This window comes from Vibrio sp. 661, from assembly GCF_033339315.1.
In the GTDB taxonomy this organism is placed as follows: domain Bacteria; phylum Pseudomonadota; class Gammaproteobacteria; order Enterobacterales; family Vibrionaceae; genus Vibrio; species Vibrio alginolyticus.
Window position 1 is genome coordinate 1 of sequence record NZ_JAWOUJ010000023.1, and the last position, 51,643, is coordinate 51,643.

A 51,643-nucleotide genomic window follows, 5' to 3' on the forward strand; every position below is an offset into this window, starting at 1 on the left:
TTTGAATTGACTGTGCTGAATCCGAAGATTCAATGGTCACTTCGTTTCATTGAAACCTAATTTGATACCGAAGTATCGAATTGGATTATCATCAACGAGTGCCCACACAGATTGATAGGTCTATATTGTTAAAGAGCAACTCTTCTTTGTGATTGACATCACTTCGGAAGAGGCGGCCATTCTAGCGAGATAATTTATCGTGTCAAACACTTTCTTCAAATTATTTCGTTTTTCTTTTCAGCCTTATCAACTTCGCTTAAACCCTTCTGAGCCCTTGCCCTGTCGACGAGGAGGCATTATAGAGATCGCGCTCACATTGGCAAGTGTTATTTTTCAAAAATTGCAAAAACAATGGTTAAACGATGAGTTTTCGATCAAACCTTTATTTATTCAACTTTACCCCAAACTCTCACACAACTTATCCACAGAGTTGTGCTTTGAGACGTATTTTTCAAGTACCATAAATAAAGAAAGCTGCTTTATTGCAGCTATCTTTATTAAACTTAACCTAAACTCTATTTAAAGAGTATTATGGCTATATGCCAGACCCATCTTGTTCAGAGCCATCATCTTCGTGTAGGCCACATTCTCGCTTTAAGCCAAAGAATCGAGTTTCTTCCTCTGACATTCCCGGCTCCCATTTACGAGTGGTATGTGTATCACCAACTGAAAGGTAACCTTCATCCCACAATGGGTGGTATTTAAGGCCGTGTTGTTCTAAGTAGTAATGAACGTCTTTATTAGTCCAATCAATTACTGGTAGAAATTTAAACACACCGTTCTGAATTGATAGAATCGGTAAACCTGCACGAGATTTACTTTGCTCTCGACGCAGTCCAGAGAACCACGTTCCAACATTAAGCTCTTTTAACGCTCGACGCATCGGCTCAACTTTATTGAGCTTGTTGTATTTTTCAATTCCCTCTACGCCTTGCTCCCATAATTTTCCATATCGAGCTTCTTGCCAATTCGCACTTTCCTTGGCTCGATAAACTTTTAAATTTAGGTTGAGAGCATCTGTCAGCTCATCGATAAATCGGTACGTCTCAGCAAACAGGTAACCAGTATCGGTTAGAATGACGGGGATGTCCGCTTTGGCGCGAGTAACTAAATGAAGCATAACCGCGGCTTGAATACCAAAACTAGAAGAAACCGCGAACTCGCCTTCTAGATTATCTAAAGCCCACGCTACTCTCTCTTGTGCTGAAAGCTTTTCGAGCTCGACATTAATTTGAGCAAGACGGAGGATTTGCTCCGTCTTTGTTAATGTCAGTAACTCTGTGAGCTCCAGCTTGGATGCTACAGAATCAAGCATGAAAGTCCCTCTTTGATACGAGCACTTCTTGGATAATGCCAGCACGAATAGTGAAATCGCCAAAGGCTTCGCCTTCTTCACGCTCTTTCGACCATCGAGCCACCAGCAGATCAATCTCTTCTAAGATTTGCTTATCCGTGATGTTCTCTTTATACATTTTTGGTACTCGAGTACCAGCACGGTTACCACCTAGGTGCAAGTTGTAACGACCCGGCGCTTTGCCAACTAGACCAATTTCAGCCAACATTGCGCGACCACAACCATTTGGACACCCAGTTACACGCAAAATGATGTTGTCATTTTCTGGTAGGTTGTGCTTCTCCAGAATCCCCTCAACATCAGTAACAAACTGAGGAAGGAAACGTTCAGCTTCTGCCATCGCTAGCGGACAAGTTGGAAAAGCAACACAAGCCATTGAGTTCTTACGCTGTTCACTTACGCCGTCGTCCATTAAGCCATGTTCACGAGCGATCTTTTCAATCTTCGCTTTTTCGTTTTTAGGTACACCCGCAACAATTAGGTTTTGGTTTGCTGTCATGCGGAAATCGCCTTTGTGGATTTTGGCAATTTCAGCAACACCCGTCTTAAGTGGTTTACCTGGAAAGTCTAATAAGCGACCATTTTCGATGAAAAGCGCTAAATGATATTTACCATCAATTCCTTCTACCCAGCCAATACGGTCACCACGTTCTGTGAATTCATATGGACGGCTTTGCTCAAACTTAACACCAGCACGTTTCTCGACTTCCGCTTTAAAGACATCGCTACCTACACGATCCAATGTGTATTTGGTTTTTGCGTTCTTACGGTTTGAACGGTTACCCCAGTCGCGCTGAGTTGTTACTACAGCTGCGGCAACATCAAGTGTCTTGTCCAGCGGAATAAAGCCAAAGTCGTCAGCGCGGCGCGGATAAGTTGATGTATCGCCATGCGTCATCGCTAAGCCGCCGCCGACCAGGACGTTAAAACCAACCAGCTTGCCGTTATCTGCAATCGCTACGAAGTTGAGATCGTTAGCGTGTACATCTACGTCATTTTGCGGTGGGATAACCACTGTGGTTTTAAACTTACGTGGTAAGTAGTTCTTGCCTAGAATCGGTTCGTCTTCTTCTGTGCTTTCTACTTTTTCACCGTCTAGCCAAATCTCTGCATAAGCGCGCGTCTTTGGTAATAGATGCTCACTGATCTTCTTCGCCCATTCGTAAGCTTCTTGGTGTAACTCTGACTCCACAGGGTTAGTGGTACACAACACGTTACGGTTTACATCACCCGCGGTTGCAATCGAATCAATGCCAATACTGTTGAGCGTTTGATGCATCAACTTAATATTCGGTTTTAATACCCCATGAAACTGGAACGTTTGGCGAGTCGTCAGACGAATACTTCCATATAAAGAGTGCTCCGTTGCGAACTTGTCGATCGCTAACCATTGCGTTGGCGTGATGATGCCTCCAGGCATACGAGCACGAAGCATCACATTATGTAATGGTTCCAGTTTTTGCTTTGTGCGTTCATTACGGATATCACGATCGTCTTGTTGATACATACCGTGGAAACGAATTAACTGGAAGTTGTCGGCAGTAAAGCCACCTGTAATAGGGTCCTGTAAATCTTGCTCAATAGTGCCACGTAATAAGTTGCTTTCTCGCTTCAGGCGCTCGTTATCAGATAGCGGCCCTAACTCTTCACCTAATACAACCTGCTTATTATTGTCCGTAGAAAAAGTCATTAGTAAACATCCCTCTGATAACGTTTCGCTTTACGTAGGTCATTAATAAATTGTTCTGCATCGTCACGCGGCATCTTGCCTTCTTGTTCAGCAACGATAACCAATGCGTCGTGCACATCTTTTGCCATACGCGTTGCATCACCGCAGACATAGATATAAGCGCCTTCTTGGATCCACTGCCACACTTGAGCTGCGTTTTCTAAGATGCGATGTTGTACGTAAACCTTTTCTACTTGGTCACGACTAAAGGCAACATCCAATCGGCTTAGTACTCCTGACTTGAGATACTTTTGCCATTCCACTTGGTACAAGAAGTCTTGAGTGAACGTGCGATCACCAAAGAACAACCAGTTTTTGCCTTCAGCATCGCGGTTTTCACGTTCCTGAATAAAGCTACGGAATGGTGCGATCCCTGTGCCAGGACCAACCATGATAATTGGAGTACTATCATCTTCCGGCAGTTTAAAGTTGTTGTTATGCTCAACAAATACTTTAACTTCATCTCCCTCTTCGAGACGCTGAGCTAAGAAACTAGACGCACCACCATATCGTTTTTCGTCGTTTTGTTCGTACTCAACCAAAGCAACCGTTAGGTGTACTTCTTCATCGACCTCTTCTTGGCTTGATGCAATAGAGTAAAGGCGTGGAGTAAGACGACGAAGCAAACCAATCAATTCATCTGCGGTTAACTTGGTTTTCTTTTCTGCCAGTACATCAACGATTTGAGTATTTGCAGAGTACTCGCGAAGCTTATCTTTATCTTCAACTAACTTTTGTAGCTTCTTGCTACCGGATAACTCGGCAAACTTTGTGATGAGCTGTGGGTTAGATGTTGTGATTTCATATTTACTCACAAGAGCACTGTGGATTGACAAGCTTTCACCATCAACGTCAACAGTCTCAACCCCAGACAAACCGACCTTACCAAGAATGGCGTTTGCAAGTTCCGAGCTATTTTCAAACCACACACCTAGTGCATCACCTGGCTGATACGTTAAACCCGAGCCTTCTAAGTCGATTTCTATATGACGGACGTCTTTTCCAGAGTCACGGCCCGTGATTTTTTGACTGGTCAGTAACGTCGCAGTGTACGGATTCTGTTTATTGTAAGGAGAGTGCGCAGTCGCAGCTTGACCCACAGGAAGTTGAACCACATCCGCTTCAGAGCCAGAAGACAGTGTATCTTTTACCTTGTCTAACGCATTCTTACGCCATTCAGTTGCAGGAGCCTCATAATCCACATCGCAATCAAGACGCTCGATAAATGGAGTCGCGCCTAGCTTTGATAGGTAAGTGTCGAAGTCTTTACCGGTCTGACAGAAGAATTCGTAGCTAGAATCTCCCAATGCAATAACACCATATTGCAGGTTTGGCAGCTTAGGGGCCTTCTTCGATTGCAAAAACTCATGTAGCTCAATGGCATTGTCTGGCGCTTCGCCTTCGCCGTTAGTCGATGCCACAATAATGACATGCGTTTCTTTGGCTAAGTTTTTACCTTTGTAATCGCTTGCATCAAAAAGTTCGACTGCAATTCCTTCTGCTTTTGCTTCCTGCTCCAGAGCTTCAGCAACACCTTTAGCATTGCCCGTTTGGGAAGCAAAAATAATACTCAACTTACCTGCTGGCTTCGCTGATACGGCTGCCGTTGCTTGTGCAATTGGCGTTACCGCTGTGTTTGGTTGATTTTGAGCTAATCCCCAAAAATACCCACTGACCCAAGCAAGTTGCTGTGAAGACAACTCAGAGACAGTTTGTTGGAGTGAGCTAATTTGTTGGTCATTCAGAGGGCTTGCGATTGGAGGATTTCCTCCTTGCCCATTATTATCTTCAGACACATTCTTGTGAGAATACTCATTCTTTTGAAAAGACATTATCACGACATCCCTATTCATTGCGTGACGATAGAGTACCCACTCTCCTTAATAACAAGAAAGAATAGAAGTGAATGTTTTATAACTTTTTGGAAGTAAGAACGGCTTACTTTTTGCTCATCGATCTTCAATGCGGACTTGTTGAAAGCCTACTGCCATTGCCGATTTTGACGCAGTATCCAAATCTTCATAAAGACATTCTTCGCCGTGACTGTCCGTTAGAAAAACAAAACCACCGCGCGCATGTCTGAACTCTACAACCCAACCCCCCTCTTGGATTGCAGGCTCAATAATCGCTTCGATAAGCTGATTTTCACGGAATAGATGTCTTAGTTCATTTATTGTCATCGCTATCCCTGCTTTAACTTTCACATTGCTCCTAGGTAAGCATGGCCTAAGTCAGCCAAATAGGGAGAAATTTCGATTAGATATAATGAAGTGATATAAAAAAACGCCGCTTATAAAGCGACGTTTTAAGTAAATCGAATATCTAACATGGCTGAATTTAGAACGCGTATTCCGCACTCACAAAGAAGCCGTTAGCAAAAATAAACTCTTTCCCTAGATCCGACATGAATTTATCGGACTCTAAATCAATCACACGGTAACCTCCACGAAAAGCCAGTCGAGCTTTTTCGAGCGGTACATTGTATTGAACACCTGCCATGAAATCGGTGCTTTTGATACCTTTGTTGTCACCAAAGTTTATCTCACCAATCACATCAAAGTTTGTATCCGGAACTTGAATTTCTGCGTAACCATACCAAGCCCAAATCAGCTCATCAAATTCTTCTACACGCCTGCTTGAGCCAGCATCAATGTATTTAGTGTCACTTAAATTACTGAACGTGAGACCCGCATCAAAGTGCAATAAATCATGCTCTAGAACGTGGTAATACAAGGTTAAATCGAGCTTATCGAACCCCATGTAATCCGCATCAACACTTGAGTAACGAAGGCGCGCATTAGGGACATATTTAACATCATGTTCAATCGCCGCGTAAAAAGTGCCTGCGGTACTGCTATCTCGTCTCACTTCATTAACTTTAGTGTCGGCAGCCCATACCTCTGCGCCGACTTTTGTCGATACAGAGTACTCTGCAAAAACAGGAAAAGATACTGCCAACGATAATGCCGTTAAAGCGATGTTCGCTTTATTTGTCATGTAGTATTTACTCCGAGATAGCTGATATTCACGTAGAGGACGTGAGAGGAAATATACCATATTCTCACGCCTCTCCATCAACTAAATGATGTTACTCATTATTTATAGCGGGGCTGAGCGACGTAATTCTTGAAGAACCAAATACCCAATGCAATCACGATTAACCATGGTAATAGTTTAAGTACCGCTCCAACCATTCCCAGTAAAAACATCACAACTAACGCAATACCAGTTGCTGCGAATACGGTCATCATTGTGATACCCGTAACCAACAAGGTCGCCGCAAAGACTAAAATAAAGATTAGCTCCAACATAATCACTTCTCCATTTGTTTTCAATAAACAGAGCAGTTTCCATACCAACTTACAGAAACGAAGTTAAGATTATGATTTTTAATAAAAAACAAAGCCAGAGGCATTTCTGCACTCTGGCTTTATCATTCTTTAGTTGGTAATTTTAGCCATTCACTGGCGAATTTTACACATTCAATTCTTTTGGAATCTTAGCTAGCGCGTCTTGCAATACTTCTAGACCAGAACCTGGTTTGTGCGCATTTTCACTGATATGACGACGCCATTGACGAGCACCGGGCATGCTTTGGAACAAACCTAACATGTGGCGGGTAATATGACCAAGGTACGCACCTTTCGCTAATTGCGCTTCAATGTATGGATACATCTCTTCAACAATTTCGCTGCGTTTCTTCACTGGAGCATTAGAGCCAAACAACTCTTGATCTACCGATGCCAGTAAATATGGGCTTTGGTATGCTTCACGACCAATCATCACACCGTCAAGATGCTGAAGATGTGCTTTTGCTTCTTCTAATGATTTCACGCCACCGTTAATCGCAATCGTTAGGTGTGAGAAGTCTTGCTTCAATTGGTAAGCGCGTGGGTAATCCAATGGTGGGATCTCACGGTTTTCTTTTGGGCTTAGACCACTTAACCATGCTTTACGTGCGTGGATAGTGAACTGCTCACAGCCACCCTTTTCTGAAACAATAGAAACGAAATCCGTTAGGAATTCGTAAGAGTCTTGATCATCAATACCAATGCGAGTCTTGACTGTTACAGGGATATCGACCACGTCTTTCATTGCTGCGACACAATCCGCAACTAACTGCGGTTCAGCCATTAGGCAAGCACCAAATCGACCGTTTTGTACGCGGTCAGATGGACACCCCACATTTAGGTTAATCTCATCGTAGCCACGCTCTTGCGCTAGCTTGGCACACGTAGCCAAATCTGCTGGGTTTGAACCACCAAGTTGAAGGGCTAACGGATGCTCTTCTTCGTTATAAGCCAGGAAATCTCCTTTTCCATGAATGATCGCACCTGTCGTCACCATTTCAGTGTACAACAGGGTTTCTTTGGTCATTAAGCGATGGAAGTAGCGACAATGACGATCAGTCCAATCTAACATTGGTGCTACGGAGAGCCTGCAAGAATGAGTCATGATATAAACACCCGTTTTTATGTTGCCAAGGTCGAGCGCAGCAGTACGCTCAAAAAATAAGTCGGGTATTGTATACCCAAGCACCTCTGGGTGCTAGTTTCAGCGAGAATGATTTGGTTGGCTGACTAGCCAAGTGCTTAGGAATACGCAGAAGTAATACGAATCTGTCATTCGTTGATTCATTCTGTGATGATTATTCCGCCTTCACACCACCACCGACTTGCTTTAATTCATGATTTTCGTTCTGATAGTGGGTAAAATGAAGCATTTCTAAACGAACTTCGTATAGAAATGATTTATCATAGAGCACGTCCGATAGTTATGGTGAAAGGTTTGAACCCAACAATCATTGAACAAATTGAAAGTATCTGCGCAGAGCGTGGAGTACGACTGACTCCGCAACGCCGACGCGTATTTGAACTCATTTGTTCTAATCGCCGCGCCTCAAGTGCGTATGAGCTATTGGAGCAACTAAAAGAGAGTGAGCCTCAGGCTAAGCCGCCCACTGTTTATCGAGCATTAGATTTTCTCCTAGAACAAGGCTTCATCCACCGAGTGGAATCGACAAATAGCTTTATTACTTGTTGTTCTTTCAATACTCAGCAGCACTTTTTCCAATTACTAATTTGCGATAAATGTGGTGATGTCGTTGAACTCGAAGATGAGACGCTGATATCCTTGTTAGCCGAAAACGCCGAGAAGCATGGATTCAAACTGACCAACCAAGTTATTGAAACTCATGGTGAATGCCAGGCCTGTTCCTCCGAGACGAAAGAAAAAGTATAGAAGAACGTTATGCGCGCTGAATTTGTAAACCCGTTTTTAGCTTCTTTAATGAACGTGCTAAAAACTATGGCTTCTCTTGAGCTGAAGCCACAAAAACCGCGAATCAAAAAAGATGAGATCGCACGAGGTGACGTTTCTGGTCTGATTGGTATGGTAGGCCCACAAACTCGTGGTTCAATGTCGATCACCTTTGATGAAGCACTCGCCCTAGAAATCATGCAGAACATGCTTGGTGAACGTCCAAATGGGCTCAATGAAGAAGTGACCGATATGGTGGGTGAGATCACCAACATGGTTACTGGTGGTGCGAAACGCATTCTGGCGGAAAGTGGTTTTGACTTTGATATGGCAACACCGGTTGTGGTTTCGGGCCGAGGTCATACGATTCGCCACAAGTGTGAAGGCTCAATTATTATCATGCCTTTCTCTTCCCAATGGGGAAATGCCTTTATCGAAATTTGCTTCGAATAAAAGAGAAAAAATAGGTTGGCACTGGCCAACCTATTTTGTTTTTGCCTCAGGCAATAAAAAGGTCAGCATTTGCTGACCTTTTCTTTATCTATTCAAACATTAAGCTTTGAACGCTTTAAATGCGTTGATTAGACCGTTTGTTGAGCTGTCATGCGAGCTGATTTGAGACTCGTCTGCAAGCTCAGGTAGGATTTGGTTAGCCAGTTGTTTACCTAGCTCCACGCCCCACTGGTCAAAGCTGAAGATATTCCAGATAACACCTTGTACGAAAATTTTGTGTTCGTACATTGCGATCAAGTTACCTAGCGTACGAGGCGTGATTTGCTTCACTAGAATAGAGTTTGTTGGACGGTTACCTTCAAACACTTTGAATGGCGCAATCGCTGCCACTTCTTCAGCATTCTTACCTACTTTCACCAACTCTTCTTTCACGGTTTCTTCATTTTTACCAAACGCTAGAGCTTCAGTTTGCGCGAAGAAGTTAGACATCAGTTTTTGGTGATGATCGCTAGCTGGGTTGTGGCTAATTGCAGGTGCAATGAAGTCACATGGGATTAGCTTAGTACCTTGGTGAATTAGCTGGTAGAACGCGTGCTGACCGTTGGTACCTGGTTCACCCCAAATGATTGGGCCAGTTTGGTAAGTTACAGCATTGCCGTCACGGTCAACGTATTTACCGTTTGATTCCATGTTGCCTTGCTGGAAATATGCTGCAAAACGGTGCATGTATTGATCGTAAGGTAGGATAGCTTCTGACTCCGCACCGTGGAAGTTGTTGTACCAAATACCAATCAAAGCAAGAATCACTGGAATATTGCTTTCTAGATCTGTTGATACGAAATGCTTGTCCATCTCGTGAGCACCATCAAGCAACTCAACAAAGTTGTCGAAACCTACTGCTAGTGCAATTGATAGACCGATCGCAGACCATAGTGAGTAACGGCCACCAACCCAGTCCCAGAATTCAAACATGTTCGCTGTATCGATACCAAATTCAGACACGGCTGTCGCGTTTGTTGAAAGCGCAGCAAAGTGTTTAGCCACATGAGCCTGATCACCCGCAGATTCTAGGAACCAATCACGAGCAGTGTGCGCGTTAGTCATGGTTTCTTGCGTTGTAAACGTCTTAGACGCGATCAAGAATAACGTCGTTTCTGGGTTAACTTTCTTCAACGTTTCAACGATGTGTGTACCATCAACGTTAGATACGAAGTGAAGGTTTAGATGATTTTTGTATGGCGCTAGAGCTTCCGTCACCATGTAAGGGCCAAGGTCAGAACCGCCGATACCGATGTTCACAATATCGGTAATTGCTTTGCCTGTGTAACCTTTCCATTCACCGCCGATAACGCGCTCAGTGAATGATTTCATTTTTTCTAGAACCGCGTTCACTGCTGGCATTACGTCTTCGCCATCTACCATAACTGGAGTATTAGCACGGTTACGTAGTGCAGTGTGAAGAACAGCGCGACCTTCTGTTTGGTTGATCGCTTCACCACTGAACATCGCTTCAATTGCAGATTTCAGCTCGGTCTCTTTCGCAAGAGCAAACAGGTGCTTCAGAGTTTCCTCATTGATGAGGTTCTTTGAGTAATCGACTAGGATGTCTGAGCCGAAACGTGCAGAGTATTTGTCGAAACGCGCTGCGTCTTGAGCAAACAGCTCTTTAAGATCCATATCTTGTGCAGATTCGAAATGCGCCGTTAGCGCTTTCCAAGCTTGTGTTTGCGTTGGATTGATATTTTTCAACATGGTCTTTATCCCGATGTTACAGTAGGTTCCATTCCTTACAGTCTAGCGAAAACTGTGGAATCCCCGATTTAGCAAATAGAATATAAATTAGATGTTTGGGCAAATTGCCACAAAACAAGTCTTTGTAATTTTTTTTCAGGCGCCAATTATGACCGAGAGCTTTTACACTCACATTGAGTTAGGTCACGTTCCCTGCCCTGAAATTGAACAATTCATTTACGATGACAAGAATCATATCATTTACCAATGACAGGCTCTAATTGGAATAGGATAGACGCCAATTTATAAATTTCCAAAGGAACACGTATGTGGGCACAAAAAACACTGCAATTAAAAGCGAGATGCCGCGGTTTTCACCTGATAACTGATGAAATTGAACAACAATTACCACAAATAAACGAACTTTCAGTAGGTTTATTACACTTATTTATTCAGCACACCTCCGCCAGTTTGACCTTAAATGAGAATGCTGATCCAACCGTGCGTATGGACATGGAAGCGCACTTCAATAAGTTTGTGCCAGAGCGTGCTCCTTATTATCAGCACACCTATGAAGGTGACGACGACATGCCGGCACATATTAAAGCATCACTGCTTGGCAGTAGTGTGACGGTACCAATCCAAAATGGTCGATTAGCTTTAGGAACATGGCAAGGTATTTACTTGGGTGAGCATCGAGACTTTGGTGGCGGCCGCCGCGTTATTGCTACGATTAACGGTGAGTAGATAAAACAAAGGCTAACCTTGGGTTAGCCTTTCATTGTTTATTTTGAGTATTCCATCTCGACGCGAGGCGTTAGCTTAGTCACGAGTTCATACGCAATCGTACCAATGTGACCCGCCACTTCTTCTACTGGGAGCTCTTTCCCCCAAAGAATCGCTTCGTCGCTGACTTTATCCGTTGCGTCTGGTCCCAAATCGACCGTCAGCATATCCATGGAAACTCGACCTGCAATAGGTACTTTACGGCCATTAACCCACACCGGCGTACCGTTTGGAGCACTTCTTGGGTAACCGTCGCCATACCCTACAGCGATGACACCCACTTTTGTATCTCGCTCACTGGTCCAAATACCACCGTAGCCAACACTTTCGCCCTTCTTCACTTCACGTACCGCAATAAGGTGGGATTTAAGTGTCATAACAGGTTGATACCCAAGATCTTGCGCCGTTTTGTCATCGAATGGCGACACACCATACATGATAATACCCGGACGAACCCAATCTAAATGGCTTTGAGGCCATGCCAATAACCCCGCAGATGCCGCCAGTGAACGTTCCCCTTGGCAACCAGAAGTCAACGATTTAAACAGCTCAATCTGTTGTGGGGTAATATCGCTATCCAGCTCATCTGCACAGCCAAAGTGGCTCATGTAACGCAACGGTTTCGCTACATTTGGACACTCCTTTAGCCGCGTTACAAACTCGTCATATTGTTCAGGACGAACCCCAAGGCGGTGCATGCCACTGTCAATCTTCAGCCACACGACAACCGGAGTTTCAAGGTCTGCTTGCTCCAAGGCGATAAGCTGCTCTTCACAGTGCACCACGGTTTGGATGTTGTTCGTCACAAGAACAGGTAAGTCACCAGGAGAGTAAAAACCTTCTAGCAATAGAATCGGCTTTACTACTCCACAAGCGCGCAGTTGCAATGCTTCTTCAATACGAGCCACACCAAACGCATCCGCATGGTTAGCATGTTTTGCAACATGACGTAATCCGTGACCATAACCATTGGCCTTGACGACAGCCATCACTTTACTTTGTGGCGCTTGAGCTTTTACGCGCTGTAAGTTGTGCTGCAACGCAGACAAATCAATGCACGCCTTGGCCGCTTTCATATAGCTCATGGGATTACTCATCATCAATATCGAATGCAGGACCCGCGTAGTTGTCGAAACGCGAATGTTGACCTTGGAAAGTGAGGCGAACAGAGCCGATAGGACCATTACGCTGTTTACCAATAATGATTTCGGCCGTACCTTTGTACGGACTATCTGGGTGATAAACCTCATCACGGTAGATGAACATGATCAAGTCGGCATCCTGCTCGATGGAACCGGATTCACGCAAGTCCGAGTTTACTGGTCGTTTATCCGCACGTTGCTCTAGGGAACGGTTTAGCTGCGACAGTGCCACAACAGGCACATTTAGCTCTTTTGCCAGCGCCTTAAGAGAGCGAGAGATCTCAGCAATCTCAAGAGTACGGTTATCGGTTAACGAAGGCACGCGCATCAACTGAAGGTAGTCGACCATGATCATCGATAGACCGCCATGTTCACGAGCGATACGGCGAGCGCGCGAACGCACTTCGGTCGGAGTTAGACCAGAGCTATCATCAATGTACATATTCTTCTTCTGCATCAGGATACCCATAGTAGAAGAAATACGCGCCCAATCTTCGTCATCTAGCTGACCCGTACGGATCTTGGTTTGGTCAACACGAGACAAAGAGGCCAACATACGCATCATCAACTGTTCAGCTGGCATCTCTAACGAGAAAATAAGTACGGGCTTTTCTTGTTGCATGGCCGCATTTTCACACAAGTTCATCGCAAAGGTCGTTTTACCCATCGATGGACGCGCTGCGACAATCACCAAATCAGAGCCTTGCAAACCTGCGGTTTTCTTATTGAGATCGGTGAAACCGGTATCGACCCCCGTAACACCATCTTGTGGCGTTTTATACAACAACTCGATACGTTCTAACGTCTTTTCGAGGATGTTGTCGACGTTTTGTGGTCCTTCGTTTTCACTAGTTCGAGACTCGGCGATAGCAAAAACTTTACTCTCCGCCATGTCTATTAAATCTTCAGAACTGCGACCTTGAGGGTCATAGCCCGCGTCCGCAATTTCATTCGCGACACCAATAAGGCCACGAACAATCGCACGCTCAGCGACAATATCAGCATACGCATTGATGTTAGCTGCACTTGGCGTATTCTTCGCCAAGTCAGCGAGGTAAGCAAAACCGCCTACATCTTCTAACAACTCGTGACGCTCTAGATATTCCGATAAAGTAATAAGATCGAGAGGTTTACCCGCTTCAAGAATGGTTTTTACACCTTCAAAAATCAGGCGGTGTGGACGACTATAGAAATCACTGCTCACAACACGTTCGGCAACGGTGTCCCAACGTTCATTATCCAGTAAAAGACCACCAATTACTGATTGCTCGGCTTCTAGTGAGTGAGGTGGCACTTTGATTGCGTCGACCTGACTGTCTGAAGGTTTGCGATTTCTGTTTTCCGCCATGACTTTGCTCGATAACTACTATTGACCCACGATTATAACCTTAACCTAACTGAGATGCTTCCCCGAAGCGACAATTACTTGTTAAGAAATCATCATGTGAACCACCCAGGTAATAGCCTGGTTCTTCCGCCTAGCTCTAATAAAAATTAACCTACCATTGACCCAACCAAATATCTGTATCAGTATCATGCCCCTCCTTTTTGATTACGTTCGAGGTTGATGTGTCCCGATACTGGTTACTTAGCTTTAGCCTACTGTGCGCTAGTGCATCGTATGCTGACGAATCAGTACAGCCAGAGCAAAATATTGATGTACCCGACCCACTAAAAACCGAGGTGGAGTTCGGCTATCAAGCTCACACAGGTAACACGGACTCTCGTTCCCTGAATGCTCGTTTGAGTGCTGAATATACGTCAGGTCGACACCGTTCTAATGGTGAATGGAAGTACTACAACTTGTACAAAGACGGTGAAGAGGACAAACGCTCATCCACCTACTCCCTACAGAGTGACTACAAGTTAGGCCCTAAGACATATTTGTATGGCAGCTTTAAAGGGGTGGATTCTCGCTACAGTGCTTATTTTAAAGACTATACGTTGTCAGGTGGTTTGGGTTACCAGTTCTCCTACACTGAGAACTTCATTTTAGAGGTAGAGGTAGGCCCTGGTTTTCGCTATCAAGAGCCAAACTTAGACGAAATAGATGATGACGATATTGTCTTTCCCGATATCGTTAGAGAAGGCATTTTTCGAGGAAATATCAACACAACTTGGCATGCGTTGGATAATTTAAGTTTCGCAGCTGATATTACGTTGGTAACAGGTAGAAGTAACACACGTACTGATAGTGAACTCAGTGTAACCAATGATATTACTGAAGATATCGCACTGAAACTGGCGCACTCTCGTCAGTATCACGATAAAGTGCCTGAAGGCTTAAGCAAAGCGGACAGCGTATTTTCCGTTAATTTACTTTTCGCTTTTTAACCCTTTTTCTCTCAGTTTTAGAAATAAAAAAAGCACCTCCGAGGAGGTGCTTTTTAGTATTTCGTCTTGATACTGAATTACTCAGCAGCAACAACTTGTAGGTTAACTGTCGCGAAAACTTCAGAGTGAAGTTGAACGCTGATCTCGAACTCACCAGTGTTACGTAGAGCACCTTCAGGAAGGCGAACTTCGCTCTTAGCAACTTCAACGCCTGCAGCTGTGATAGCGTCAGCGATGTCACGAGTACCGATAGAACCGAATAGTTTGCCTTCGTCACCAGCTTTAGAAGCGATAACTACCGCTTCTAGAGCGTTAACTTTCTCTGCGCGAGCTTCTGCAGCAGCTAGTTGCTCAGCAACTTTAGCTTCTAGTTCAGCACGACGAGCTTCAAACATTTCAACGTTAGCTTTAGTTGCCATAACTGCTTTACCTTGTGGGATAAGGAAGTTACGAGCGTAGCCAGATTTAACGTTTGCAGTATCGCCAAGACCACCTAGGTTACCAATTTTATCAAGTAGAATAACTTGCATTGCTTAATCCTCTTTCTTAATAAAATGAACCGATTACTGATGCTTGTCAGTGTACGGTAGTAGAGCTAGGTAGCGTGAACGCTTGATAGCACGTGCTAGTTGACGCTGGTACTTAGCGCTTGTACCAGTGATACGGCTAGGTACGATTTTACCAGCTTCAGTGATGTAGTTTTTAAGAGTTGCTACGTCTTTGTAATCAATCTCTTGTACGCCTTCTGCAGTGAAACGGCAGAATTTACGACGACGGAAGAAACGAGCCATGGGCTATCTCCTGATCTTAAATTTGAGTAATGTTGTCGGCGTGTAACACTAATTTTCCCACGCCATTTCGGCCGGTTTGATAAGTGACAAAACCACTTACCTTAATGTTACTGCCTTGAACTAAATTCTGAGTTAGTGCTTGTGACCCAAGCCCGCTGACGACTACCGGCATACGACAATAAACTTGTCGAGGTAAGTCAGCTTCGATAATAGTAGAGCGATGCTCCAGCCAAAACCGACAGTGTTCAATGCCACCAGGGCTTTTACTACGAATGGGCGGTTTGGCAATGGTGCCGCTCAGCTCCATTCGATTGGCCATAAGAAAACTTACTCAGCAGCTTCTGACTTAGCTTCAGGCTTAGCTTCAGAACGCTCTTCACGACGTGGAGCACGCTCTTCTTTTTGCTTAAGCATGATAGATTGCTCAGTGATCGCTGCTTTAGTACGCATGATCATGTTACGTAGAACTGCATCGTTGAAACGGAAAGCAGTTTCTAGCTCATCAATTACAGCTTGGTCAGCTTCAACGTTCATAAGAACGTAGTGAGCTTTGTGAAGCTTGTTGATTGGGTAAGCCAGTTGACGACGGCCCCAGTCTTCTAGACGGTGGATTTTACCGCCAGCTTCAGTGATTGAACCAGTGTAACGCTCGATCATGCCAGCAACTTGCTCGCTTTGATCTGGGTGCACCATGAATACGATTTCGTAATGACGCATTGGTTGCTCCTTACGGATTATTCAGCTTCCACAAATGGCTCAGTCGTCCAGAGGAAGCAAGGAACTAAAGATAATTGACTGAGTTTAAGGAGCACGAATAGTACAGAAAGGGCGTAAAATAGGCAAGTGATTATTTGCTCAGCGCAGCGGATATTTAATTTCTTCTAATACTAGAAAACACAAAGGCTGCCAACAAGCTAGCAGCCTTTAAAATCAGCGTGTTATTGCGTTGGCTTATCGTTGCTTATTTAACTTCAACCAGTTCAGCGCGCATTTGATCGATCACTTGTTTGTAATCTGGCTCACCGAAAATCGCCGAGCCTGCGACAAACATGTCTGCGCCCGCTTCTGCAATTTCACGAATGTTGTCAACCTTCACACCGCCATCGATTTCTAAGCGGATATCACGGCCAGACTCGTCAATCATCTTACGAACGGCACGCAGTTTATCTAGTGTATGAGGAATGAATGATTGACCACCAAAACCAGGGTTTACCGACATCAGTAGAATCATGTCGACTTTATCCATAATAAACTCAAGACTTGCAAGTGGCGTTGCTGGGTTTAGTACCACACCAGCCTGACAGCCGTGCTCTTTAATTAACTGCAGTGTACGGTCTACATGATCAGAAGCTTCTACATGGAACGTAATCATCGACGCACCCGCTTTTGCGAAATCAGGAATAATACGGTCAACGGGTTTCACCATTAGGTGAACATCGATTGGCGCTGTGATGCCATAATCGCGTAGTGCTTTACACACAGGCGCACCAAAAGTCAGGTTTGGTACATAGTGGTTATCCATAACGTCGAAATGCACCACATCCGCACCCGCTGCGAGTACTTTTTCTACATCTTCACCGAGACGAGCAAAATCTGCCGATAAAATGGATGGAGCAATAAGAAAATCTTTCATACCTGACCTCAGTAGTAATGAGCAAACAATCTGCGCGCAATTCTACCGAAGCCAGTGGGGAGATCCACTATTTAGATATAATAGTGTGAGAATTAAGAGCTTGATTTATCCATGTCTGGGGCATGAAAAAGCGCAAGTAGCTCATCAACTTTATTACGACCGTTACCATTACGGCTAATGGTACGCTTTACTTTTACCACATTAAGATCCGCACCGTGATACAACCGACGTGTCAAGGTAGTGTCGTGGTTAGAAATCAACACAGGAATGCCACGTTCAGTCGCTGTTCTTTCAGCAATGTCGGCTAATGCAGCTTGGTCGTCCAACGTGAAACCATTACCTGCGTATGAGGTGAAATTTGCCGTATTTGAAAGCGGCGCATAAGGTGGATCGCAATACACGACGCTCCCTTTGCGCGCACGACGAAATGTTTCAGGATAACCTTCACAAACGAACGTAGCTTTTTTGGCTTTTTCTGCAAAAAACTCCAATTCCGCCTCAGGGAAATACGGCTTTTTGTAAGAGCCAAACGGTACATTGAAGCCACCTTTTTTGTTGTAACGGCATAGGCCATTAAAACCAAAGCGGTTCATGTACAAAAACGCTAAAGAGCGGTACATCACGTCATCGGTTTTATTAAATTCAGCGCGAATGTGTAGGTAGGCTTCTTTGCGGTTGTTCTCAGCGACAAACCAACGCTTCGCTTCAGAGATATACTCTTCAGGGCGTTCTTTCAGCAGGTTGTACAGATTGATCAAATCTGGATTGATATCTGCAAGTAGATAATGGTCATAATCGGTATTCAGAAACACTGAGCCCGCACCAACAAAAGGTTCAACTAGCTTTCGAGCCGGCGGCAAATGACGTTGGATGTCTTCAACCAGTCCGTATTTTCCTCCTGCCCATTTAAGAAAGGCTCGTTGCTTTTTCATCTACTGCTCTATCTATCGACCAAAAATTAAGGCTGCGGAATGTAACATATTTTTCAGGGAAGCTCAGGTTTATTTCACTCGTTCAATTTCACGGTGAACCTGACGGAGTGATTTTGCCCAAGGACTCACCGACTTAACCGAATCTGGCAAGCTTGCGACGGCATCACGAGCCATTTGAATTGTCGGATAATCTTGATATGTGATGATATACCACTCGGTGTCATTACGAACGGTAGGATAAATTCGCACTTGATTATTCAGTTGATGCTCATTGAGAAAGGATTGTACATCTTCCATTGAGGTCATAGCTGCGAGTTGTAAAGTATAAGCTCTTGGCGATAGCGCTTTTAGTTCTTCACGAGCAAATGAAAACTTCACAACAGGTTGGTTTGCCTCACCCTCTTCTGACTGAGCAGGTGCTTGCGCCATATCTTGATTCGGTTTTACGACTTTAATCAAAGGAGAGCTAGTTTCATCGGCGGTTTCTGTTTTCTCAGTACCTACGACGTCATCAATCGCTTTTGTGTCTGCTGAATCAGTTTTACCTTCGAGCAATGCATCGACCACATTCGACTCAATCACCACTCTTTGTTGATTGTCATCACTGCCTACGCTCGCTACTTCTTCTGTCACTGCTGGCGGTAATGAATCAGAATCATCAACCGCACCAGAGTTATCAAGACTGCTAGAGCCATCGGTTACAGGTTGCAGTGAAGATTGCGCTGCACTGATTACTGACTCTTCAAAAGTTGGAATAGCCGTTTGCTCTAAACTGCCAGCAATTTGCTGCGCCTTATCATCAGGACTTGGTTGACTAAGCATCCACCAATAGCCACCAGCAGCAAGCAACAGTAATACTAATACCACCAACGCAATATTCAGGGGTGAACCGACAATCGAGCGGATAATGATCCTTTTTTCCACTTTCATCTCTCCTAACGCCATGATGTCCCCCGGTACTGGGTCGACTTTTTTAAATGCATCTCGAACCCGTTTCTCAGACTCATCATCGACGTAGCGCGCTACAAGTGACTCAAAGAAACGACGAGCTTCCACTTCGGACAACATATCAATATCAAGCTCAACAGGCTTTATCTCTTGTCCATAACTGAGACGTGCTAGCAAACCTTCTAAACGTCCAGACTGTGTAAACAGTAAGACATTGATGGTCCAATTTGGCTTATGGTGCGCCTCTAAGACCAGCATCCAAAGCTCAGAGATAAGTGTCTCACTCAATAAATGCGCATCATCTACAACAATTGCAATGTCACACGGCTCATCACCTAAAAGCCTTTCAAGGCTATCAAGTAAAGGCTCTTGCTGATTAAACAATGCGTCCGAAACTAGTTGACTCAAAATAAGGACGCGATGCTGCATATCGTCTTGATTAGAATGACAAAGTAACAAACATTGATTCTTGTTACTGGCACCCACTTCAAGGTATCGCTGCGCTAACCAAGATTTCCCGTACCCATCATGACCATTAATCGCAATGAGATTGGAACCAAAGTTAGTCAGTAGACCTAATCTATCAAGCAACTCGATTTGAGAATCTAATTCCAGTACGTGAGCAACACTCATCTAATAACCTTAATACACTACAAGAATGACGCCCAAAGGCGCCATTACAAGGTTAAATATCGCGACCGAAGTCTATTGCCTGCTTGAGTACGTCTTGCGTCGTATCAGCAATTACCTCGGCAGTGCCAATGCCTGTAGGCAAAACCAATCGTAATTGACCAGAGAGGACTTTCTTATCTCGCATCATGTGCTTGATGAAGTCATCGAAATTCATACTGTCTGGAGTATGCACAGGCAGTTTTGCACGACGCAAAATCGCAACAATACGCTCAAATTGCTCTTCCGAGATCAGACCGCGTAGATGCGACGTTTTGGCCGCCATAACAGTGCCGGAAGATACCGCTTCACCATGCAGCCAATTGCCATAGCCAAGTTCCGCTTCAATCGCATGACCAAAGGTGTGACCTAAGTTAAGCAAAGCACGGATGCCCGATTCTTTCTCATCCTGAGCCACCACTTCCGCTTTTATTTCACAGCAACGTGCGATTGCATAAGTTAGTGCTTCTTCATCCAACGCATACAAGCGCTCAAGATTGTCTTCTAACCATACAAAAAAATCTGCATCGTAAATAATGCCGTACTTAATGACTTCGGCGATACCCGCAGCGAACTCACGTTCAGGCAACGTCGACAGGCAGTTGGTATCAATGATCACGGCTTTAGGTTGGTAAAACGCACCTATCATGTTCTTACCCAACGGATGGTTAACCGCGGTTTTTCCACCAACCGAAGAGTCCACTTGGGATAGTAATGTGGTCGGTATTTGAATAAAGTCGACCCCACGCTGGTAACAGGCAGACGCAAAACCCACAAGGTCGCCAATAACACCACCACCTAACGCGATGATCACAACATCACGAGCATAACTCCCTTCCAGTAAGAAGTTCATTACTTGATTAAATACATCCAAGTTTTTGTACTGTTCACCGTCAGGCAATTCTAACAAGGATGCACTACAGCCGAGCTGCTCGAGTTGCTTTAAAATTTTGTCTGCATACAAAGGCGCCACTGTGACATTACTGATCACAACAACTTTTTGTTTTGCATTTTTGTTTGAGAGAACTTGAGAGAGGTACGCCGGGTCCTCAAATAACCCGGCGCCAATAGAGATTGGGTAGCTACGCTCAGCTAGGTTGACCGTAATCCGTTCCATCGGTTTGCTCCAATTAAAAAAAAGATAAAGACTTATCTCTCTTCTAGCATTTTTACGATCTGGTTGGCTACCACTTTTGCACTTTGATCGTCAGTGCGAACAGTGTAATCCGCTACTTCTTCATATAAAGGATTACGTTCTTCAGCTAATTGCTCCAATACTTCGCGAGGGTTATCCGTTTGAAGTAAAGGACGCTTCTTGTCGCGGTTTGTACGCGCAAGTTGCTTTTCAATCGTCGTTTCTAAGTAAACAACAACACCACGTGCCGAAAGACGATTGCGGTTTTCTTTGCTCTTAACAGAGCCACCGCCAGTCGCAAGCACGATGCCTTGCTCTTGTGTTAGGTCTTCAAGTACCGCTTCTTCACGCTTGCGGAAGCCTTCTTCACCTTCTACATCAAAAACCCAAGAGATGTCTGCACCAGTGCGTTCTTCGATCACTGTATCGGAGTCAACAAACTCCATATGCAGTTGCTGTGCTAGATGTCTACCAATTGTACTTTTGCCGGCGCCCATTGGGCCAACAAGGAAAATATTACGTTTCTCAGCCATGTTTAGCAGTAATTTACAACATTGATTCAATAAGATCGCCACAAGAAAACACAGCTAAACTGCTGTTCTACAAGGCTTGTGGCACCAGTTCCTCACAGATAATTCGTGATAAGACCCGAAATTATCCAAGCATGGTGCCACTATTGCAACTTTATTTTTGATTTAATCAGTTTTTCCCGAGACAGAACTACTGAATCACCACCTTAGGCGTGACGAAAATTAACAGCTCACTTTTACCAACATTTTCATAACTTCGACGAAAAAGCGCACCTAATAGCGGCAGATCGCCCAACAAAGGCACTTTGTCCACCGAGTTAGTAATGCTGTGCTGAAAAATACCACCAAGAACGACCGTTTCACCGTTATTCACTAACACTTGCGTCCCGATACGTTGAGTATCAATCGCAACAGCTTCACCAGTGCCTGTCTTCACGACTTGTCCAGGTCTATCTTGCGTGACACTTAAATCCAACACTAAGCGGTTATCCGGTGTGATTTGCGGGGTCACCTTCAAACTTAATACCGCCTTTTTGAACGTCACCGTCGTTGCACCACTTGATGATGACTCTAGGTAAGGAATCTCTGTACCTTGTTCGATATAGGCTGGTTTCTTATTGGTAGTGATCAAACGTGGGCTCGAGATAATCTCAGCTTTAGACTCTTGTTGCAGAGCAGAAAGCTCAAGATCCAACAAGGTGTCTGAACCTAACTTTGCGACCTGAAAAGCAATGCTGGTCGCATTCGGACTGGTTGCAGCTAAGTTTACATTTAGGAAGTCATCGATCCCCACTCCATCACCGTCACCACCGTCGTCGCCCCCTTCTCCATTATAGAGACCGATCGTGGCAAGGTTGTTCTCAATAGAACCGCCCACTGTATTACTGCCATTAATAGACGTAAAACCCCAACGAATCCCTAACTCATCCATGTTACCTTCATTGATGGTCACAATACGCGCCTCAATTTGAACCTGTTTAACTGGAATATCCAAAGACTCAATAATTTCTCGAATCACCTCGATGTTTTCAGGTAACTCTCTAATCAATAACGAGTTAGTTCGCTCATCAATGGTCATACTGCCGCGCTCTGACAGCATGCTGATATTTCCTTCACCATTGATCATCTCCGCAATGTCTGATGCTTTAGCAAAATTAACTTTGATGATTTCAGATGAAAGCTCTCCCATTTCTTCCGTCAGTTTTTGTTTTTCTAACTGCTGCTTCTCACGCAAGTCCAGCTCATCAGTCGGAGCAACTAAAATCACGTTGCCATCAACACGCTTATCTAACCCCTTAACTTGCAAAATAATATCCAGCACTTGCTGCCAAGGGACACCATCAAGACGAAGCGTGAGGTTGCCTTCTACAGAGTCGGAGACAACCAAATTGAATTGGTTGTAATCAGCAATAAGCTGCAAGACGTTTCGCACAGGAATATCTTGGAAGTTAATCGAAATAAGCTTACCTTCTCTTTCTAAAATGCTTTTATCTGGGGCTTTCTCATTAGGTTTGATCTTCGCTACTTTGATTTCCAAAAAACGCCCCGTTAAACGGTAATCATGCTTGTATTCTTCATTGATGTGCGCAACCAAGCGCGTCGTCGAGGTGTCGCGAAACACTTCTACGCTCTCAACCACAGTCGAAAAGTCTTTCACGTCTAGGAGATACAATTGCTCGTCTTTTACTGAAGTGTTAAGCAAATCGATACTTAACCCTTCCTGTACACGCTTGATATCTACAATCGCGGCCGGTGACGCCAATTCGACGACAATCACGGCGTCTTTATCTTTATTAGTTCGAAAGTCGATACTTTTTAGGGCATTGGACGAAACTTCTTCAGCTGCCGCTAAAGGGGCTAAAAATACAAACAACCATAAGGAGAAGAGCCCAGTAAGTATCCTTGGTGTACGTGTTAATCCTTGTCTCATTTTCATTACTCAATATCAAAAATAAATGGGGCTATCTCAAAGCCAACTTAACTTTACGTTTTTGCCAACATCCTAAGCCGTCGGGCAACGTTTCATTAATCAACAAGTAGGAGTGGCTGACATGGGTCACTTTGCCATTATTGCGTCCGAGGTATTGACCCGGCTTAACTTTATAGACGGTGCCATTGGGAGCCTGAACGAGGCCAGAAACCGTGTTATCCATGCCCATGACACCTTTCAAACGTAATTGGCTTAATGGGAATTTTTCTAATTTGCCAGTTCGCCTTCTTGAGGGCGGTTGCCAACAATCTTTTCTTGCAACTGGCTGAGTCGCGATAGTGGCTTCTTTGGGTAATTCAAAGGGTGCACGCTGTACTTCCGGTGCGTACGTGACTGCAACATACTTGTCTGCGGGCTTAAGCTTCTCGACCTCTCGACGCGCCTGTGTTTCCACTCCTCGAATAAAATCCGTCAATGATTCATCATTCGCCTGGCAGCCCATCAATAGAGAACCCATCAGTACCAGCAACAAAGACTTACTTGTCATTTTTCGTCTCCTCCGGCTTAAACTGATAGGTATTAGCACGCACCCGAAAGTGCAGGGTTTCGCTCTCTTGGCTGACACGTTGCCAAGTCACATCTTTAAACGTGATGATTCGAGGTAGCGTCGCTATCGCCTGAGAAAAATGGCCGATGTCATGAAAGTCGCCCGTTAACTCAATGTTTAAAGGGAGACGATAAAGGAAGTGCTCTGATTGTTTTTCGCCCCAGTCGATTCGGGTGAAAGTCAGCTTATTGTCGATGCCAAGCTCATTCACTGAAGCGAGCATTGTAGCCAGCTCTTTTTGCGCAGGCAGTTGCTGTAGTAATAACTCGTAACGAGTGGTAAGTTCATCCAATTGAGATTGAAGCTGAGGCAACGCTGCCACTTTGTTCGCTTTGATCTTCAATGCCACCTTGAGTGTCTGCTCCTGCTGAATCAAGTGATTCAACTGTTCGTCTTTCGGTTTAAGGTAAAACCAATAACCTAAGCCTTGAATCACCATGATCAGAAGCGCGATTACTACAATCTGGGGCCACAATGGCCACTCGGCCATTTCATCTATTTCGAGATCCTGCCAATCAACCACGTTGAGCCTCCAATTTCTTCTCCGTTACTTTGAACATGAAAGACACTTTGAATGTTTGAAACTCTTTCCCAAAACGGGCTTTGCCGTGAACGATGGAATGCATTTCTACGTCGTTCAACTTGGCCGAGCGCTCCATGTTGTCTAGCATCGTGGCAAGTTTTGGAGTGCTATCTGAGATCCCAGAGATCTCAATTTCCAGATCATTCATTTTGATCTTGTCGACATATACACCTTCAGGGATAACGGCAGGCATTAAGTTCATGAACTCGGTCGTTTTGTTTCGTCCGTTTTGTAAACCTTCAACGACCTTTAGACGTTCGAGGATTTTACTGTGCTCTTGCTCTGCAATTTTCATTGCTTCAATACGCTGGTCGAGTTCGGCAATGTAGTGAGTGAGGTAATCGAGCCGCTCCTGTTGTTGATCTTGTTGGTACTCAAAAAACTTTCCAATACCCCACTGGATGCCAACAGCGACCAACATGCCTAATGCGACCAAACTGATGAAACGACGTCGGTGCTCTTCTCTTTGATTCTCTCGCCAAGGAAGTAAATTAATGCGATAAAGCACGGGCGCCTCCTAGCCAATGAATGCCACGAACGGCCAGTCCGGCTGCTGTTGAGAAATGCTGCCAATCCACAGCGCGACGCTTACGCTTAGACACCTTCATCTCAAATAGCCCTAGCGGATTTAGCAATTCACACTCTAACGACAATTGTTGAGACAACTCCTCTGCGAGCATGGGAGTGGAGGCCCCTTCCCCTGATAACCAGATACCCTTGATATTTTGTGAGCCATTGATTGAGGTATAGAGCTGCATCTGGCGCTTTACTCGCTCTACGATTTGACGGTTAAACAGCTCTGTTTTCTCCTGAGCATCATCGGACAGAAAATCGACTGGAGAAGCGCTGTTTGCTCCGCGTGTGCCGTAAGCAAACTCTTTGTGAAACAGTTCACCTTGTTCGGTAAACATGGTGAAGGAGCTCGATAAGGTGCCAATATCGAGTAAGCAGTATTTGTTTTTGTCAGGAAAGCGATCGGCGGTGAGCTTCCAGATATGACCAAGGCTTTGCGAATGCACGTCCACTAAAACAGGTTTTAGTCCGGACTTTTGTAATGCATCGACTCGGCCTTCTACCACATCTTTTCTTGTCGCAAACACTTGATAGCTATCACTGCCACTCTGCCCGCCCTCCGCGAGAAGACGAACGAAGTCTAAACTCAGCTCTTCGACAGGGAATGGCGATTGATGAGAAAAGGCTTGTATCACTGCAAACTCAACTTCACTCTCTTCAAGATTTTGTTCTATTTGCAGTTTCTTGCTAATTACCGAGTTATCAGGAACTGAAATCGCAACTTTTTTAGCGCCAAAAGGCAGTTCTTTTTTTATCTGCTTGAGGGTCTTTACAATTTCTTGATGATTTATGGTGTTATTTTCAGCGACAATACCTTCCTTTAGTAATATTTCTTTGTAACCCAACAGAGCGTAATTGTTGCCTGTGGGTTTAAGTACTACGGCTTTGAGGCTGTTATGGCCTATATCGATGCCGGTAACGATTAGCTTATCCATCTCTTACTCTCGCTCCGAAATTTCTTCGTGCAAAGGTTGTTATTAGCATCCAAATAAGAGTTAATATCTCTTATGTGCTAAATTTTTGACCTAAGAGTACAAGGGTTTGCCGTTACACAGCCTCAACCAATCAGGGATTCTCCGGTGAAGTTCATAAAGCGTTTATTATTTTTAACATTGATTTGCATAATTCTTGGAGTCACCACAATATTTGGCTTCTATCAGTATGTGAAGCCTGAATTGCCAGATGTTGCAACTCTAAAAGACGTTGAATTACAAACACCTATGAAGGTGTTTAGTCAAGACGGGAAGCTGATCGCACAGTTCGGTGAAAAGCGTCGTATTCCTGTTACTTATGACGAAATTCCTCAAGACTTAATTCACGCGCTCATCGCAACCGAAGATAGCCGTTTCTACGAGCATCCTGGTATCGACCCTATCGGCATCACTCGTGCAGCTGTTGTTGTTGCGGTTTCAGGCTCGGCTAAACAGGGTGCAAGTACGATTACGCAACAGCTAGCTCGTAACTTCTTCTTATCTAATGAGAAGAAGATCATGCGTAAGATTAAAGAGATTTTTATTGCTATCCATATTGAGCAGCTTTTAAGTAAGCAAGAAATCATGGAGCTTTATGTCAATAAAATCTTCCTTGGTTACCGCTCATATGGCTTTGGTGCTGCCGCTCAAGTGTATTTTGGTAAGAGCCTTGATGAATTGACGTTAAGTGAGATTGCAACACTCGCTGGTATGCCAAAAGCGCCATCAACCATGAACCCAATTTACTCTCTTGAGCGCGCAACAAAACGCCGTAACGTTGTATTAATGCGAATGCTTGATGAGAAATACATTACACAAGAGCAGTATGACGAAGCACGCAATGAACCTATCGTGGCGCGTTATCATAGCGCTGAGATTGAGCTTTCCGCACCTTACGTAGCAGAGTTGGCTCGTGCATGGGCAGTAAAAGAGTACGGTGAAGAAGAAGCTTACACCTCTGGCTTGAATATCTACATGACTGTGGATTCTAAACTGCAAGATGCTGCGAATACGTCTGCGGTAAATAACCTCTTGTCATACGATGAACGTCACGGCTACCGTGGTGCAGAAAGTGTGCTTTGGAAAGAAGGAGAAGCGGCCTGGGGCAATGAGCAAATAGAAAAGCACCTGAAGAAACAGCCAACTTATGGTGACCTTTACCCTGCGGTTGTGACGAAAGTCGATGATAAGACGGCGCAAGTATGGGTTAAGAACCATGAAGAGCAAACCATCCCTTGGACTGGAATGCACTGGGCGCGTAAGTACATTACTGATAACCGCCAAGGCTCAACACCAAAGTCAGCGCATGATGTGCTAGCGACAGGTCAACAAGTTTGGGTTCGCGAAGTAAGTGAAACCGATGAAGATGACAACACAACACTGAGCTGGAAACTGAGCCAAGTGCCGACAGCAAACACCGCGTTTGTTGCGATGAACCCAGAAAATGGCGCGATATTGTCGCTGGTTGGTGGTTTCAACTTTGTTCACAGCAAGTTTAACCGTGCAACCATGTCAGTGCGTCAGGTTGGTTCAAGTATCAAGCCTTTCATCTACTCGGCAGCAATTGACAAAGGGCTGACTCTAGCGACTTTGATTAACGATGCGCCAATTAACAAGTGGGATGCAGGTTCTGGTTCAGCTTGGCGACCAAAAAACTCACCACCAACTTATGGTGGCCCAACGCGTCTTCGCCTCGGCTTAGCTCAATCAAAAAACGTCATGGCAGTGCGTACACTCCGTGAAGTTGGCCTCGAGGAGACACGTCAGTACCTTACTCGTTTCGGTTTTGATATTAACCAAGTACCACGCTCTGAGACCATCGCACTCGGAGCTGGCAGCTTAACACCAATGAAAGTGGCACAAGGTTACTCTGTGTTTGCAAACGGTGGTTATTACGTTGAACCATTCTATGTAGAACGCGTGGAAGATGCATTCGGTGAAGTACTGTTTAAAGCCAATCCAAAGAGTGTTTGTCATAAGGATTGTCCGCAAATGAGCGAGCAGCCAGAAAATCGCTACGCTGATGAATTTGGCGAACAAGACGTCGCGATTGATGGCCTAGCGACAGACAATGCCCTTGAAAATGATGAACCTCAATATGCACCGCAAGTTATCTCCGAACAGAATGCATTCTTAATGCGTGAGATGATGTACAGCAACATTTGGGGTGGCGGTAACTGGCGTGAAGGCACAGGTTGGAATGGTACAGGCTGGCGCGCGCAAAAACTTGGTCGTCGTGATATCGGGGGTAAAACGGGTACAACGAATGATTCCAAGGATGCTTGGTACAATGGCTATGGACCTGGTGTCGTTGCGATAGCTTGGGTTGGCTTTGATGATCATTCACGTGCACTTGGCCGCACCACTGTTAACAGCAACCTAGGGCAAGGCCAAATTTCTGGTGCCGAGTCGGGTGCGAAAACCGCAGAGCCTGCTTGGATCGACTTCATGCGTGTTGCGCTAGAAGGGACGCCGGAGCAAGGTAAAAATATTCCAGAGGATATTATTCGAGTTCGTATTGATCGCAACAGCGGTATGCTAACGCACAAAGTAGATAGCACATCAATGTTCGAATACTTTGAAAAAGGCACGGAGCCTACCGAATACGCTGGCGACCGTTTAGAAGATAGTATTTATTCTTCAGGTTCTGGCGCAGAAGAACTGTTCTAAATCACAAAAGCACAAGGGAGAGCATCAAGCTCTCCCTTTTTATTTCTGCTTTTTATGCTGCAGCATTCAATGATGGATAAGAAGCCAACACCTCTTTAATCTTCGCTGCTAAAGCTTCAAACCTAGCTCGTAATGGTGAGCCCGGACGGTATACGAGCACGATATTACGCGAGGGGGTTGGGTTAACAGCTGGTACGTAGCATACGCCATCTTTTTGCTTCTCATTAGGGATAGAAAGCTGAGGCAATAACGTAATCCCCGCACCGGCAGCAACCATGTTGCGTAACGTCTCCAAGCTGGTGGCTTTAAAACGCTCATCGTCTTTTGCACCAGCGGCAAAACAAAAACCTAACGCTTGATCTCGCAGACAGTGGCCGTCTCCCAACGCTAAAACGGTTTTACCATTCAGCTCCAACATATCAACATGGTCGAGAGAGGCCCACTCGTGGTCACATGGCACTGCGACACTTAATGGCTCTTGATACACTTCGATCTCTTTAAATGGCGCAGTTTCATCAACCGAAGCTAAAACTAAGCAATCTAGTTTGCCTTCTTCCAATTGACGCACTAATTGATGTGTTTGAGCTTCGTGCAGAAATAGTTCCAACTCAGGAAATGCTTCTTTTATCTGCGGCAGAATTTTGGGTAGTAGATAAGGCCCAACCGTCGGGATGAAACCAATATGCATCGGTCCAGTCATAGCTCCGCTTTGACCGCTTGCCATATCTCTGAAGGTTTTCACTTCACTTAAGATGCGTTTAGCCTGCTCCACCAGCTGTAACCCTGAATCGGTAAACAAAACACGTCGGCTGCTTCGCTCTAAAAGCGTGGTCCCGAGTTCGTCCTCTAGTTTACGAATTTGCCCACTCAATGTTGGCTGGCTAACAAAACATGCCTCTGCCGCTTTGCGAAAGTGCTTATGTTCCGCAAGTGCAACTAAGTACTCAAAATCTCGAATATTCATACTTCACGCTTCGCTTCTTTAACAATAGCTAATACCTATCAAAACCATAACACCAAACGATTAGAGCTATCAAAGGATTTTTACAATAATGGGCTCAACAAAACGAAACAGAGCGACGAAAAACGCTAAGCTCTATACGCATAATTTAAAATAGTTAAAGGAAATCATTATGTTTGTATCTAAAGAAGGTCAACAAGTCCCTCAAGTTACTTTTCCAGTTCGTCAAGGTGACTCTTGGGTGAATGTAACGACCGATGAGCTATTTAAAGGTAAGACCGTTATCGTATTTAGCTTACCGGGTGCATTTACTCCAACCTGTTCATCAAGCCATCTACCTCGTTACAACGAATTGTTCCCTGTATTTAAAGAGCACGGAGTGGATGAGATTATTTGTGTCTCGGTCAATGATACGTTCGTGATGAATGCATGGAAACAAGACCAAGAAGCAGAAAACATTACCTTCATCCCGGATGGTAATGGTGAATTCACCGATGGCATGGGTATGTTAGTGGATAAAAACGACATCGGCTTTGGCAAACGTTCATGGCGTTACAGCATGCTAGTAAAAGATGGCGTAGTGGAAAAAATGTTCATTGAGCCAAACGAACCAGGCGACCCATTCAAGGTGTCAGACGCAGATACGATGCTGAACTACATAGCGCCTGACTACAAAACGCAAGAATCCATCACTGTGTTCACTAAACCAGGCTGCCCTTTCTGTATGAAAGCGAAACAAAATCTGATTGACCACGGTCTTCAATATGAAGAAGTGATTCTGGGTAAAGACGCAACAACAGTTAGTCTACGAGCTATATCTGGTCGCACGACTGTTCCACAAGTTTTTATCGGTGGCAAGCACATCGGCGGTAGCGAAGAGCTAGAAGCGTATCTAGGCTAAGCTGTCCATAGCCTACACCCTCGGTCTCCGGTGCCTTTTGGCTCGGAGGCCAACCCTAAACCACTTCTTCTACTAGTCTAGATAAGTAGTCATCTGCCAATAAGGTGACTACTTATCCAGATTCAACTATCCAATTCACTCTCCAAGCTCAATGTAGCTAGCTTGGCTTAAAACAAAAGCGAGAGTTCACGATGAAACAAGTTAATGTCGACGTAGCGATTATTGGTGGCGGGACGGCTGGTCTTGGTGCTTATCGAGCAGCAAAAGCTCATACCAACAGCGTGGTAATGATTGAGGGCGGTCCCTACGGAACAACCTGTGCTCGTGTCGGATGCATGCCGTCTAAGCTGTTAATTGCGGCAGCAGAAAGTGTTCATCAAATCGAAAAAGCACCTGGATTTGGGATACACCCGCAAGGTGAAGTACGAATTAACGGACGAGAAGTTATGGATCGTGTAAAGCGCGAACGCGATCGTTTTGTTGGCTTTGTGCTTGAAAGTGTCGATGATATTCCCGCTGAAGACAAACTATCGGGCTACGCGAAGTTTGCCGGTGACCACACTCTCATCATAGATGATCATACTCAGGTCACCGCACAGCGCATTGTTATTGCGACAGGATCTCGTCCAGCATATCCGGCAGCTTGGAATGAACTGGGTGATCGCCTAGTGATTAACGATGATGTATTTGACTGGGATGACTTACCAGAGTCAGTGGCAGTATTTGGCCCAGGAGTCATCGGCCTTGAATTGGGTCAGGCTTTACACCGCCTAGGAGTAAACGTGAAGCTCTTTGGCATTGGAGGACAAGTGGGCCCACTGACAGACCCAGAGGTGATGGCGTATGCAGATAAAGCCTTTAAGGAAGAGTTCTACCTTGATGCAGATGTAAAAGTCGAAAGCATGAAACGCATTGCTTCGTCAGACAATGACGGCGAAGACAAGGTCGAAATCCAATTCATCAACCATGATGGCGAATTAGAAACTTTCGTTGTCGATTACGTATTGGCTGCAACGGGTCGTCGTCCAAACGTAGATAAGCTGGCGATCGAGAACACCAATGTGGCGCTCGATGAACGTGGCGTACCAACGGCGGATCACTATACATTGCAAACTTCGGTAGAGAGCATCTTCATCGCAGGTGATGCAAGTAACCAAATTCCACTGCTGCACGAAGCCGCTGACCAAGGCCGTATTGCTGGAGACAACGCAGGCCGTTTCCCAGATATTCGTGCGGGTCTGCGTCGCTCACCAATTTCAGCCGTGTTCTCCGACCCTCAAATTGCTATGGTTGGCGAAACATATAAACAACTAGAAACACGTCTAGGCACATGTGGATGTTTCGCAACCGGTGAAGTCTCGTTTGAAAATCAAGGACGTTCGCGCGTCATGCTTCGTAATAAAGGCATTCTGCATGTCTACGGAGAGCAAGGCACTGGACGTTTTTTAGGTGCAGAAATGATGGGCCCGAATGCAGAGCATCTTGCTCACCTTTTAGCATGGGCGCACCAAAATAGGATGACGATTTCTGAGATGTTAGATATGCCCTTCTATCACCCAGTGATTGAAGAAGGCGTCCGCACCGCTCTACGTGATTTGAATGCAAAACTACACTTAGGGCCAGAAATGGTGAAACATTGTCTTGACTGCGGCCCTGGCTGCTAACGCTTTCAGGCTTCTATCTAAATATAAAGCAAAGCCTCGTCATCAACGAGGCTTTGCTTTACTACTTCGGTGCAATGAAATCTCTCTTACGCTGCCATCATTGCATAGCGGCTGACCATACAAATCGCGACAACACCGATCATAAAGAACCCACCAGCGATACTCAGCGCAAGTTTCAACTCTGTCGACATCATTATATTTCCTGTTAAAGACTGACAGCGCACCATACATCAATTACGTGCCACAAAGCTTTTACAAAGCTAACTTTCCATTTTTGGTTGTGTCATGGCGATCTAAGCCCGTGTAAGAAACGCTTTCCACCATTTAGTTAGATATATAATCTGAAGCAACACTAATGGTTTGGAAAACACTATGACTTGTCGCCGCTGCGAAGAACATTGGTTTTGGAAAAAACTTGGACGTTGCCAACGATGCTTGGATCAATTGACGGTACTTTCTGTACTGTGTTGGATTGTATGGTGGTTTACGCTCAAAGATGATCCACAAAGCATCGAGTCGATCGCTTTGATCTTTGCCGGCTTCGCTTTCAACGTTTTGTTGTTTTTACACTTATGGATGCGTTTTGTCATCTTGCCTTGGCAGCGTCGACGGGGACAAAAAAAGGCGAATAAAAAAGAGAAAAGTGACAGATAGAAAAAAGCCCCAAAACCAATGTCAGTTCTGGGGCTCTCTTAGATTCTTCTAAGAAAAAGCAGTGGTACTTTAATAGACCGGGCTTCCTCTCAAAGGTTCCAAATTTTTTCGATTTTTTTAGCGAATACTGATGTAAGTAAACAGGAAAATGACTATGTCATTGAATGCTAATAAAATCACTCCACAACTTCAGTTCATGCCACATGCGTTTTTTGGATCACTTGCTCCATTAAATTGATCTCAAGCGCTACCTCATCACATGCATGTTGACGTGGGCACTGATCGCAATCTTTCAGAACTTTCTCCGGCAGTAATGACTTCGATGTCGGTAAAAAGCTTTGCTTCATAAAGAACTCAGGCGTTCGCGTTAGAACAAAGACTTTCTTGATCGCCATCTGGCGCGCTTTCTCAACCAAATAGTTCACAATCGCACTGCCCTGCCCTTGGCCTTGCCAGCCCGCTTCGATACCAAGAGAGCGTATTTCAGCCAACCCTGAGTCATACACATATAGAGAAGCGCAACCCGTCACTTCACCATGATGCTCAGCCACCGCGAAAGAGCCAATATCTCTCACGAGCTCATTACGAGAGCGCGGAAGATTCTCACCAAGGTTCGCCCAGTAAGCAACCATACCTTCCAACGTTTCAATGTCCGTCAAACGTGCAGGACGCACTTTCACCGCCGAGCTGTCACGCTGGCTCAGGCGCTTATCCGCTTGTTCTACCGCGTAAGCGACCTGGTGAGGCGAAACACCCCCCAAAGCACAACGCTTTTCCAAACACGAATCGATAGTCAGAATGTCATACACATCATCTTCAATCACCTCAGAGAAGGCTTTTAGCTCTTGCAGAGACAATTCTTCCAGCGCACAGCCTTTAGCAATAGCACCAACGACCGCGACACCGACGATGTGGTGAGCTTCACGGAATGGGATGCCTTTCGCCACTAGGTAATCAGCCAACTCAGTCGAGTTTGCGTAACCTTGTTTCGCCGCTTCTAGTGTGCGCTCGCCATTCACTTTAATACCGTCAAAACACAGAGCTGCCATTTCCATGCAGTCGTTCCATGTATCTAAAGCGTCAAACAACCCTTCTTTATCTTCCTGCATGTCTTTGTTGTACGCCAATGGCAAGGCTTTAACTGTCATCATCATGCTCGATAATGCGCCATAGACACGCCCTGTCTTACCACGGATCAACTCAAGTGCATCTGGGTTTTTCTTCTGTGGCATTAATGACGAACCAGATGTCACCGTATCCGCTAACTCAATGAAGTTTGACTCGCCTGAATTGTAGAAGATCATATCTTCTGCAAGACGAGAAAGGTGAAGCATAGAAATCGACGCCACCGACATCAGTTCCATCACATGATCACGATCTGAAACCGAATCGAGTGAATTACGCGTAGCACGGTGGAAACCGAGATTATGTGCTAATTGTTCGCGATCAATCGGATAAGCCGTTCCCGCTAACGCACCCGAGCCAAGTGGACAAGTGTCGAGACGCTGTAAGGCATCATTCAGACGAGAGTAGTCACGCTCGAACATTTCAACATAAGCCAAGCACCAGTGAGCAAAGGTTACAGGTTGAGCACGCTGAAGATGAGTATAGCCTGGCAATACGGTGCCTTGGTGCTGTTTAGCAACATGGACCATTTGTGCTTGTAGGCGATCTAAAGCAATCAATAATTGCTGACCTTGCTGACGACACCAAAGTTTCAAGTCTGTGGCGACTTGGTCATTCCGAGAACGCCCAGTGTGGAGTTTTTTACCTAAATCTCCCACTTTACTGATTAGCTGCTGTTCAACCCAAGAGTGGATATCTTCTGCATCAGAGCGAAGAATTTGGTGAGGGTCTTCCATCACTTCTAACTTCAGCTCATTTAAAGCAAGTTCCAGTTTCTGCTGTTCTTCTGCCGATAGCACATCAACAGAAAGCAGAGCTTTAGACCATGCGATTGAACCTACGATGTCTTGCTCAGCCAATCGGTAGTCAAAACGCAACGAATCATTGAACTCTTTAAATCTGGTGTCTGCCGCTTGGGTAAATCTTCCGCCCCATAATGCCATTGCGTCTCTCCTGATGACTATTGCTTACTCTAACGTTCTCGAATGAGTAGTAACCAATTTGATGGTCATTAGCTCACTTTTTCTTATGGGTCAACGTTACGGCAATTTCGATAAAAAATAAAGTATAAATTCAATATTTTTACATATATATTCAAACTAACTTTAGATACCCGCTTTTAGAAACCAAAAGACCCGCCTATAAATGGCGGGTCTTTATTCAATCCGAGATGGATGTTAAGGGATTATTTCTTCTGGCTGTTCAATGCACGAATACGGCTTGATAGCGAGTAAAGACGGATAAACCCACCTGCATGGCTTTGGTCGTAAACTTCATCTTCACCAAAAGTCGCGAACTCTTCTGAATACAAGCTGTTGTCAGAACGTTTTTGCGTCACTGTCGCTTGACCTTTGTAGAGCTTAACAACCACTTCACCGTTAACGTCTTGCGCTAGCTCTTCTGAAGCGGCAAGGATCGATTTACATAGTGGCGTAAACCAACGGCCATCGTATACAAGGTGAGACGCTTTTAGACCTAGCTCCTCACGGAATTCGAATGATGATTTGTCTAGCACAAGCTGCTCTACAGCACGCAGCGCTTCCATCATGATGGTGCCTCCCGGTGTTTCATAACAACCACGAGACTTCATCCCAACAAGACGGTTTTCCACGATATCGATACGGCCAACACCGTGCTTAGCGCCCTTCTCGTTTAGGTAAACCAGTGCGTTGTATGGTGTCATCACTTCACCATCAACTTCGACCACTTCACCTTTTTCTACTTTCAGCGTGACGTATTCCGCTTCATTTGGCGCTTGCTCTGGGTCGACAGTCCACACCCAGCAGTCTTCGTTTGGTGCGTTCCACGTATCTTCTAAAACGCCGCCTTCCGTCGAAATGTGCCATGCGTTTGCATCACGTGAATAGATCTTAGTAAGAGACGCAGAGCAAGGAATATTACGCTCAGCTAGGTAATCCAAACACTCTTCACGGCTCACTAGGTCCCACTCACGCCAAGGTGCAATCACTTGTAAGTCCGGTGCTAGTGCTGCGAATGCGCCTTCAAAACGTACTTGGTCGTTACCTTTACCTGTACAGCCATGACACAGAGCGTCCGCGCCCACTTTACGTGCCACTTCAACCTGCGCTTTGGCAATGATTGGACGCGCCATTGATGTACCTAGCAGGTACTTACCTTCGTAGTACGCGCCAGTTTTTAGCGTTGGGTAAATGTAGTCTGCGACCATTTCTTCTTTCAAGTCAGCGATGTAGCACTCAGAAGCACCAGAGGCTTTTGCTTTCGCTTCAATGCCTTCTAGCTCTTCGGCACCTTGACCAACATCGGCAACGAAAGCCACTACTTCACAGTCGTAGTTCTCTTTTAGCCACGGGATAATTACTGAAGTATCTAGACCGCCTGAGTATGCGACTACCACTTTATTTACGTTCACTTTGCTCATGTTTTTTCTCCAAACTTAACTGGCGCTGCGCTCGGCGGTCAGTGCCAACTACGACTTCCTAATATTGAATTCTTTTGCTGATGCTTATTGAGGCAAGAATTGAGTACCAATACTTTCACCAGCGAATAACTGTGCTAATTTTTCTGGGTAACGCCAGGTCGCGACTTCAATTGGACGGCCAAGATCATTGGCGGCCTCCAAAGCAGCTTTAACTTTGACGATCATGCCATCGGTGATCACATGTCCATCGATCAACGAGTTAGCTTGCTGCTCTGACAGGGTTTTGATCAAATGGCCTTTTCCATCTAATACACCACTCACGTCTGATAACAGGACTAACTCCGCATCTAATGCGCCCGCAACCGCGACTGCTGCTTGATCAGCATTCACATTCATCATCTGGCCATCTTTGGTTAAACCAATTGAACTGATGATCGGCAGTGCACCTGTGTTTAGCACCGCTTGTAATAGTGCTGAGTCACCCGGTGATACTTTGCCTACCGCGCCGAGTTCTGGGTCAAGTTCTTCAACAAGACACAAACCACCATCCGCAAGGCTAAGGCCCACAGCGTTAAGACCGTCCGCAATCGCTTGACCTTGAAGTAACTTATTCGCAGTGCCTGCAAGCGCGCCTGCAATCACAGGAATTTGATCGTAAGGCGTTACGCGTAAACCGTTTTTCTTAACGGTTTCAAGCTGAAGCTTTGCCATCAACTCATCAACTAGGTAACCACCGCCATGAACGATGGCGATTTGTCGCTGTGCCGATTTTTGGTAAGCCGCAATGGCACCAAAAAGTTGGCTTAAGGTTTGAGTGCATGATAGAGCTGCACCACCTAGCTTAATGACTAAAGGAGCTTGATTGGTTTGCGTCATCGCATTTCCCTCTTTCAACGACTACAGCAACGCTGTCAGTTCTGGGTAACCGTAATGAATATTGAGACATTGCATCGCTTGACTCGATGCACCTTTAAGTAGGTTGTCGATAGCTGAAATCACAATGATGTGTTCGCCTTGTACCTTCCAGCCGATATCGCAGAAAGGGGTATTTTCGACATCCTGAATACGTGGAATACCGTCGCCTTTAAGACGCACCGCAGGCTTGCCTTGATAAGCTTGTTCAAACGCCTGTGCCACTTGTGCTTCTGTCACACCTTGCGCAAGCTTCATGGTGATAGTGGCAAGAATGCCGCGTTTAAAGTTGCCGAGGTGCGGAGTAAAAATCACATCGCAACCCAAGTGCTGAGCAATCTCTGGCTGGTGACGATGGTTAAATACACCATAAGGTTGCAAGCTCACTTCACAGAAGCTGTTAACCATGGAGGCTTTACGCCCTGCACCTGATACACCACTGGTTGCGTTGATCACTGGCCATTGGTTGGTATCGAGCAACGCATGTTCTAATAAAGGTTTGATTGCAAGCTGTGAAGCGGTTGGGTAGCAACCTGCTACTGCAATCAAAGGAGTGGTTTTTATTGATTCTTGGTTCCACTCTGCTAAGCCGTATGCTGCTTTATCTAGCCAGTTGTTATGTTGATGTTCGAAGCCATAAAAAGTGTCGTAAAAGCCTTCACTTTTCACACGGAATGCACCCGATAAATCGAATACCTGACAGCCTGCCTCCAAGAAAGTTGGGGCTAAATCATGGCTGACTTCGTGAGCCGTTGCCAAAAACACCACGTCCGATTCTTGAGCGATTTGCAGTGGATCCGTTAGTGGTAAAACTGGCATATCAATGATGCCCGCTAGCTTACCGTGCAGCTGCGCGATGCTCTTTCCCGCATCAACACTGTTGGCGGAAACGTATAAACCTGATAGCGTGAGTTGTGGGTGTTTATTAACCATTAACGCTAACTCTGCGCCGGTGTAACCGCTGGCTCCAATAATCGTGGTTTTTAGCATTGTGTAACATCCATATACTTAAAGGCTCAAATGACTATTCATATTTAATTTTTGCTTTATTTTGATTTTTTATTCATTAAATATGATTTAATATGTGTTTTACATTTTTGTGGTCTGTCTGTCAACAGGAGATTTGAAGAATCCATGCAATTACCAACTTTTCTAGAGGTCTATGAAGGACTCATCAGCACCTCTTCTATCAGCTCCACGGATCCGAGCTGGGATCAGGGCAATGCAAAAGTCATCGAAAAACTCGCATCTTGGTTTAAAGATCTGGGTTTTAGCGTTGAAGTGATCGAAGTCGAGCCAGGCAAGCACAATATGATCGCACGTATGGGTGAGGGTGAAGGTGGCCTTTTACTTGCTGGCCATAGCGATACCGTGCCATTCGATCAAGGGCGATGGAATTTTGATCCGCATAAACTGACGGAAAAAGACAACCGCTTCTACGGTTTAGGCACAGCAGACATGAAAGGCTTTTTCGCCTTTATTTATGAAGCAGTGAAGAAAGTCGATTGGAGCAAGCAGAGCAAACCACTTTACGTATTAGCCACTTGTGACGAAGAGACCACCATGTTGGGCGCGCGACATTTCACAGCAAACGCCCCATTTAAGCCGGATTACTGCATCATTGGTGAACCCACCAGCCTTGTACCAATTCGAGGTCATAAAGGGCATGTGGCAAATGCCATTCGCGTAACAGGCAAGTCCGGTCACTCATCGGACCCAGCGCTTGGCGTTAACGCTATTGAGATCATGCATGAAGTCATGTTCGCCATGATGCAACTGCGTGACAAATTGATTAAAGAATATCACCATCCGGGTTTTGCCATTCCAAGCCCTACCCTAAATCTTGGACACATTCACGGTGGTGACAGCGCTAACCGTATTTGTGGTTGCTGTGAGCTGCATTACGACGTGCGTCCTCTTCCCGGCATTAGCCTTGATGGTTTAGAGAACATGTTGCGCGGAGCATTAAAAGAAGTCGAAGCGAAATGGCCTGGGAGACTGGAGATTATTCCATTGCATGAGCCTATTCCGGGTTACGAATGCCAACATGACCACCCATTTATTGGTGGTGTTGAAGAGATCTGCCATACCAGTTCAGAAACCGTGAACTACTGTACTGAAGCACCATTTCTACAGCAGTTGTGTCCAACCTTGGTGCTCGGCCCTGGGTCAATCGACCAAGCCCATCAACCGGATGAGTTTCTATCCTTCGACTTTATCGACCCCACAATTGATGTGCTTTCAAAGGCGATGGTCAAGTACTGCTGTTAATACGCGTTTAAGCTCGAAAGTCTGTGCAGCTCGATTGAGCTGCATCTTTTTATCTTCACAATTTAGCGCGAGTCTTAACACTTATTTAACTTGTTATTTTGTAATTAATTTTCACTTCTTACTCTATGGCTGCCGTAAATTTGCTCTAAATCAGGAGACAGCGGAATAATTGCAAACTTAGTCTGCTTTATTTGACTATAACTGGTGCTTTTCGCTAGATTGGAGTCTTAACAAGGACAATGGATGTAGTTTTTTTACGAGGCAGGACGACAATGAACGAGAAATACGCCGCACTCAAAAGTAATGTGCGCATGTTAGGCCACTTATTGGGTAACACCATTCGCGATGCCCATGGCGAAGAAATCTTCGAGAAAGTGGAAACCATTCGTAAATTATCCAAATCAGCTCAAGCAGGGAATCAAGCAGACAGGGACAGCTTGATCGAAGAAATCAAACATCTACCTGATGAGCAGCTAACGCCCGTTACTCGCGCGTTTAACCAATTTCTAAACCTCACCAATATCGCTGAGCAATACCACACGATTTCACGCCATTGTGAAGAGCACATTTGCGAGCCAGACGCGATTAACTCGCTGTTTTCTAAACTGGTACAAAACGATGTGAGCAAACTGGACACTGCCCAAGCGGTTCGTGATCTAAATATTGAATTGGTATTGACGGCTCACCCAACAGAAATTACGCGCCGCACGATGATCAACAAACTGGTCAAGATAAACGAGTGCTTATCAAAGTTGGAGCTAAGCGATCTTTCTTCTAAAGAGCGCAGAAAAACCGAACGCCGCCTAGAGCAACTGATTGCCCAAGGCTGGCATTCAGACGTGATTCGACAACAACGCCCAACTCCGTTGGATGAAGCAAAGTGGGGCTTTGCGGTCGTTGAAAACTCGCTATGGGAAGCAGTACCGGACTTCCTACGTGAGATGAATGACCGTCTAAAATCTTACCTTGGAGAAGGTTTACCCATTGATGCTCGCCCAGTGCACTTCTCCTCTTGGATGGGTGGTGACCGTGACGGTAACCCGTTTGTTACTCACAACGTTACGCGTGAAGTCTTACTTTTGTCTCGTTGGAAAGCCGCCGATCTTTATCTCAATGACATCAACGAGTTGATCAGCGAGCTGTCTATGACAGTTTCAAACGATCAAGTCCGTGAGCTTGCTGGCGAAGATCAGCACGAACCATACCGTGCGATCCTGAAGCAATTACGCACTCTGCTCAATGAAACCAAAGATATTCTCGATGCTAAGATCCACGGTCAAAAGCTGGCTGTTAAAGCACCACTGCAAAAAGTCGAGCAACTTTGGGAACCGCTGTATGCCTGCTACCAGTCACTAAACGAATGTGGCATGGGTGTAATAGCCAACGGCTCACTACTGGATACACTACGCCGCGTAAAAGCATTTGGTATCCATCTTGTACGTCTTGATATCCGCCAAGAGAGCACGCGTCACTCAGACGTCTTGTCTGAACTAACTCGCTACTTAGGTATTGGTGATTACGAACAATGGAGCGAGCAAGATAAGATTGCTTTTCTAACTAACGAGCTTGCATCTAAACGCCCGCTTCTCCCTCGTGATTGGGAACCGTCTGAACCCGTCAAAGAGGTTTTGGATACCTGCAAGATTGTTGCAGCACAACCGCGTGAAGCGTTTGGCGCTTACGTTATTTCAATGGCACGTACCGCCTCTGACGTACTAGCCGTTCATCTACTGCTACAAGAAGCTGGTTGCCCTTACCGCATGGATGTGTGTCCTCTGTTCGAAACGCTAGACGATTTGAACAACGCAGAATCGGTCATCAAGCAGCTTATGGGGATTGACCTTTACCGTGGTTTTATCCAAAACCACCAGATGGTCATGATTGGTTACTCTGACTCAGCGAAAGATGCAGGTGTTATGTCTGCTGGTTGGGCTCAGTATCATGCGATGGAATCGTTAGTTAAAGTGGCTGAAGAAGAAGGCGTTGAGCTAACTCTATTCCATGGTCGTGGGGGCACAGTCGGTCGCGGTGGCGCACCTGCGCATGCTGCGCTTTTGTCGCAACCACCAAAAAGCTTGAAAGGCGGTTTACGTGTAACAGAGCAAGGCGAAATGATCCGCTTTAAACTGGGACTCCCAGATGTCGCAGTAAACAGCTTTAACCTATATGCAAGTGCGATTCTGGAAGCCAACTTGTTACCGCCACCGGAGCCAAAACAAGAATGGCGCGACTTGATGGAAGTGCTATCAGAAGTAAGCTGTGAGTCTTACCGAAATGTGGTTCGTGGCGAGCCAGATTTCGTGCCTTACTTCCGCCAAGCAACACCAGAACTCGAACTCGGCAAGTTGCCACTTGGTTCTCGTCCTGCAAAACGAAACCCTAAGGGCGGAGTAGAAAGCTTACGTGCAATCCCGTGGATCTTCTCATGGAGCCAAAACCGTTTGGTACTCCCTGCATGGCTAGGCGCAGGCGAAGCGATTCAATACTCGATCGATAAAGGCCACCAAGCATTGCTCGAAGAGATGTGCCGCGAATGGCCGTTTTTCTCTACTCGTCTCGGCATGCTAGAGATGGTGTACTCGAAGTGTAATATTGATATCTCTCGCTACTACGATGAGCGATTGGTGGATGAGTCGCTCCGTCCACTCGGTGAAAAACTTCGTGCTCAGCTTCAAGAAGACATCAAAGCGGTACTGAATGTAGAGAACAATGAAAACTTGATGCAGCATGACCCTTGGGGACTCGAGTCGATTCGCTTACGCAATATCTACGTTGAGCCATTGAATATGCTACAAGCAGAGCTACTATACCGCACGCGTCAAACCGAAGAAGCTTCTGCAAACTTGGAAGAAGCGTTGATGGTGACGATTGCTGGTATTGCTGCTGGTATGCGCAACACAGGCTAATCGTTTCATTTTTAATAAAAAGCTGGGCAAATGCTCAGCTTTTTTTTATCACAGGATAATCGCACCAAAACAAAAGCAGTCAAATAAACCACTAGAGACCCAAAAAATACCAAAACAAAAGAATAAAAAACCACAAGTTAACACTATTGATTATTATGTTAGTTTTTTAGGGTAATTTTGTCCTACTATTCCACTTCATGCTTATTATTTATATACTACTTGCCTGCTGAGAGCTCATAAATCCAATCATACCTGCTCCAGCCTTGATGGGACTCCCCATCTCTCTAGGTGATAAACGGCTTTAAGGTGACAGGACCAACATTGTTGGTGCTACTTATACATTAAAAAACTCAAGTGCCAGTAAGAGCGCAGCTGAAAGTATAAGTAGCTTGTTTACAAGTTTATTGACCATTTGGATTGAAGACATGTCATTACCACACGTAATCTTAACTGTTCTTAGCACTCGCGACGCAACCGGTTACGATATCACTAAAGAATTCTCTGCTAGCATCGGTTACTTCTGGAAAGCAAGCCACCAACAGGTGTACCGTGAACTCAACAAAATGGCTGAGAAAGAACTGGTTACTTGCGTATTAGAACCCCAAGAAGGCAAACCAGACCGCAAGGTTTACTCCATTACAGACGCTGGTCGCAGCGCTTTAGGAGAGTGGTTTGATCAACCAACTGCACACCCAACAGTTCGTGATGAGTTTTCAGCGAAATTGATGGCATGTGCCGTTCAACCTGCAGCTCCATTCCGTGACCAACTCGCCGAGCTAGTTGAAGAGTCTCGCAAACTGGTTTCTCACTACAAAGAAATTGAAGCGGCTTACTACGCAACGCCGTCAACTTTAGATAAACAAGCTCGCCTAGAACGTCTAACGCTTCGCCGTAACCTTCTGTTACGTGAAACTTGGATCACTTGGGCAGAAGAAGTTCTAACTGAACTTGAAGTGATTGGTTAAACTCCTTTTGCTTTGATAAAACGAAAAAGGCTTGCCACTTGGCAAGCCTTTTATCTTTTTGAAACCAGATTTACGCACCGACTACTGCGCGAGGACGAACACCCAACGTATGGCATAACGCGTAAGTCATCTCTGCACGGTTTAGTGTGTAGAAGTGAAAGTCCTTAACCCCTTCACGACTCAGTACACGCACCATATCAATAGCTTGGCTAGCTCCTACAAGCTGGCGAGTCACCGGATCATCATCCAAACCATCGAATTGTTTGCTCATCCATCCTGGTACTTTCACGTTGTTCTGTGCCGCAAAGCGAGACGCTTGCTTAAAGTTCGATACAGGCAAAATTCCTGGCACAATTTCTACGTCAATTCCTGCTGCGACACAACGGTCACGGAATCGCAGGTAAGACTCAACGTCAAAAAAGAACTGAGTAATAGCACGGTTTGCACCTGCATCTACCTTACGTTTTAGGTTCAATAAGTCAGACTGTGCGCTTTTAGCTTCAGGGTGAACCTCAGGGAATGCAGCAACGGAGATATCGAAATCGTGGCGTGATTTCAGCAGCTCAACCAAATCCGAGGCATACATATCAGGCGCACCGCCACCTGGAGGAATATCACCACGCAGAGCGACGATATTTTCAATACCATTGTTCCAATAATCATCGGCAATATTAATCAACTCTTCACGAGTCGCATCAATACAAGTGAGATGGGGAGCGGCAACCAATCCGGTTGTTGCTTTAATTTCTTTAATGATGGAGTGTGTTCTGTCACGCTCGCCGGAGTTCGCACCGTAAGTCACAGAAACAAATTTAGGTTGAAGCGTTTTAAGACGGTGCACTGAATTCCAAAGTGTTTCTTCCATCTTAGCGCTGCTTGGCGGAAAAAACTCAAACGATACATTGATGTTATCTGATAACTCAGCAATATTCTGGTTCAAGGCGTCGATATGGCCTGCGTGCGTATATCCCATCTTACTCTCCCTGCGGCACTCCGCCACGAAAACAAATCCTTAAAATCGACGTTTAGACGTCTATATGTCTACAGAATGTATTGAATACGATTTAATGTCAACCTTGTAATTATGAATTTTTCTCAAGTTAATAATGAAGATAGTTCAAGTTTCTACTTGAGCATCATCTCGCCATTTTGCACGGGTTATGACTTCAGTATGGCACTGATAGGGGAATAAAAAACCCTGGATTAATTCCAGGGTTTTTAGGTCAATCGCAACTTTAAAATAAACCAGCCAATCGGTTGAGGTCGGATTGAATAGCGCCGGCTGTCACTTCTCTGCCTGCGCCTGGTCCTCGAATTACCAGAGGGTTATCTTTGTACCACTTGCTCTCTATGGCAAAAATGTTATCGCATGGCAATAAGTTGGCGAGCGCGTGCTCACGAGATAACGCTTCGACTCCCACCGTTGCTTTACCATTTTTTTCTAAACGCGCCACATAGCGAAGCACTTGATCGTTTCTCTGTGCTTTTGTCAGACGCTCTTGAAGTATTTCACTCAACAATGCTCCATTATCGAAGAAATCATCTAAGCTCAGTTCTCTTAATTCTTCTGGCACCAAAGACTCAACTTTAACGCTGTCTGGTTCTATATCTAGGCCCGATTCTCGAGCCAAGATGACTAACTTACGCATTACATCGGAGCCATCTAAATCAGAACGAGGGTCAGGTTCGGTTAACCCTTGCTGCCAAGCAAGATCGACTAAATCATTAAATGGCACAGAACCATCAAACTGTTGGAACAGCCATGATAACGTCCCCGAGAAAATCCCCGATAGAGCGACGATTTCATCCCCACTGTCACGAAGATCTCGCACGGTATGGTTTATCGGTAACCCAGCACCAACCGTTGCGTTGTATAGCCAATGACGACCAATTTTAGCGAATGCATCTTGAACCTGATGGTAGTACTGACTATCTGCGGAACCGGCCACTTTGTTGGCGGAAATCAAATGAATGCCTTGCTGTGCGATTTCTACGTAGCGCTGAGCCAAATCTTTACTCGCGGTAACATCAAGCACGACGGCTTCATCGTAGCTTTTAAGCGCTCCCAAACGTGCCAGCCAATCCCCATTGTTTGCTATGCTTTCATCATCAAATCGTTCAGCAACACTCACCGCCTCAATACCTTGCTCATCGAACCAATAGGTTTGGCTATCCACAACCGCGACAAGATCAAAGCTCATACCATGACGTTTTTCGAGCTCACTTTTTTGCGTCGCAAATAAATTTAACCAACTAGAACCAATATTACCCTTGCCACATAAAGCCACTGCCACGCGTTTTTGCGCTTGGAACAACTGGCTATGAATCGTTTGAACCAACGCCTCGGTATCAGTACGGCGCAAAACAGCGACTAGGCTCAGCCCTGAGTCTGTTTCAGAGATAAATTCTACCGGAGAGTGCTTTAGCTTCTGATAAAAGCCAAAGCAATGATTGGCGTTTTTCGTAACGCCTGCACCTACCGCAGCTAAGAGCGAGTAACCTTCTTTTAGCTTAATTTCTGCCTCTACCGCAAGCTCTTGCAAGTGTTTCAATGCACCACCGGCGATTTCTGCGGTGTAAGCCAAGCGTAGCGTATGCTGATCGGATTGAGCTTCAAATGCCAATGGCTCTAATTGCGCGCGCTGCAACGCTTGTAATACATCACTCTGTGTTTTTTCGAAGTCGTGCCCATGCATGAAAGACAACTGCACCAATAAAACATCATCCAGTGAAGTAATAATTTTAGCGCCACGACCAGATGCCAATACACGCTCAATACGAGTAGAACCCGACTCTGGCAGATAGCTACACTTGAGATTAAGGTCCATGGTACTTTGCGCCACAGGCTGAAGCGTACGACTGTGTAGCACTGGGGCAGCTAAGCGAGCAAGTTCACTGGCTTCATCCAATCGAAGTAACGGTAATAAACAAGCGTCAGACACCAAACGTGGATCGGCACTATAGACACCAGCAACATCACTCCAAATCGTGACAGTACTGACTTCAGCAAGCGCGCCTATGACCGTTGCAGAATAGTCAGAGCCGTTACGACCAAGTAGGATGGTTTCTCCTGCCTCGTTCTGAGCCATAAAGCCAGTAATTACCACACGTTTATGGTTATGCTGCGCGAGGATCTCTTTAATTAAAGGGTATGAACGAGCGCGATCAACCTCTGGTTGAGTTCCCGCTTCTGCACGTAAAAACGCTCGTGCATCTTGTGCAACCGCAGGGATAGAACGTTGAGATAATAACGCGGCCAATAGGCGAGCAGACCACACTTCTCCGTGCCCCAGTACCGCGGCTTTTTGCGCATTAGTGAGTGGTGCAGTCAGCTCCGAGAGAGTACTGAACTCATCATGTAATAAAGCTAACAGCTCTTCTTTTGCTTCACTCTCCAACAAGCTTTCTATTAGCTCAGTTTGGAACTGTCTCAAGCTTTGAAGCGCTTCATGCGCAATTCGGCCATCTTTACTTAACCCTTCCAAAAACTCAATCAAGCGGTTAGTGGTTTTTCCTGCAGCAGAGACGACCACAAGATCATTTTCTGTCGAATACTCCTTGAGAATACCCACAACGCGTAAGTAGCATTCTGGGTTTGCTAAGCTACTGCCACCAAACTTATGCAGCTGACGTTGTACAGTCATTGTTATCGTCTCCTATTACTGGGTAGCTTTAGCGAACGCTTGTTCTAAATCTGTGATGAGGTCTTGTGCATCTTCCAAACCGACAGACAAACGCAATAGTTGATGAGAGACCCCAGCCTCCGCCAGCGCCTCCTCACCCATTGCACGGTGCGTCATGGATGCTGGGTGGCAAATCAAACTTTCTACACCACCTAATGACTCTGCTAATGAAAACAGTTGGAGCTCTTTCACAAACACCTTTAACTGCTCAAACGAACCAGCAAACTCAAAACTCAACATAGAGCCAAAGCCCGTTTGCTGCTTTTTAGCAATGTCGTGACCTGGATGTTCCGGCAGGCTTGGATGATAGATAGTTTTAACTAACGCTTGTTTCTGTAGGTAAGCTAGTACCTGCTGTGAGCTCTCTTCATGTACTCTCATACGAGCAGCAAGCGTACGAATACCTCGCAGTGTCATGTAACTATCGAAAGGTGTGCCCGTTGCACCAATACAATTACCCCACCATGCAAGCTCTTCTGCATGCGCTTCTGTGTTGGTGATGATTACTCCACCAATTACGTCCGAATGACCGTTGATGTACTTTGTTGTGGAGTGGATAACAAAATCCGCACCTAGCTCTAAAGGTTTTTGGTACACGGGTGTCAAAAAGGTATTGTCCACCGCAACTAACGCGCCGATTTGTTTCGCTTTTTCACAAGTAGCTGCAATATCCACTACGCGAACCAGAGGGTTTGACGGAGTTTCTAGCAAAATGAGTTTTGGTTTTTGTGCCAATGCAGCATCTAAAGCCTGTTCGTCTGATTGATCGACAAACTGAACCTTAAAATCGCCTTTGTTAGCTCGGGTATTAAAAAGACGATAGGTACCACCATAACAATCGTGAGGAGCAATAATGAGATCATCTGGGCCGAGAAAAGCGGAAACCCATAAATTTAATGCCGACGTACCGCAGTTAGTAACAACCGCTCCTTTTCCAGACTCAAGTTCAGATAGCGCACTTTCCAACAGTCCGCGGTTTGGATTACCAGATCGTGTGTAATCATACTTGGGCACTTCACCAAAAGCAGGAAAACCATAGTTAGTGGAAAGATAAATAGGTGGAACGACAGCATGATATTGGCTGTCTGATTCAATACCAGTGCGTACTGCAATGGTCGCAGGTTTGCGAGTGCTCATGGGTGTATCCTTTCACGGGTAATGACTTCTAAATAGGAATGCGCTATATCTAATGAGTAACATAAAGTGATCAACACGCTTCCTTTGCTGTTATGTTCACTTTACTCGTCAAAAAATGAGACGTCAACACTTCTAGACGTCTATATGTCTTTGCTTATGGCGGTAAATGCAGCTAAAATCAGCACCTAAATTATTTTTAACCGATTACATAAATGAAGGTGTGCAATGGCTGACTGGAATGGCGAATACATTAGCCCATATGCAGAGCACGGCAAAAAAAGCGAACAAGTAAAAAAAATTACCGTCTCTATCCCGCTAAAAGTTTTAAAGGTGCTAACTGATGAGCGTACTCGCCGTCAGATCAATAACTTACGCCATGCAACCAATAGCGAATTGCTATGCGAGGCATTTTTGCACGCGTACACAGGTCAGCCACTTCCGACAGATGAAGACCTTCGTAAAGACCGTCCTGATGATATTCCAACAGAAGTAAAAGCGCTGATGACGGAAATGGGCATCGAATTTGAGTCATTCGACGAAGAATAAAAAAGCCTGATAAGAGGTTTCAGGTAATAACTCTTGCCTCGAGCCAAATGAATGACATAAAAAATGGGACGCAATAGCGTCCCATTTTTGTGTATCACATCTGAAAGATATATTACTCTGCCATGTAGTTTTCAGGCATCTCGATACGAGCTACACCTGAATTAACCGCCGCCTGAGCAACCGCTTTTGCAACACGTGGTAGCAAACGTGAATCCATTGGTTTTGGAATAATATAGTCCGCACCAAACTCTAGCTTATCAACACCTGCAGCCTTCAATACGGCTTCAGGTACAGGCTCTTTTGCTAGCTCACGAATCGCCTCAACGGCTGCAAGTTTCATTTCATCATTGATTTCACTTGCACGCACATCAAGAGCACCGCGGAAAATGAATGGGAAACACAATACGTTGTTAACTTGGTTAGGATAATCACTACGGCCAGTACCCATGATCAAGTCATCACGAACTGCGTGAGCAAGTTCCGGCTTGATTTCAGGATCCGGGTTAGAACATGCGAATACGATTGGCTTATCTGCCATCAACTTCAACGCTTCCGCTGGCAATAGGTTTGGACCAGATACACCTAGGAACAGATCTGCACCTTCAATCACGTCTTCTAGTGTGCGCTTATCTGTATTGTTCGCAAATAGCTGCTTATATTCATTAAGATCATCACGACGAGTGTGAATCACACCTTTGCGATCTAGCATGTAGATTTTTTCGCGCATTGCGCCGCATTTGATCAGAAGCTCCATACACGCTACAGCGGCAGCGCCAGCGCCAAGACAAACAATTGTTGAATCTTCAAGTTTCTTACCTTGAAGTTCGATTGCATTCAGCATACCCGCTGCCGTTACAATAGCAGTACCATGTTGATCATCGTGGAATACTGGTACATCACAACGTTCAATCAGACGCTTTTCAATCTCAAAACAGTCTGGTGCTTTAATATCTTCAAGGTTGATACCGCCAAAAGTGTCTGCAATGCTCGCAACAGTATCAACAAATTCATCGATCGTGCGGTGCTTAACTTCAATATCAATAGAGTCAAGACCTGCAAAACGCTTAAACAGTAACGCTTTACCTTCCATCACTGGCTTAGATGCAAGTGGACCTAGGTTACCTAGACCTAGAATAGCGGTACCGTTAGAAATAACAGCAACCATGTTCCCTTTTGCAGTGTACTTGTACACGTTATCCGGGTTTTGTGCGATTTCACGCACTGGCTCTGCAACACCAGGGCTGTAAGCAAGGGCAAGATCACCCGCCGTTTCCGCAGGCTTTGTCAGTTCGACAGCAATCTTTCCTGGAGTTGGATAAGCATGGTAATCCAATGCTTTTTGGCGATGTTCTTCTTCTGGAGTGGCTGCTTGGTGGTTGTCTTCAGACATGGACGTTTCTCTTTTTTATTTTTAGGTAAGGGGGCATAAATTCTATCGGATAGAAATCAAACTTCATAGGCAAGATTGCGAGCAATATCCTTAAAAAGCCGATAATAAAAGAGATTAGACCAGATAACGGGGTTAAGCACCTGATTTTCGAGTCAGGTGCTCTTTCTTCTTACTATTATTGGAGTATGCAAACTCAGAAAGTATCGTTACTCTTCGTCCACGTATTGCGCTTGGAGATAATTCTCAATACCAGACATTTCAATCAAGCCAAGTTGCGTCTCTAGCCAATCAACATGTTCTTCTTCATCTTCAAGAATATCTTGGAAGAGATCTCGAGACACATAATCTCGAATGTCTTCAGCGTAGGCAATCGCATCTTTTAAATCTGGAATAGCCGCCATTTCAAGCTTTAAATCACACTCGAGCATTTCCTTGGTATCTTCACCAATCATCAACTTACCTAAATCTTGTAGGTTCGGTAGGCCTTCAAGGAACAAAATACGCTCAATTAGATGATCGGCATGCTTCATCTCATCGATAGATTCGTGATATTCCTTGTCTGCTAGGTGCTTTAAGCCCCAGTCTTTATACATTCGGGCGTGAAGAAAATACTGATTAATAGCGACGAGCTCGTTACCGAGCACTTTATTGAGATGTTGAATGATGATTGGATCGCCTTTCATGACAAAACCCTCCTCTTTGGCTTCATTTAAATGTAGAAGCAAATGAGAAGGTGTCAAAATGTAAGGCAAATAATTACTGCATACTTACAGCAATTAGCTGGCTTGTTTAAATTCCGTGTAACTAGTTTCCGCTAAAATTTCCTTGGCCTGTTTGATGCACTTACCACATTGGCTGCCCAATGCCGTGCACTTTTTGATTCCTTTAATATCTGTTACGCCTTCATCTATCGCCAACTTCCTAATTTTTTTGTCGGAGACACCATGGCAAAGACAAACGTACATACTCAAAAAACCTATAAAACTAATCTGTGACAAACAATATAAACAAGAATAGTTCTTGTTACCAGTCGCATTATGGTGTCCGCTCAGAATATTTGGTTATAACGATTTTACCGCTGCAGGAAAAGATCAAAGGGTTAAGAGGGGTGAGTAAAAGCGTTAAGAAACAAAGCCGGTAAAACTCTGTTTTTAAATCGAAAAAGTGACGTCTTTTATTTCAACACTTATAACTAAATGTAATCTAGAAATGAAAAAGGGAAGCCTAAGCTTCCCTTTTCGATGCGCTTTCTTCAAAAAGAAGAACAGTGCAAGATTTCGTTTAATTCGTTATGAATTAGTCGAAGATCTTAGCAACAACACCAGCACCTACTGTACGGCCACCTTCACGGATCGCGAAACGTAGAC

General features: G+C 45.0%; 47 protein-coding genes and 1 pseudogene. 12 read left to right on the top strand and 36 right to left on the bottom strand.

The genetic code is table 11. From position 1 onward, the window contains the following. Nucleotides 1-535 precede the first annotated feature (535 nt). The 7 genes from R7P69_RS22450 to dusA all read right to left on the bottom strand — a co-directional run bounded on the left by R7P69_RS22450 (nucleotide 536) and on the right by dusA (nucleotide 7,538). Complete coding sequence (locus tag R7P69_RS22450; protein ID WP_005382748.1) at nucleotides 536-1,315, bottom strand: phosphoadenylyl-sulfate reductase; 780 nt, start codon at nucleotides 1,313-1,315, stop codon at nucleotides 536-538. Then, entirely contained in the window at nucleotides 1,308-3,044 is a 1,737-nt protein-coding gene (cysI, locus tag R7P69_RS22455) for an assimilatory sulfite reductase (NADPH) hemoprotein subunit (RefSeq protein WP_047104170.1), read from the bottom strand. Before cysI ends, R7P69_RS22450 begins: the two co-directional genes overlap by 8 nt. Beyond that, a complete protein-coding gene (locus tag R7P69_RS22460; protein WP_005381262.1) occupies nucleotides 3,044-4,915 on the bottom strand; it encodes an assimilatory sulfite reductase (NADPH) flavoprotein subunit in 1,872 nt (623 codons plus the stop codon). Before R7P69_RS22460 ends, cysI begins: the two co-directional genes overlap by 1 nt. A gap of 117 nt (nucleotides 4,916-5,032) precedes the next feature. Next, nucleotides 5,033-5,263 (bottom strand): hypothetical protein, encoded by a 231-nt coding sequence (locus R7P69_RS22465; RefSeq protein WP_005381264.1) that lies wholly within the window; start codon nucleotides 5,261-5,263, stop codon nucleotides 5,033-5,035. A 157-nt stretch (nucleotides 5,264-5,420) separates the two neighbouring features. Further along, a complete protein-coding gene (locus R7P69_RS22470) occupies nucleotides 5,421-6,080 on the bottom strand; it encodes a TIGR04219 family outer membrane beta-barrel protein (RefSeq protein ID WP_005381265.1) in 660 nt (219 codons plus the stop codon). Nucleotides 6,081-6,178: 98 nt separating this feature from the next. After that, complete coding sequence (pspG, locus tag R7P69_RS22475; protein ID WP_005381266.1) at nucleotides 6,179-6,394, bottom strand: envelope stress response protein PspG; 216 nt, start codon at nucleotides 6,392-6,394, stop codon at nucleotides 6,179-6,181. A 163-nt stretch (nucleotides 6,395-6,557) separates the two neighbouring features. Then, nucleotides 6,558-7,538: a tRNA dihydrouridine(20/20a) synthase DusA gene (gene dusA / locus R7P69_RS22480; RefSeq protein WP_017821727.1), complete on the bottom strand. Its 981-nt coding sequence runs from the start codon at nucleotides 7,536-7,538 to the stop codon at nucleotides 6,558-6,560. A gap of 321 nt (nucleotides 7,539-7,859) precedes the next feature. On the opposite strand from dusA, the gene zur reads away from it, so the two are divergent. Both zur and R7P69_RS22490 read left to right on the top strand, forming a co-directional pair. Beyond that, nucleotides 7,860-8,324, top strand: coding sequence for a zinc uptake transcriptional repressor Zur (gene zur / locus R7P69_RS22485; protein WP_005381268.1), 465 nt, complete (start codon nucleotides 7,860-7,862; stop codon nucleotides 8,322-8,324). Between the two features lie 9 nt (nucleotides 8,325-8,333). Further along, nucleotides 8,334-8,795: a chemotaxis protein CheX gene (locus tag R7P69_RS22490; protein WP_005381269.1), complete on the top strand. Its 462-nt coding sequence runs from the start codon at nucleotides 8,334-8,336 to the stop codon at nucleotides 8,793-8,795. A gap of 99 nt (nucleotides 8,796-8,894) precedes the next feature. On the opposite strand, the gene pgi is transcribed toward R7P69_RS22490, so the two are convergent. Further along, the gene (gene pgi, locus R7P69_RS22495; protein WP_005381270.1) at nucleotides 8,895-10,547 is read right to left on the bottom strand and encodes a glucose-6-phosphate isomerase; all 1,653 of its coding nucleotides are present in this window, start codon (nucleotides 10,545-10,547) and stop codon (nucleotides 8,895-8,897) included. A gap of 306 nt (nucleotides 10,548-10,853) precedes the next feature. Between pgi and R7P69_RS22500 the strand changes: the two genes are divergently transcribed. Further along, a complete protein-coding gene (locus tag R7P69_RS22500) occupies nucleotides 10,854-11,273 on the top strand; it encodes a secondary thiamine-phosphate synthase enzyme YjbQ (RefSeq protein WP_042523680.1) in 420 nt (139 codons plus the stop codon). Nucleotides 11,274-11,311: 38 nt separating this feature from the next. Here the strand turns inward: R7P69_RS22500 and alr are convergent, their stop codons facing one another. Beyond that, nucleotides 11,312-12,388 (bottom strand): alanine racemase, encoded by a 1,077-nt coding sequence (alr, locus tag R7P69_RS22505; RefSeq protein WP_031777284.1) that lies wholly within the window; start codon nucleotides 12,386-12,388, stop codon nucleotides 11,312-11,314. 13 nt (nucleotides 12,389-12,401) lie between these two features. Beyond that, nucleotides 12,402-13,802: a replicative DNA helicase gene (locus R7P69_RS22510; protein ID WP_005382759.1), complete on the bottom strand. Its 1,401-nt coding sequence runs from the start codon at nucleotides 13,800-13,802 to the stop codon at nucleotides 12,402-12,404. 221 nt (nucleotides 13,803-14,023) lie between these two features. On the opposite strand from R7P69_RS22510, the gene R7P69_RS22515 reads away from it, so the two are divergent. Further along, nucleotides 14,024-14,788: a DUF481 domain-containing protein gene (locus R7P69_RS22515; RefSeq protein WP_005381276.1), complete on the top strand. Its 765-nt coding sequence runs from the start codon at nucleotides 14,024-14,026 to the stop codon at nucleotides 14,786-14,788. A gap of 77 nt (nucleotides 14,789-14,865) precedes the next feature. On the opposite strand, the gene rplI is transcribed toward R7P69_RS22515, so the two are convergent. From rplI to pilM, 14 genes are all read right to left on the bottom strand, one after another. Then, nucleotides 14,866-15,318, bottom strand: coding sequence for a 50S ribosomal protein L9 (gene rplI, locus R7P69_RS22520; RefSeq protein WP_005382760.1), 453 nt, complete (start codon nucleotides 15,316-15,318; stop codon nucleotides 14,866-14,868). Nucleotides 15,319-15,351: 33 nt separating this feature from the next. Next, nucleotides 15,352-15,579: a 30S ribosomal protein S18 gene (gene rpsR / locus R7P69_RS22525; RefSeq protein ID WP_000090472.1), complete on the bottom strand. Its 228-nt coding sequence runs from the start codon at nucleotides 15,577-15,579 to the stop codon at nucleotides 15,352-15,354. Nucleotides 15,580-15,595: 16 nt separating this feature from the next. Further along, on the bottom strand, nucleotides 15,596-15,898 hold the full coding sequence (priB, locus tag R7P69_RS22530) for a primosomal replication protein N (protein ID WP_005381298.1): 303 nt from the start codon (nucleotides 15,896-15,898) through the stop codon (nucleotides 15,596-15,598). An 8-nt stretch (nucleotides 15,899-15,906) separates the two neighbouring features. Further along, nucleotides 15,907-16,296: a 30S ribosomal protein S6 gene (rpsF, locus tag R7P69_RS22535; RefSeq protein ID WP_005381299.1), complete on the bottom strand. Its 390-nt coding sequence runs from the start codon at nucleotides 16,294-16,296 to the stop codon at nucleotides 15,907-15,909. Between the two features lie 244 nt (nucleotides 16,297-16,540). Next, complete coding sequence (rpe, locus tag R7P69_RS22540) at nucleotides 16,541-17,212, bottom strand: ribulose-phosphate 3-epimerase (protein ID WP_054575466.1); 672 nt, start codon at nucleotides 17,210-17,212, stop codon at nucleotides 16,541-16,543. A 92-nt stretch (nucleotides 17,213-17,304) separates the two neighbouring features. Beyond that, nucleotides 17,305-18,144 (bottom strand): Dam family site-specific DNA-(adenine-N6)-methyltransferase, encoded by an 840-nt coding sequence (locus R7P69_RS22545; protein ID WP_005382762.1) that lies wholly within the window; start codon nucleotides 18,142-18,144, stop codon nucleotides 17,305-17,307. A 69-nt stretch (nucleotides 18,145-18,213) separates the two neighbouring features. Continuing rightward, nucleotides 18,214-19,725 carry an SPOR domain-containing protein gene (locus R7P69_RS22550; RefSeq protein ID WP_054575467.1) on the bottom strand — a complete coding sequence of 504 codons (1,512 nt, stop codon included), beginning with the start codon at nucleotides 19,723-19,725 and terminating at the stop codon, nucleotides 18,214-18,216. 52 nt (nucleotides 19,726-19,777) lie between these two features. Then, nucleotides 19,778-20,878 carry a 3-dehydroquinate synthase gene (aroB, locus tag R7P69_RS22555; RefSeq protein ID WP_005381318.1) on the bottom strand — a complete coding sequence of 367 codons (1,101 nt, stop codon included), beginning with the start codon at nucleotides 20,876-20,878 and terminating at the stop codon, nucleotides 19,778-19,780. Nucleotides 20,879-20,910: 32 nt separating this feature from the next. Next, the gene (aroK, locus tag R7P69_RS22560) at nucleotides 20,911-21,429 is read right to left on the bottom strand and encodes a shikimate kinase AroK (RefSeq protein WP_005381319.1); all 519 of its coding nucleotides are present in this window, start codon (nucleotides 21,427-21,429) and stop codon (nucleotides 20,911-20,913) included. Nucleotides 21,430-21,616: 187 nt separating this feature from the next. After that, complete coding sequence (locus R7P69_RS22565; protein ID WP_053307551.1) at nucleotides 21,617-23,362, bottom strand: type IV pilus secretin PilQ; 1,746 nt, start codon at nucleotides 23,360-23,362, stop codon at nucleotides 21,617-21,619. A 25-nt stretch (nucleotides 23,363-23,387) separates the two neighbouring features. After that, complete coding sequence (locus tag R7P69_RS22570; RefSeq protein WP_005382766.1) at nucleotides 23,388-23,903, bottom strand: pilus assembly protein PilP; 516 nt, start codon at nucleotides 23,901-23,903, stop codon at nucleotides 23,388-23,390. Beyond that, nucleotides 23,893-24,486, bottom strand: a complete 594-nt coding sequence (locus R7P69_RS22575) for a type 4a pilus biogenesis protein PilO (protein ID WP_318121694.1) — start codon at nucleotides 24,484-24,486, stop codon at nucleotides 23,893-23,895. Before R7P69_RS22575 ends, R7P69_RS22570 begins: the two co-directional genes overlap by 11 nt. After that, nucleotides 24,479-25,054 carry a PilN domain-containing protein gene (locus R7P69_RS22580; protein WP_005381323.1) on the bottom strand — a complete coding sequence of 192 codons (576 nt, stop codon included), beginning with the start codon at nucleotides 25,052-25,054 and terminating at the stop codon, nucleotides 24,479-24,481. The genes R7P69_RS22575 and R7P69_RS22580 overlap by 8 nt, the downstream gene beginning before the upstream one ends. Continuing rightward, nucleotides 25,038-26,054 carry a type IV pilus biogenesis protein PilM gene (gene pilM, locus R7P69_RS22585; RefSeq protein ID WP_033907304.1) on the bottom strand — a complete coding sequence of 339 codons (1,017 nt, stop codon included), beginning with the start codon at nucleotides 26,052-26,054 and terminating at the stop codon, nucleotides 25,038-25,040. Before pilM ends, R7P69_RS22580 begins: the two co-directional genes overlap by 17 nt. A gap of 144 nt (nucleotides 26,055-26,198) precedes the next feature. Here pilM and R7P69_RS22590 point away from each other — a divergent pair, with 144 nt between their 5' ends. Further along, nucleotides 26,199-28,760, top strand: coding sequence for a penicillin-binding protein 1A (locus R7P69_RS22590; protein WP_025768081.1), 2,562 nt, complete (start codon nucleotides 26,199-26,201; stop codon nucleotides 28,758-28,760). Nucleotides 28,761-28,812: 52 nt separating this feature from the next. Here R7P69_RS22590 and oxyR read toward each other — a convergent pair whose 3' ends face one another. Beyond that, nucleotides 28,813-29,724 carry a DNA-binding transcriptional regulator OxyR gene (gene oxyR, locus R7P69_RS22595; protein ID WP_005381326.1) on the bottom strand — a complete coding sequence of 304 codons (912 nt, stop codon included), beginning with the start codon at nucleotides 29,722-29,724 and terminating at the stop codon, nucleotides 28,813-28,815. Between the two features lie 169 nt (nucleotides 29,725-29,893). Between oxyR and R7P69_RS22600 the strand changes: the two genes are divergently transcribed. From R7P69_RS22600 to R7P69_RS22610, 3 genes are all read left to right on the top strand, one after another. Further along, a complete protein-coding gene (locus R7P69_RS22600; RefSeq protein WP_005382781.1) occupies nucleotides 29,894-30,622 on the top strand; it encodes a redoxin family protein in 729 nt (242 codons plus the stop codon). A gap of 191 nt (nucleotides 30,623-30,813) precedes the next feature. Then, nucleotides 30,814-32,286 (top strand): dihydrolipoyl dehydrogenase, encoded by a 1,473-nt coding sequence (locus tag R7P69_RS22605; protein WP_238952129.1) that lies wholly within the window; start codon nucleotides 30,814-30,816, stop codon nucleotides 32,284-32,286. Between the two features lie 372 nt (nucleotides 32,287-32,658). After that, the gene (locus tag R7P69_RS22610; RefSeq protein WP_017633527.1) at nucleotides 32,659-32,940 is read left to right on the top strand and encodes a DUF3624 domain-containing protein; all 282 of its coding nucleotides are present in this window, start codon (nucleotides 32,659-32,661) and stop codon (nucleotides 32,938-32,940) included. Nucleotides 32,941-33,134: 194 nt separating this feature from the next. Here R7P69_RS22610 and argH read toward each other — a convergent pair whose 3' ends face one another. From argH to argC, 4 genes are all read right to left on the bottom strand, one after another. After that, nucleotides 33,135-35,009, bottom strand: a complete 1,875-nt coding sequence (gene argH / locus R7P69_RS22615; protein ID WP_017633526.1) for an argininosuccinate lyase — start codon at nucleotides 35,007-35,009, stop codon at nucleotides 33,135-33,137. Between the two features lie 242 nt (nucleotides 35,010-35,251). Then, complete coding sequence (locus R7P69_RS22620; protein WP_005381332.1) at nucleotides 35,252-36,466, bottom strand: argininosuccinate synthase; 1,215 nt, start codon at nucleotides 36,464-36,466, stop codon at nucleotides 35,252-35,254. 84 nt (nucleotides 36,467-36,550) lie between these two features. Next, on the bottom strand, nucleotides 36,551-37,342 hold the full coding sequence (argB, locus tag R7P69_RS22625; RefSeq protein WP_005382789.1) for an acetylglutamate kinase: 792 nt from the start codon (nucleotides 37,340-37,342) through the stop codon (nucleotides 36,551-36,553). Between the two features lie 21 nt (nucleotides 37,343-37,363). Continuing rightward, complete coding sequence (argC, locus tag R7P69_RS22630) at nucleotides 37,364-38,368, bottom strand: N-acetyl-gamma-glutamyl-phosphate reductase (RefSeq protein ID WP_005382790.1); 1,005 nt, start codon at nucleotides 38,366-38,368, stop codon at nucleotides 37,364-37,366. 144 nt (nucleotides 38,369-38,512) lie between these two features. Here argC and argE point away from each other — a divergent pair, with 144 nt between their 5' ends. The 3 genes from argE (at nucleotide 38,513) to R7P69_RS22645 (ending at nucleotide 43,520) form a co-directional block, all read left to right on the top strand. After that, nucleotides 38,513-39,649 (top strand): acetylornithine deacetylase, encoded by a 1,137-nt coding sequence (argE, locus tag R7P69_RS22635; protein WP_238952130.1) that lies wholly within the window; start codon nucleotides 38,513-38,515, stop codon nucleotides 39,647-39,649. 272 nt (nucleotides 39,650-39,921) lie between these two features. Then, nucleotides 39,922-42,555 carry a phosphoenolpyruvate carboxylase gene (ppc, locus tag R7P69_RS22640; RefSeq protein ID WP_005381336.1) on the top strand — a complete coding sequence of 878 codons (2,634 nt, stop codon included), beginning with the start codon at nucleotides 39,922-39,924 and terminating at the stop codon, nucleotides 42,553-42,555. 425 nt (nucleotides 42,556-42,980) lie between these two features. Next, entirely contained in the window at nucleotides 42,981-43,520 is a 540-nt protein-coding gene (locus R7P69_RS22645) for a PadR family transcriptional regulator (RefSeq protein WP_005382791.1), read from the top strand. A 70-nt stretch (nucleotides 43,521-43,590) separates the two neighbouring features. Here R7P69_RS22645 and metF read toward each other — a convergent pair whose 3' ends face one another. From metF to R7P69_RS22660, 3 genes are all read right to left on the bottom strand, one after another. After that, nucleotides 43,591-44,493, bottom strand: coding sequence for a methylenetetrahydrofolate reductase (metF, locus tag R7P69_RS22650; RefSeq protein ID WP_005381345.1), 903 nt, complete (start codon nucleotides 44,491-44,493; stop codon nucleotides 43,591-43,593). A 262-nt stretch (nucleotides 44,494-44,755) separates the two neighbouring features. Beyond that, the gene (locus R7P69_RS22655; protein WP_064377339.1) at nucleotides 44,756-47,164 is read right to left on the bottom strand and encodes a bifunctional aspartate kinase/homoserine dehydrogenase II; all 2,409 of its coding nucleotides are present in this window, start codon (nucleotides 47,162-47,164) and stop codon (nucleotides 44,756-44,758) included. 15 nt (nucleotides 47,165-47,179) lie between these two features. Then, on the bottom strand, nucleotides 47,180-48,340 hold the full coding sequence (locus R7P69_RS22660; protein WP_005382793.1) for an O-succinylhomoserine (thiol)-lyase: 1,161 nt from the start codon (nucleotides 48,338-48,340) through the stop codon (nucleotides 47,180-47,182). Nucleotides 48,341-48,565: 225 nt separating this feature from the next. Between R7P69_RS22660 and metJ the strand changes: the two genes are divergently transcribed. Then, on the top strand, nucleotides 48,566-48,886 hold the full coding sequence (gene metJ / locus R7P69_RS22665) for a met regulon transcriptional regulator MetJ (RefSeq protein ID WP_005381353.1): 321 nt from the start codon (nucleotides 48,566-48,568) through the stop codon (nucleotides 48,884-48,886). A gap of 112 nt (nucleotides 48,887-48,998) precedes the next feature. Here metJ and R7P69_RS22670 read toward each other — a convergent pair whose 3' ends face one another. The 4 genes and pseudogenes from R7P69_RS22670 to R7P69_RS22685 form a co-directional block, all read right to left on the bottom strand. Then, a complete protein-coding gene (locus R7P69_RS22670) occupies nucleotides 48,999-50,276 on the bottom strand; it encodes a malic enzyme-like NAD(P)-binding protein (protein WP_005381358.1) in 1,278 nt (425 codons plus the stop codon). A 206-nt stretch (nucleotides 50,277-50,482) separates the two neighbouring features. Next, nucleotides 50,483-50,959 (bottom strand): bacterioferritin, encoded by a 477-nt coding sequence (bfr, locus tag R7P69_RS22675; protein WP_005381359.1) that lies wholly within the window; start codon nucleotides 50,957-50,959, stop codon nucleotides 50,483-50,485. A gap of 93 nt (nucleotides 50,960-51,052) precedes the next feature. Continuing rightward, entirely contained in the window at nucleotides 51,053-51,241 is a 189-nt protein-coding gene (locus R7P69_RS22680; protein WP_318121697.1) for a bacterioferritin-associated ferredoxin, read from the bottom strand. Nucleotides 51,242-51,572: 331 nt separating this feature from the next. Further along, nucleotides 51,573-51,643, bottom strand: a pseudogene (locus R7P69_RS22685) (elongation factor Tu); the annotation flags it as partial.

Coding starts and splice junctions, on each gene's coding strand:
- bfr (WP_005381359.1), bottom strand. CDS start 50,959: ATGAAAGGCGATCCAATCATCATTCAACATCTCAATAAAGTGCTCGGT.
- R7P69_RS22570 (WP_005382766.1), bottom strand. CDS start 23,903: ATGACAAGTAAGTCTTTGTTGCTGGTACTGATGGGTTCTCTATTGATG.
- metF (WP_005381345.1), bottom strand. CDS start 44,493: ATGGGATATACGCACGCAGGCCATATCGACGCCTTGAACCAGAATATT.
- argH (WP_017633526.1), bottom strand. CDS start 35,009: ATGGCATTATGGGGCGGAAGATTTACCCAAGCGGCAGACACCAGATTT.
- rplI (WP_005382760.1), bottom strand. CDS start 15,318: ATGCAAGTTATTCTACTTGATAAAATTGGTAACCTAGGTGGTCTTGGC.
- R7P69_RS22550 (WP_054575467.1), bottom strand. CDS start 19,725: ATGAGTGTTGCTCACGTACTGGAATTAGATTCTCAAATCGAGTTGCTT.
- R7P69_RS22460 (WP_005381262.1), bottom strand. CDS start 4,915: ATGTCTTTTCAAAAGAATGAGTATTCTCACAAGAATGTGTCTGAAGAT.
- rpsR (WP_000090472.1), bottom strand. CDS start 15,579: ATGGCTCGTTTCTTCCGTCGTCGTAAATTCTGCCGTTTCACTGCAGAA.
- R7P69_RS22655 (WP_064377339.1), bottom strand. CDS start 47,164: ATGACTGTACAACGTCAGCTGCATAAGTTTGGTGGCAGTAGCTTAGCA.
- R7P69_RS22660 (WP_005382793.1), bottom strand. CDS start 48,340: ATGAGCACTCGCAAACCTGCGACCATTGCAGTACGCACTGGTATTGAA.
- pilM (WP_033907304.1), bottom strand. CDS start 26,054: ATGGATAAGCTAATCGTTACCGGCATCGATATAGGCCATAACAGCCTC.
- alr (WP_031777284.1), bottom strand. CDS start 12,388: ATGAAAGCGGCCAAGGCGTGCATTGATTTGTCTGCGTTGCAGCACAAC.
- argE (WP_238952130.1), top strand. CDS start 38,513: ATGCAATTACCAACTTTTCTAGAGGTCTATGAAGGACTCATCAGCACC.
- pspG (WP_005381266.1), bottom strand. CDS start 6,394: ATGTTGGAGCTAATCTTTATTTTAGTCTTTGCGGCGACCTTGTTGGTT.
- R7P69_RS22620 (WP_005381332.1), bottom strand. CDS start 36,466: ATGAGCAAAGTGAACGTAAATAAAGTGGTAGTCGCATACTCAGGCGGT.
- rpe (WP_054575466.1), bottom strand. CDS start 17,212: ATGAAAGATTTTCTTATTGCTCCATCCATTTTATCGGCAGATTTTGCT.
- R7P69_RS22470 (WP_005381265.1), bottom strand. CDS start 6,080: ATGACAAATAAAGCGAACATCGCTTTAACGGCATTATCGTTGGCAGTA.
- cysI (WP_047104170.1), bottom strand. CDS start 3,044: ATGACTTTTTCTACGGACAATAATAAGCAGGTTGTATTAGGTGAAGAG.
- priB (WP_005381298.1), bottom strand. CDS start 15,898: ATGGCCAATCGAATGGAGCTGAGCGGCACCATTGCCAAACCGCCCATT.
- R7P69_RS22565 (WP_053307551.1), bottom strand. CDS start 23,362: ATGAAAATGAGACAAGGATTAACACGTACACCAAGGATACTTACTGGG.
- R7P69_RS22670 (WP_005381358.1), bottom strand. CDS start 50,276: ATGTCTGAAGACAACCACCAAGCAGCCACTCCAGAAGAAGAACATCGC.
- R7P69_RS22600 (WP_005382781.1), top strand. CDS start 29,894: ATGTTTGTATCTAAAGAAGGTCAACAAGTCCCTCAAGTTACTTTTCCA.
- R7P69_RS22510 (WP_005382759.1), bottom strand. CDS start 13,802: ATGGCGGAAAACAGAAATCGCAAACCTTCAGACAGTCAGGTCGACGCA.
- rpsF (WP_005381299.1), bottom strand. CDS start 16,296: ATGCGTCATTACGAAATCGTATTCATGGTGCACCCAGATCAAAGCGAG.
- pgi (WP_005381270.1), bottom strand. CDS start 10,547: ATGTTGAAAAATATCAATCCAACGCAAACACAAGCTTGGAAAGCGCTA.
- R7P69_RS22500 (WP_042523680.1), top strand. CDS start 10,854: ATGTGGGCACAAAAAACACTGCAATTAAAAGCGAGATGCCGCGGTTTT.
- R7P69_RS22605 (WP_238952129.1), top strand. CDS start 30,814: ATGAAACAAGTTAATGTCGACGTAGCGATTATTGGTGGCGGGACGGCT.
- R7P69_RS22465 (WP_005381264.1), bottom strand. CDS start 5,263: ATGACAATAAATGAACTAAGACATCTATTCCGTGAAAATCAGCTTATC.
- ppc (WP_005381336.1), top strand. CDS start 39,922: ATGAACGAGAAATACGCCGCACTCAAAAGTAATGTGCGCATGTTAGGC.
- R7P69_RS22645 (WP_005382791.1), top strand. CDS start 42,981: ATGTCATTACCACACGTAATCTTAACTGTTCTTAGCACTCGCGACGCA.
- R7P69_RS22545 (WP_005382762.1), bottom strand. CDS start 18,144: ATGAAAAAGCAACGAGCCTTTCTTAAATGGGCAGGAGGAAAATACGGA.
- argB (WP_005382789.1), bottom strand. CDS start 37,342: ATGACGCAAACCAATCAAGCTCCTTTAGTCATTAAGCTAGGTGGTGCA.
- R7P69_RS22450 (WP_005382748.1), bottom strand. CDS start 1,315: ATGCTTGATTCTGTAGCATCCAAGCTGGAGCTCACAGAGTTACTGACA.
- R7P69_RS22610 (WP_017633527.1), top strand. CDS start 32,659: ATGACTTGTCGCCGCTGCGAAGAACATTGGTTTTGGAAAAAACTTGGA.
- aroB (WP_005381318.1), bottom strand. CDS start 20,878: ATGGAACGGATTACGGTCAACCTAGCTGAGCGTAGCTACCCAATCTCT.
- oxyR (WP_005381326.1), bottom strand. CDS start 29,724: ATGAATATTCGAGATTTTGAGTACTTAGTTGCACTTGCGGAACATAAG.
- R7P69_RS22490 (WP_005381269.1), top strand. CDS start 8,334: ATGCGCGCTGAATTTGTAAACCCGTTTTTAGCTTCTTTAATGAACGTG.
- argC (WP_005382790.1), bottom strand. CDS start 38,368: ATGCTAAAAACCACGATTATTGGAGCCAGCGGTTACACCGGCGCAGAG.
- dusA (WP_017821727.1), bottom strand. CDS start 7,538: ATGACTCATTCTTGCAGGCTCTCCGTAGCACCAATGTTAGATTGGACT.
- metJ (WP_005381353.1), top strand. CDS start 48,566: ATGGCTGACTGGAATGGCGAATACATTAGCCCATATGCAGAGCACGGC.
- zur (WP_005381268.1), top strand. CDS start 7,860: ATGGTGAAAGGTTTGAACCCAACAATCATTGAACAAATTGAAAGTATC.
- R7P69_RS22680 (WP_318121697.1), bottom strand. CDS start 51,241: ATGTACGTTTGTCTTTGCCATGGTGTCTCCGACAAAAAAATTAGGAAG.
- aroK (WP_005381319.1), bottom strand. CDS start 21,429: ATGGCTGAGAAACGTAATATTTTCCTTGTTGGCCCAATGGGCGCCGGC.